Source organism: Chryseobacterium urinae (assembly GCF_030518295.1).
Taxonomy (GTDB): domain Bacteria; phylum Bacteroidota; class Bacteroidia; order Flavobacteriales; family Weeksellaceae; genus Chryseobacterium; species Chryseobacterium mucoviscidosis.
The window spans coordinates 1-57,671 of the sequence record NZ_JAULSJ010000013.1 but is presented as its reverse complement, the minus strand read 5'-3'; the positions used below and the strand labels follow the sequence as shown (position 1 = coordinate 57,671).

General features: G+C 36.3%; 46 protein-coding genes and 1 pseudogene (1 of these 47 running past the window's edge). 25 read left to right on the top strand and 22 right to left on the bottom strand.

Annotated elements, in window-relative coordinates; translation table 11 throughout:
- On the top strand, nucleotides 1-1,344 hold the 3' portion of the coding sequence (pyrF, locus tag QWT87_RS10195; RefSeq protein ID WP_302715938.1) for an orotidine-5'-phosphate decarboxylase. The gene continues 36 nt to the left of window position 1, outside the view; only the last 1,344 of its 1,380 coding nucleotides appear in the window; its start codon lies beyond the left edge, outside the window; the stop codon is at nucleotides 1,342-1,344.
- Between the two features lie 54 nt (nucleotides 1,345-1,398).
- Complete coding sequence (locus QWT87_RS10190; RefSeq protein ID WP_302715936.1) at nucleotides 1,399-4,215, top strand: gluzincin family metallopeptidase; 2,817 nt, start codon at nucleotides 1,399-1,401, stop codon at nucleotides 4,213-4,215.
- A gap of 89 nt (nucleotides 4,216-4,304) precedes the next feature.
- Here the strand turns inward: QWT87_RS10190 and QWT87_RS10185 are convergent, their stop codons facing one another.
- Both QWT87_RS10185 and QWT87_RS10180 read right to left on the bottom strand, forming a co-directional pair.
- On the bottom strand, nucleotides 4,305-5,168 hold the full coding sequence (locus QWT87_RS10185; protein ID WP_116097195.1) for a T9SS type A sorting domain-containing protein: 864 nt from the start codon (nucleotides 5,166-5,168) through the stop codon (nucleotides 4,305-4,307).
- A 99-nt stretch (nucleotides 5,169-5,267) separates the two neighbouring features.
- Nucleotides 5,268-6,008 (bottom strand): T9SS type A sorting domain-containing protein, encoded by a 741-nt coding sequence (locus tag QWT87_RS10180; RefSeq protein ID WP_076390858.1) that lies wholly within the window; start codon nucleotides 6,006-6,008, stop codon nucleotides 5,268-5,270.
- Between the two features lie 187 nt (nucleotides 6,009-6,195).
- Here QWT87_RS10180 and QWT87_RS10175 point away from each other — a divergent pair, with 187 nt between their 5' ends.
- Both QWT87_RS10175 and dusB read left to right on the top strand, forming a co-directional pair.
- On the top strand, nucleotides 6,196-9,408 hold the full coding sequence (locus tag QWT87_RS10175) for a hypothetical protein (RefSeq protein WP_302715934.1): 3,213 nt from the start codon (nucleotides 6,196-6,198) through the stop codon (nucleotides 9,406-9,408).
- Nucleotides 9,409-9,579: 171 nt separating this feature from the next.
- Entirely contained in the window at nucleotides 9,580-10,578 is a 999-nt protein-coding gene (gene dusB / locus QWT87_RS10170) for a tRNA dihydrouridine synthase DusB (protein ID WP_076390857.1), read from the top strand.
- Between the two features lie 64 nt (nucleotides 10,579-10,642).
- On the opposite strand, the gene deoC is transcribed toward dusB, so the two are convergent.
- The 5 genes from deoC to QWT87_RS10145 form a co-directional block, all read right to left on the bottom strand.
- Nucleotides 10,643-11,389 carry a deoxyribose-phosphate aldolase gene (gene deoC, locus QWT87_RS10165; protein ID WP_302716020.1) on the bottom strand — a complete coding sequence of 249 codons (747 nt, stop codon included), beginning with the start codon at nucleotides 11,387-11,389 and terminating at the stop codon, nucleotides 10,643-10,645.
- Nucleotides 11,390-11,392: 3 nt separating this feature from the next.
- On the bottom strand, nucleotides 11,393-11,863 hold the full coding sequence (locus tag QWT87_RS10160) for an Lrp/AsnC ligand binding domain-containing protein (RefSeq protein ID WP_076390855.1): 471 nt from the start codon (nucleotides 11,861-11,863) through the stop codon (nucleotides 11,393-11,395).
- Nucleotides 11,864-11,895: 32 nt separating this feature from the next.
- Nucleotides 11,896-12,831, bottom strand: a complete 936-nt coding sequence (locus QWT87_RS10155; RefSeq protein ID WP_302715931.1) for an endonuclease/exonuclease/phosphatase family protein — start codon at nucleotides 12,829-12,831, stop codon at nucleotides 11,896-11,898.
- 370 nt (nucleotides 12,832-13,201) lie between these two features.
- Nucleotides 13,202-13,873, bottom strand: coding sequence for a tRNA (guanosine(37)-N1)-methyltransferase TrmD (gene trmD / locus QWT87_RS10150; RefSeq protein ID WP_087712260.1), 672 nt, complete (start codon nucleotides 13,871-13,873; stop codon nucleotides 13,202-13,204).
- A complete protein-coding gene (locus QWT87_RS10145; protein WP_302715930.1) occupies nucleotides 13,870-15,132 on the bottom strand; it encodes an NAD(P)/FAD-dependent oxidoreductase in 1,263 nt (420 codons plus the stop codon). The genes trmD and QWT87_RS10145 overlap by 4 nt, the downstream gene beginning before the upstream one ends.
- A gap of 76 nt (nucleotides 15,133-15,208) precedes the next feature.
- On the opposite strand from QWT87_RS10145, the gene QWT87_RS10140 reads away from it, so the two are divergent.
- On the top strand, nucleotides 15,209-16,060 hold the full coding sequence (locus tag QWT87_RS10140; protein ID WP_302715928.1) for a glycoside hydrolase family 25 protein: 852 nt from the start codon (nucleotides 15,209-15,211) through the stop codon (nucleotides 16,058-16,060).
- Between the two features lie 142 nt (nucleotides 16,061-16,202).
- Here QWT87_RS10140 and QWT87_RS10135 read toward each other — a convergent pair whose 3' ends face one another.
- Nucleotides 16,203-17,333 (bottom strand): 8-amino-7-oxononanoate synthase, encoded by a 1,131-nt coding sequence (locus tag QWT87_RS10135; protein ID WP_302715927.1) that lies wholly within the window; start codon nucleotides 17,331-17,333, stop codon nucleotides 16,203-16,205.
- 46 nt (nucleotides 17,334-17,379) lie between these two features.
- Nucleotides 17,380-17,892, bottom strand: a pseudogene (locus tag QWT87_RS10130) (DUF1761 domain-containing protein).
- A gap of 274 nt (nucleotides 17,893-18,166) precedes the next feature.
- On the opposite strand from QWT87_RS10130, the gene QWT87_RS10125 reads away from it, so the two are divergent.
- Nucleotides 18,167-20,062: an ABC-F family ATP-binding cassette domain-containing protein gene (locus tag QWT87_RS10125; RefSeq protein WP_302715926.1), complete on the top strand. Its 1,896-nt coding sequence runs from the start codon at nucleotides 18,167-18,169 to the stop codon at nucleotides 20,060-20,062.
- A 210-nt stretch (nucleotides 20,063-20,272) separates the two neighbouring features.
- Here the strand turns inward: QWT87_RS10125 and QWT87_RS10120 are convergent, their stop codons facing one another.
- Nucleotides 20,273-21,328, bottom strand: a complete 1,056-nt coding sequence (locus QWT87_RS10120; protein ID WP_302715925.1) for a Gfo/Idh/MocA family oxidoreductase — start codon at nucleotides 21,326-21,328, stop codon at nucleotides 20,273-20,275.
- Nucleotides 21,329-21,507: 179 nt separating this feature from the next.
- Between QWT87_RS10120 and QWT87_RS10115 the strand changes: the two genes are divergently transcribed.
- From QWT87_RS10115 to QWT87_RS10105, 3 genes are all read left to right on the top strand, one after another.
- Nucleotides 21,508-23,796 (top strand): TonB-dependent siderophore receptor, encoded by a 2,289-nt coding sequence (locus QWT87_RS10115; RefSeq protein ID WP_302715923.1) that lies wholly within the window; start codon nucleotides 21,508-21,510, stop codon nucleotides 23,794-23,796.
- An 89-nt stretch (nucleotides 23,797-23,885) separates the two neighbouring features.
- Nucleotides 23,886-24,401 carry a hypothetical protein gene (locus QWT87_RS10110; protein ID WP_273077929.1) on the top strand — a complete coding sequence of 172 codons (516 nt, stop codon included), beginning with the start codon at nucleotides 23,886-23,888 and terminating at the stop codon, nucleotides 24,399-24,401.
- A gap of 160 nt (nucleotides 24,402-24,561) precedes the next feature.
- Complete coding sequence (locus tag QWT87_RS10105; protein ID WP_087712244.1) at nucleotides 24,562-25,152, top strand: hypothetical protein; 591 nt, start codon at nucleotides 24,562-24,564, stop codon at nucleotides 25,150-25,152.
- Nucleotides 25,153-25,265: 113 nt separating this feature from the next.
- Here QWT87_RS10105 and QWT87_RS10100 read toward each other — a convergent pair whose 3' ends face one another.
- A complete protein-coding gene (locus tag QWT87_RS10100; RefSeq protein WP_087712242.1) occupies nucleotides 25,266-25,901 on the bottom strand; it encodes a peroxiredoxin in 636 nt (211 codons plus the stop codon).
- 99 nt (nucleotides 25,902-26,000) lie between these two features.
- On the opposite strand from QWT87_RS10100, the gene QWT87_RS10095 reads away from it, so the two are divergent.
- Entirely contained in the window at nucleotides 26,001-26,882 is an 882-nt protein-coding gene (locus QWT87_RS10095) for a mechanosensitive ion channel family protein (RefSeq protein WP_116097171.1), read from the top strand.
- 51 nt (nucleotides 26,883-26,933) lie between these two features.
- Here QWT87_RS10095 and QWT87_RS10090 read toward each other — a convergent pair whose 3' ends face one another.
- The 8 genes from QWT87_RS10090 to QWT87_RS10055 all read right to left on the bottom strand — a co-directional run bounded on the left by QWT87_RS10090 (nucleotide 26,934) and on the right by QWT87_RS10055 (nucleotide 35,231).
- Complete coding sequence (locus QWT87_RS10090) at nucleotides 26,934-29,141, bottom strand: reprolysin-like metallopeptidase (RefSeq protein WP_302715920.1); 2,208 nt, start codon at nucleotides 29,139-29,141, stop codon at nucleotides 26,934-26,936.
- Nucleotides 29,142-29,158: 17 nt separating this feature from the next.
- Nucleotides 29,159-29,536 carry a hypothetical protein gene (locus QWT87_RS10085; RefSeq protein ID WP_185208292.1) on the bottom strand — a complete coding sequence of 126 codons (378 nt, stop codon included), beginning with the start codon at nucleotides 29,534-29,536 and terminating at the stop codon, nucleotides 29,159-29,161.
- A 151-nt stretch (nucleotides 29,537-29,687) separates the two neighbouring features.
- Nucleotides 29,688-30,179, bottom strand: a complete 492-nt coding sequence (locus QWT87_RS10080) for a hypothetical protein (RefSeq protein WP_302715919.1) — start codon at nucleotides 30,177-30,179, stop codon at nucleotides 29,688-29,690.
- A gap of 112 nt (nucleotides 30,180-30,291) precedes the next feature.
- Nucleotides 30,292-31,482: an ADP-forming succinate--CoA ligase subunit beta gene (gene sucC, locus QWT87_RS10075; protein ID WP_302715918.1), complete on the bottom strand. Its 1,191-nt coding sequence runs from the start codon at nucleotides 31,480-31,482 to the stop codon at nucleotides 30,292-30,294.
- A gap of 192 nt (nucleotides 31,483-31,674) precedes the next feature.
- On the bottom strand, nucleotides 31,675-32,625 hold the full coding sequence (locus QWT87_RS10070; RefSeq protein WP_302715916.1) for a hypothetical protein: 951 nt from the start codon (nucleotides 32,623-32,625) through the stop codon (nucleotides 31,675-31,677).
- Between the two features lie 90 nt (nucleotides 32,626-32,715).
- Nucleotides 32,716-33,639 carry an alpha/beta hydrolase gene (locus QWT87_RS10065; protein ID WP_302715915.1) on the bottom strand — a complete coding sequence of 308 codons (924 nt, stop codon included), beginning with the start codon at nucleotides 33,637-33,639 and terminating at the stop codon, nucleotides 32,716-32,718.
- 81 nt (nucleotides 33,640-33,720) lie between these two features.
- A complete protein-coding gene (locus tag QWT87_RS10060) occupies nucleotides 33,721-34,347 on the bottom strand; it encodes a leucine-rich repeat domain-containing protein (RefSeq protein ID WP_302715913.1) in 627 nt (208 codons plus the stop codon).
- A 110-nt stretch (nucleotides 34,348-34,457) separates the two neighbouring features.
- Nucleotides 34,458-35,231 (bottom strand): carbonic anhydrase, encoded by a 774-nt coding sequence (locus tag QWT87_RS10055; RefSeq protein ID WP_302715912.1) that lies wholly within the window; start codon nucleotides 35,229-35,231, stop codon nucleotides 34,458-34,460.
- Nucleotides 35,232-35,420: 189 nt separating this feature from the next.
- Between QWT87_RS10055 and QWT87_RS10050 the strand changes: the two genes are divergently transcribed.
- The 4 genes from QWT87_RS10050 to QWT87_RS10035 are packed head-to-tail and all read left to right on the top strand — an operon-like array spanning nucleotide 35,421 to nucleotide 40,653.
- On the top strand, nucleotides 35,421-36,098 hold the full coding sequence (locus QWT87_RS10050) for a TetR/AcrR family transcriptional regulator (protein WP_087712222.1): 678 nt from the start codon (nucleotides 35,421-35,423) through the stop codon (nucleotides 36,096-36,098).
- Nucleotides 36,099-36,108: 10 nt separating this feature from the next.
- Nucleotides 36,109-37,782: a peptidase domain-containing ABC transporter gene (locus QWT87_RS10045; RefSeq protein ID WP_302715910.1), complete on the top strand. Its 1,674-nt coding sequence runs from the start codon at nucleotides 36,109-36,111 to the stop codon at nucleotides 37,780-37,782.
- A 5-nt stretch (nucleotides 37,783-37,787) separates the two neighbouring features.
- A complete protein-coding gene (locus tag QWT87_RS10040) occupies nucleotides 37,788-39,104 on the top strand; it encodes an HlyD family secretion protein (RefSeq protein WP_302715908.1) in 1,317 nt (438 codons plus the stop codon).
- Nucleotides 39,085-40,653 carry a TolC family protein gene (locus QWT87_RS10035; protein ID WP_302715907.1) on the top strand — a complete coding sequence of 523 codons (1,569 nt, stop codon included), beginning with the start codon at nucleotides 39,085-39,087 and terminating at the stop codon, nucleotides 40,651-40,653. The genes QWT87_RS10040 and QWT87_RS10035 overlap by 20 nt, the downstream gene beginning before the upstream one ends.
- Before the next feature lie 302 nt (nucleotides 40,654-40,955).
- Here the strand turns inward: QWT87_RS10035 and QWT87_RS10030 are convergent, their stop codons facing one another.
- Together QWT87_RS10030 and QWT87_RS10025 are read right to left on the bottom strand one after the other, a co-directional pair.
- Nucleotides 40,956-41,342: a DUF423 domain-containing protein gene (locus tag QWT87_RS10030; protein WP_288460199.1), complete on the bottom strand. Its 387-nt coding sequence runs from the start codon at nucleotides 41,340-41,342 to the stop codon at nucleotides 40,956-40,958.
- A gap of 151 nt (nucleotides 41,343-41,493) precedes the next feature.
- Nucleotides 41,494-42,822, bottom strand: a complete 1,329-nt coding sequence (locus tag QWT87_RS10025; protein WP_108408964.1) for a hydroxymethylglutaryl-CoA reductase, degradative — start codon at nucleotides 42,820-42,822, stop codon at nucleotides 41,494-41,496.
- A gap of 311 nt (nucleotides 42,823-43,133) precedes the next feature.
- Here QWT87_RS10025 and QWT87_RS10020 point away from each other — a divergent pair, with 311 nt between their 5' ends.
- From QWT87_RS10020 to recA, 10 genes are all read left to right on the top strand, one after another.
- Nucleotides 43,134-44,393 (top strand): putative DNA modification/repair radical SAM protein, encoded by a 1,260-nt coding sequence (locus tag QWT87_RS10020; RefSeq protein ID WP_108408965.1) that lies wholly within the window; start codon nucleotides 43,134-43,136, stop codon nucleotides 44,391-44,393.
- 112 nt (nucleotides 44,394-44,505) lie between these two features.
- Entirely contained in the window at nucleotides 44,506-44,742 is a 237-nt protein-coding gene (locus QWT87_RS10015; RefSeq protein WP_116097145.1) for a type II toxin-antitoxin system ParD family antitoxin, read from the top strand.
- Nucleotides 44,735-45,034 carry a type II toxin-antitoxin system RelE/ParE family toxin gene (locus tag QWT87_RS10010; protein ID WP_185208276.1) on the top strand — a complete coding sequence of 100 codons (300 nt, stop codon included), beginning with the start codon at nucleotides 44,735-44,737 and terminating at the stop codon, nucleotides 45,032-45,034. The genes QWT87_RS10015 and QWT87_RS10010 overlap by 8 nt, the downstream gene beginning before the upstream one ends.
- Nucleotides 45,035-45,121: 87 nt before the next feature.
- Nucleotides 45,122-45,880: a TIGR03915 family putative DNA repair protein gene (locus QWT87_RS10005; RefSeq protein WP_185208274.1), complete on the top strand. Its 759-nt coding sequence runs from the start codon at nucleotides 45,122-45,124 to the stop codon at nucleotides 45,878-45,880.
- Between the two features lie 161 nt (nucleotides 45,881-46,041).
- Nucleotides 46,042-47,028, top strand: a complete 987-nt coding sequence (gene pfkA / locus QWT87_RS10000; protein WP_087712206.1) for a 6-phosphofructokinase — start codon at nucleotides 46,042-46,044, stop codon at nucleotides 47,026-47,028.
- 28 nt (nucleotides 47,029-47,056) lie between these two features.
- Nucleotides 47,057-48,067: a type I glyceraldehyde-3-phosphate dehydrogenase gene (gap, locus tag QWT87_RS09995; protein WP_108411166.1), complete on the top strand. Its 1,011-nt coding sequence runs from the start codon at nucleotides 47,057-47,059 to the stop codon at nucleotides 48,065-48,067.
- Between the two features lie 80 nt (nucleotides 48,068-48,147).
- On the top strand, nucleotides 48,148-48,771 hold the full coding sequence (locus tag QWT87_RS09990; protein WP_302715904.1) for a hypothetical protein: 624 nt from the start codon (nucleotides 48,148-48,150) through the stop codon (nucleotides 48,769-48,771).
- Nucleotides 48,772-49,088: 317 nt separating this feature from the next.
- Nucleotides 49,089-49,865, top strand: a complete 777-nt coding sequence (locus QWT87_RS09985; RefSeq protein WP_302715903.1) for a response regulator transcription factor — start codon at nucleotides 49,089-49,091, stop codon at nucleotides 49,863-49,865.
- Nucleotides 49,866-49,969: 104 nt separating this feature from the next.
- Entirely contained in the window at nucleotides 49,970-51,166 is a 1,197-nt protein-coding gene (locus QWT87_RS09980; RefSeq protein WP_302715901.1) for an oxygenase MpaB family protein, read from the top strand.
- A 270-nt stretch (nucleotides 51,167-51,436) separates the two neighbouring features.
- Nucleotides 51,437-52,438: a recombinase RecA gene (recA, locus tag QWT87_RS09975; RefSeq protein ID WP_087712199.1), complete on the top strand. Its 1,002-nt coding sequence runs from the start codon at nucleotides 51,437-51,439 to the stop codon at nucleotides 52,436-52,438.
- A 67-nt stretch (nucleotides 52,439-52,505) separates the two neighbouring features.
- Here recA and QWT87_RS09970 read toward each other — a convergent pair whose 3' ends face one another.
- On the bottom strand, nucleotides 52,506-55,403 hold the full coding sequence (locus QWT87_RS09970) for a S9 family peptidase (RefSeq protein ID WP_302715898.1): 2,898 nt from the start codon (nucleotides 55,401-55,403) through the stop codon (nucleotides 52,506-52,508).
- Nucleotides 55,404-55,687: 284 nt separating this feature from the next.
- On the opposite strand from QWT87_RS09970, the gene htpG reads away from it, so the two are divergent.
- Nucleotides 55,688-57,580 carry a molecular chaperone HtpG gene (gene htpG, locus QWT87_RS09965; RefSeq protein WP_302715897.1) on the top strand — a complete coding sequence of 631 codons (1,893 nt, stop codon included), beginning with the start codon at nucleotides 55,688-55,690 and terminating at the stop codon, nucleotides 57,578-57,580.
- Nucleotides 57,581-57,671: the final 91 nt, after the last annotated feature.

Below are 57,671 nucleotides of genomic sequence, written 5' to 3'. Positions count from 1 at the left end.
AAACTGGGCATCATTAAATTCGGAAGATTTACCCTGAAAAGCGGAATCGAAAGCCCTTTTTATGTAGATTTAAGACCTTTGGCTTCAGATCCGAAAATTTTAAAAAATTTAGCCAATTATTTACTGGATATGCTTCCTCTGGATAATTTTGATCTGATCTGCGGAGTTCCTTATGCAGCACTTCCGATGGCTACAGCGATGTCTCTGGAAAGCTATATTCCGTTAATTATTAAAAGAAAAGAAGCGAAAAACTACGGAACTAAAAAACTGATCGAAGGAATTTACCAGAAAGGACAAAACTGTCTTTTGGTGGAAGACGTGATTACCTCTGGAAAATCTTTAATTGAAACCATTGCAGAAGTTGAGCAGGAAGACATCAAAGTTGCAGACATCGTGGTGGTTTTAGACAGAGAACAGGGCGGAAAAGAGCTTCTGGAAAGCCGTGGTTACAGAGTTCATACACTGTTCAATATTTCTGAAGTCTGCACCATTCTTCGTGAAAACGGCGAACTTACGGATGATGAAGTAAAAAGAATTCAGGATTTTTTACAGGGAAACCATATTCAGTTTGAAGAAAAAATAAGACCTTCTTACGAACAGAAATTAGAAACTGCACAACATTCCGTTTCCAAAAAATTACTGGAAACTGCTTTAGCAAAACAGTCTAATTTAATCGCTTCTGCAGATGTTACCACGACTCAGGAATTATTAGATTTAGCTGAAAAAGTGGGGCCACACGTTATTGCTTTAAAAACTCACATCGATATTATTTCGGATTTTGAATACGAAAAAACCATTACTCCGCTAAAAGCTCTTGCTGCAAAACACAATTTCCTTTTAATGGAAGACAGAAAATTTGCAGACATCGGAAACACGCAGGAACTTCAGTTTACAAGCGGTGTTTTTAAAATTACAGACTGGGCAGATTTTGTAACTTCTCAGGTGATCGGAGGTTTTGAATCTTTAGACTGCTTCAAAAATGTAGGCGTTGTAGCCATCATCGGAATGTCTTCGAAAGGTGCATTAACAACAAGTGCTTATCGTGAAGAAGCGTTAAAAATAGCTTCATCTCACCCGAATGTTATTGGAGGAGTATCTCAAAATACGCTTCCTGAGGAAATGTTATTATTCACGCCGGGTGTAAATTTAGCCGATTCAGGAGACGGAAAAGGACAGCAGTACAATACTCCGGAACACGTTTTTAAAACACTTCATACAGATTTCATTATTGTAGGAAGAGGAATTTATAAAGCTGAAAATGCAGAACAGGCAGCTCAGACTTATAAAAACGAAGGCTGGAAAGCATATTTAAATTCTTTAGAAAAAAAAGCAGTTCAGCAGTAAAATCTTTGCGGAATCTCTGCAAAATAAGCTATATTTGATACTTTATCAGGAATTTTGAAAAGAATCAGTATTTGTCTTATTTTGTTTTTAGGTGTTGCAGAAGTTTCTGCACAGAAAGATAGTATTTACATTGGGGCTAAATTATCTCAGGATAAAAAGATGCTTGATGTAACCGAAGAAATTGTGTATTTCAATAATTCGGAGAAAGATCTCAACACCATTAAGCTTTTGAATTGGGTCGCCGCTTACAACAGGCGCGGAACTTCTCTGGTCTACCGAAAACTGGAAGACAGAAATACCGATCTTCATTTTGCTAAAAAGAATGAGCTTGGTAAGCTGCTGAATTTACAGGTTAAAAATTCAGGCGAAGAAATTCCTGTAGGAGAAACTTCAGAGGAAAATATTTTTCTTCCTTTGAAAGAAACTTTGAAACCCGGAGAAAAAGTAAAACTTCAGCTTCAATATCAGATTCAGCTTCCTGATAAGAAATTTACAGGATACGGAACTTCTGATACCAACGTAGCGTTAAAATATTTTTTTATTGTTCCGGATCGCTTTGATCCGGACAATATTTCCAAAAGAGATTATGCCGATATCGAAGAAACCGTAAGTTATAATACATTCTGGACGGTAAACTTAGATCTTCCGGTTAATTATTTTGCAGAAAGTAATCTTTTACAGACACAGATCAATTCTTTCAATGGTTATCTGGATTCTGATCCTGAGTTCCTGATTTCACAAAATGAATATCCTTCCATTAATATCAATACCAACGATATTCATACGGAAATTAAGTTCGGTTACAATTTAAAGCCTGAAGAAAAAGAAAGTCTGGAATTTTATCTTCCTTTACATTTAAAATTCATCAAAGAAAGAATCGGTTCTGTTCCTGAAAGAATTTTTATTTCAGATAAATTCAGAAATAAAGAAGATTTTTTCGGAAATAATGATATTGCTTTCTGGAAATTCAGATTCCAGCTTTTTACCGATGCCGAAAAAACAGATCTTGACTATTTCGGAATTGTTGCCAAAAAAGTTTTAGACGAAATCACCATTACCGATAAACAGGATCATCACTGGTTCCGAAACGGGCTGAAATCTTATCTGGAAATTCAGTACCTCAAAAAATTCTACGCAGATACTAAATTGCTGGGAAATTTACCTGAAACGAAAATTTTCGGGGTAAAACCTTTAAAATTATTTCATGCTTCGGATGTAAAACTGACTGAAAGATACGGTTTGGCGTATCAATACATCATGTCTCAGAATCTGGATCAGAAAATTGATGAAAATTATTCTGACCTGAGTAATTTTAACGATATGGCGATCAGTAATTTTGAAACTGGAACGCTTTTCAATTATTCTGCCGACAAAATGGGCTACGAAAATTTTGAAGCTCTTGTAAAAAATTTTATTGCTAAAAATACCGACAAAGAGATTGATCCTGCTGATTTTTTAAAAGAATTAGCAGAAAAAGATAAAAGAACATCTTACCTTCCTGAATTTCTTGAACATAAAAACAGGGTAAATTTCAGACTGAGAAAATTTAAAAGAGAAGGCGATTCTCTAAATGTAACCATCCAGAAAAATACTGCTGCAAACATTCCGGTGAAGTTGCAGACGACATCAAAAAACGGTGAAACCACAGAATATTGGGTTGAAACAGATGAAAACCAAAAGGAAAAAAAATTCTCAATTCCGGCTTTAGATACCTATAAAATAACACTGAATGACGATTACATTTTCCCGGAAGACAATTACAGAGATAACTTTTTGTATGCAAAAGGTTTCTTTTCCAATATGCGTAAAATAAAGCTTAAACTGATTAAAGATATTCCGAATCCTGAGTTCAATGAAATATACATCAATCCGAGAGTACGTTTCAGCAATACGTACGATAAATTTCTGATCGGATTTAACTTTAAAAATCAGTCGTTTTTCGATCAGAAATTTCTGTATTCCATTACTCCGACTTACAGTACCGGAACAGGAAAACTGACAGGTTCGGGAGCCATTGCCTATTCTTTTCTTCCGGCTGAAAGCATCATCCGAAGTCTTACTTTCGGAGTTTCAGGCTCTTATTTTCACTATGATTATGATCTTGCCTACCGAAAAGCTTCTATTTATTCAAATTTAAATTTCCGGAAAAACCCGAGAAGTACGGTAAGCAGAAGCTTAGGTATTTCTTATAACTATTTTGAAAGAGACCTTAATGCGTTAATGATTGCCAATAACGACTATGACCGGTATAATCTCTGGAGCGTTGGATATGGCTACAACGACAGCCAGAGTATTCATGAAAAAAGCCTGGGTGTAAGTACACAGTGGATGGAAGATTTTCATAAAGTAACCGCAGAAGGTTTTTACCGATGGGAATTTGCGCCAAGACAAAAACTGAGTGTACGATTATTTGCAGGATATTTTATTAAAAACAATACCAGAAACAACACCTTCAATTACGGAATTTCCAGAGTTTCAGACTACTCGTTTTCTTATAACTTACTGGGACAGAGTGCAACAGGCGGAATTCTTTCCCAGCAATATGTTTTGGCGGACGGAGGATTTAAATCGTTCATTCCCGGAAGTGTAAATAAATGGATCACTTCAGTAAACGTAGATACAAGTGTATGGAAAATTTTCCACGTCTATGCAGATGCAGGAGTTTATGACAACAAAAACCAATCGACGAAATTTATCTGGGACAGTGGCGTGAAAGTAAGAATCATCCCCGATTTTCTTGAAATCTATCTTCCGATACAATCTTCTTTAGGTTTCGAACCCGCCTTTAAAGATTACGGAAAAAGAATACGATATACTTTAATTCTTAATCTGAGCTCGATTATTAATGCGGCAAGAAGAGGTTGGTATTAAAACTGAAAAAAAAATGACTATAAAAAAAGCCTCAGATTTCACATCTGAGGCTTTGATATTTTGTATTAATTCTTTATTACAGAACCAAATTAGTCTTTAAGGATTTTTTGAGAAACCGGCTTATTATTTACAGTACCTGTTACAATGTAATTTCCTTTTTGTAATTCAGCAACGCTTACAGATTCATTTTCTTTTACAGAAGCTGTTTTAACGATCTGTCCTAGCATGTTGTACACTTTTATATCTTTAGCATCAGCTCCGAAAGTAATCTCATCATTTTTAACAAAAGTATTTTTAACGAAGTTACCTCCTTTTACAGTAGATAAATCTGTAACAGCTAAGGTTCCTGATGTAGAATTTTGTGGAGTTGGTGCACCCGCAGCAAAATCAGTATTATTATTATTCGTATCTCCTGAAATTCTTGCTACAGAGTTTGTATTTGAGGGAGCCGGAGCGGGTCCTGCACCTTCATACTGGCTTGCTGTTGTTCCAAATCCAACAAAATCAAGTACATTACCATCAGTAGGCGAAGTAACTTGTGTTGCATTACTTGCCAAAGCAACTTTTCCTGCCGTTGCTGACATTGCAAAACCAGCAGTAGTATTAGTTCCTGTTCCGAAATTTGTAGGAATAGGAGCAATATAATCGGGAGTTGGAAGGTTTGTTGTTCCTGCGTTACCCAACGCTTCCTGAACAAGATAAGTTTTACCAGGTGCTAAAGTAATATCGGGTAAAGTATGATACTGCGCAATAGCATTAGCAGCCGATCCATACTGTAAGGTTGCACCGCTTAATGTTACAGTTGTTGATCCAATATTCTTTAATTCAATAAAATCATTCTTATAAGTAGAGCCACTATTTCCTCCACCACCGTAGATTTCATTAATTACAATCTGGGCGTTCGCTAAAGCTGTTATCCCAATAATACTCAAAAAAGTAAAGATCTTTTTCATTGTTTTAAAACTTTAATTATTAATATTTTATACGAACAAATTTACAAAAAAACCACCATTTAAATTAAATGGTGGTGAGTATTTAACAAATTATTAAAATTATTTTTTAATAATTTTCTCAGAAACTTTTTTACCGTTTAGTATTCCCGTTACAATATAGTTCCCTTCTTTTAGTTCAGAAACATTTACAGATTGATTCTCTTTTACTGAAACAGACTTTATCATTTGTCCATTCATTGTATAAATTTTCACCTCTTTAGAGTCTGCTCCGAAAACAATTTCATTATTTGTTATTAAAGAGTTTTTAACAAAAGTCTCTTTTGCTTTAGATAAATCGTTAGCAGATAATGTTCCTCCCAATTGCGTCCATGAAACATCATCTAAAACAATCTGTCTACTTCCTGTTGATCTAAATTCTATAACAACATCTCCAGGAGTATTTACGGTTACAGATCTTGTATAATTCGTATCCATTGCTGCTAATGAATAATTATCTACCTGAATATTATTAACATACACAGCCATCGTTCTGTTAGCACCAGTTCCTGCAGTAAAATAAGATCTTACAGTATAAGTAATTGTACCCACTCCGTTTGCTCCTGAATTGGCTTTTACATTTCTTGTTCCACTTGAGTCAAACCCAACGGAAGTTCCTGTAACGTTATCTGTAGAGGTAACTTTTCTTGCTCCTGAATATGTCCAAGTAACTCCATTATCTCCAGAATAACTTCCCCCGACATATGAACTTGCTGATGCATTTAAATTTGTAAATGATTCAGACCCTTGTGCAAAAGTTAATCCTGAAAAGCCAATTAAGGCTAAGAAATAAAGTTTTTTCATGACTTAAAAAATTTAATTATTAATAATTTACAGGCCAAAAGTACACCATTTTTTTTTAGTAATGCAATAATTAGGTTAATTTTCTGTTAATAATACTAAAACCCTTTCCATAAAGTATTTTTAAGTATTTTTACGCTTTATTTTTAGAGATTTGCGAAATTTTATTCTGATATTCGTGTTGTTGTTCGTGGGCATATTTTCAGGAAATGCTCAGGTATTTACATGGAAAAATCCCAATCTTCCGCAAGACACTCTTAAAAATGACAGTCTTAAGCAGGACAGCATTCTCGCAGCCAGATTTGAGCAGGATATTTTCGCAAAAGACACGCTGGATTTTGTAAAAACCAACAACCGCATCATTGTAGATGAAGGAGTTTTGGCTAAAAACGATAAAAAAAGATTTTTAGGGGAATTAAATTCCAAAGGGTCCATCATTCGCGGGATTACGTTTGGTAACAATCAGGGGCAGTCTGTACAAAGTTCAATGGATTTACAAATTTCCGGAAGACTTTCGAAAGATGTGACTATTCTTGCAAGTATTTCGGATCATAATCTCCCGATTCAGGCAGATGGATATACACAAACGCTTGAGGAATTCGACAAAATTTATATGCAGCTTAATATCAAGGATAAATCGATATTGAGAGCGGGACATCTGGATTTGGTAGAAGCTAAAAATTATTTTGCCAAATATCAGCGAAGAAGCATGGGACTCGAATTTCAGACGGAATTCGGGAAAGAGAATAAAACCTTTGTGGATGTTTCGATGGGGGTTGCACGAAGTGAATTTCACAGAATCCGTTTTCAGGGAGTGGAAGGAAATCAGGGACCTTACCGTTTAACCGGAAAAAATGGCGAACAGTTTATTACCTTAATTTCGGGTTCTGAACAGGTTTTCATCGATGGTATTCTCATGAAGCGTGGTGAAAATCAGGATTACATCATCAATTACAACACCGGAGAAGTTACCTTTACGAGTTTCCGACCGATTTTCCAGCAGAATTTCATTACGATATCTTATAATTATACCAACAGAAATTATTCCAGATATTTATTTACCGGAAAAGTTGAGCATAAAAGGGAAAAACTGAAGCTCGGACTGAACTGGTTTATGGAAAACGACAATAAAAATGCACCGCTTTCTTTAAATCTTTCACAGGAAGATCAGCAGATTCTTGCAGATGCCGGAAACAATCCAAATTTAATGTATGCTCCATCAGGTGTGGTTACAGAATATGATGTCAATAAGATTTTGTATAAGCTGGTTCAAAGTTCGGGAGGAAATTATTATGAATTTTCAACCGATGCCACACAAACATTGTACAGCGTTTCTTACACGTATTTCGGGGCTAATTTAGGAGATTACAAAATTACGCAGACCACCAACAACGGACGTGTTTTCGCTTATGTTGGTCCCAACATGGGAGATTATCGTGCCGTAAGAAAACTTCCTTCTCCGGAAAAATCGCAGGTATATTCTGTAAATTCAGAATATTTATTGAAAGACGGAAAAATTGGAGCGGATATTTCTTTGAGCAATTATGATGTCAATTTATTTTCATCAAAAGATTCTCAGCAGAATATAGGATACGCCTGGAGAGTTTTCGGAAACAAAACCTTCACCAAAAACAACTGGAAAGGAACTCCGAATTTCGAATATCAATACATAAACAAGCAGTTTCATATTTTAGACCGAATTAATGATGTGGAATTCTCCAGAGATTTCAACCTTGCGCAGGAATTCAGCGGAAGAACGCAGAACAGATTTATTTTCAGCTTTTTGAACAAATGGAATAATAAATCAACATTAAATTACCGAATCAACTATCTTGATGAGCAGGAAACATATAAAGGAATAAAGAATGATCTGGATTTTGGGTGGATCAGCGGTAAATTTTTCACAAAAGGAAATTTATCCTATCTGAATACCAATGCTGTACTTCAGGACACCAAGTTCATCAGAGGCGGGGTTTCCACAGAGTTTACCGGTAAAAAAGGAAGCTGGGCGATTGGCGGAAGCATGGAACACAACGAAAAGAAATACAATGATACGCAACTGATGGACGTTACCAGTTTCAGCTGGAAAGAAATTTTTGTTCAGAAAAAAATCGGAGACAGTACAAGAACCAAACTTTTGGCAAAGGTTTATATGCGAGATAATGATTCTGTGCGGGACAACCGACTTCAGAATATGAATAATATTTTGGGAATTATGGCAGAAAGCCAGATCATCAAAACAGAGAAAACAACGTTGAATGCCCTACTCCACTACAGGAAATTCTTTTACCAGAATCAGGATGTGGATCTTTCGAGAAACAATGACTTCGTTGTCGGAAATATTCTTTATAATCAGCAGCTTTTCAAGAACGGAATGCGTTTGCAGGCGTTCTATGAACTTGGGAACGGACAGGAAGCCCAAAGAGAGTTTCAGTATATTAAAGTGACGGACGGACAGGGAATTTATAAATGGACGGATTACAACGGAGACGGTGTTCAGCAGCTTGATGAATTTGAAATTGCCGAATATTCGGATTTGGCGCAGTACATCAGAATTTACACGAATTCCGTCCGATATATTCCTTCCAACAAAAATAAAATTCAGCTCGCGTTATTTGTGAATCCGTCGATTGTTTTTAATTCTGAAAATAAATTTTTAAAACGCTGGAATTTCAATATTTCATTAAACTCACAAAATTCATTCTTCAAAAAAGACAAAGTTTTGGTTTTGAATCCTTTTGAGAAGAGTGATGACATGATTCTTAAAAATCAGAATATTCTGGCTTCCGCACAATTCAGTCCGACCGACAAATCCGGCTGGAACGGAAATTACCGTTTCATCTCCAATGATAACCTCATCAATGCGAATTTCAGTAATGAGGAGCGCGAACAGGTTTCGCATTTCCTGAATATCGGCTATTGGTTTAATAAAGAATTCCGTATCGACTGGGAAAATTCGGTTCATGATATTCAAAATTCTTCACAGTTATTTTCTACAAGAGATTACCGTCTGAATAATTTTGAAACAAAACCAAAAGCAACCTATAAGTTTACCGATGCCATTCAGGCAGAACTTTCTTCGGCATTCCGCCAGAAACAGAGAGTGGATGGAGAAGAATTCCTCAAAGCTTTTGACGTTACGGGAACCATTCAGTGGGAACGCAGAAAAACGTCCATCAGAGGAAATTTCTCGTTCATTAATAATACTTTCAACGGTAACAATTTCAGTATTGTCGGAAACCAGATGTTGGATGGTTTAAAACCGGGGAAAAACCAGGTTTGGAGTGTATTCATTCAGCAGGCGATTAATTCTTTTCTTCAGCTAAATTTAAACTACGAAGGCAGAAATTCCGGAGACCGAACGATTCATATCGGAAGTATGCAGGTGAAGGCGAGTTTTTAGAGTCGGAGGGGTTTTGAGTTGGAGAGTTTAAGGGTTTGAGTGTTTTAGATTTCTTGCTTAACGTTATAATTTTCCGAAAGATTTTCGTTTTTTACATTGCTTATTTTACAGCAATTACATTAATAGAAATTATCAAATTCTGAAATGCTCAGAAATTCGTAAATTTGCACCATGATAAAAATTGGCAATATAGAACTGCCGGAATTTCCACTTTTGCTTGCACCGATGGAAGATGTGAGTGATCCGCCGTTCAGAAGACTTTGCAAAATGCACGGAGCAGATTTAATGTATTCGGAGTTTATCTCTTCGGAAGGGTTAATTCGTGATGCCATCAAGAGCCGTAAAAAGCTTGATATTTTCGATTACGAAAGACCTGTCGGAATTCAGATTTTTGGAGGTGACGAAGAAGCAATGGCAATGTCTGCAAGAATTGTGGAAACGGTAAATCCGGATCTGGTTGATATCAATTTCGGATGTCCTGTAAAAAAAGTGGTCTGTAAAGGTGCAGGAGCAGGAGTTTTGAAGGATATTGATCTGATGGTTCGTCTTACCAAAGCCGTAGTGCGTTCTACAAGCCTTCCTGTAACGGTAAAAACGCGTTTGGGTTGGGACAGTACTTCCATTAATATTGATGAAGTGGCAGAACGTCTTCAGGAAACAGGCATCAAAGCATTAACCATTCATGCGAGAACCCGTGCGCAGATGTACAAAGGGGAAGCTGACTGGGAACATATTTCAAGAATTAAACAAAATCCTAATATAGAAATTCCGATTTTCGGGAACGGTGATATCGATTCTCCTGAAAAAGCGTTGGAGTACAAACAAAAATATGCGTGCGACGGTATTATGATCGGTCGTGCAGCGATTGGTTATCCGTGGATTTTTAACGAAATCAAGCATTTCTTTAAAACCGGAGAGCATTTGCCGGCTCCTACAATCGAAGACCGATTACTGGCTGTTCGTCAACACGCAGAATGGAGCGCAGAATGGAAAGGCGAAAGATTAGGACTGGTGGAAATGAGACAGCATTACAGCAATTATTTCCGTGGAGTTCCTCATTTTAAAGATTTCAGAAAGAAATTTTTAGAAGTGTTTACTTTAGCAGAAATGGATGCGCTGATTAAAGAAACGCAGGAGTTTTATACTGAATATTTAGCGCAACAGGCATAAAAAAATAAACCATCAACAGTAAGTTGATGGTTTTTTATTTTCACTGTTAGTTTTTTCCTTTCCTTTAGTATCCTTCCGAAGCTGATTGATTTTTAATTAACGCCAATGCAGATGAAGTTCCTATTCTTTTTACACCAAGACTGATCATTTTTTCGGCATCTTCCGGAGTTCTTACTCCTCCTGCTGCTTTTACAGGAAGTTTTCCAGCGTTTTCCAGCATGATTTTAATTCCTTCAAAGGTTGCTCCGTTGGGTTTTCCTCCTTCTGTCTCATAGAAACCTGTGGAAGACTTTACGAAAATTTTAGACAAATCGTTTTCAGAAAAGTTTTCTTCTGCCCAACCTGAAATGTTTTTGGTAAGATCAGCAATTTGCCCATCGTTTAAAGCGGCAATTTCGATGATCCATTTTGCAATTTTATGATGTTCCAGACAAAGCTTTGTACATTGTACAAATTCATTCTTTACAAGCTCAAGATCACCTTTAGTATAAGCACTGTAATTGATCACAAAATCCAGTTCATCTGCTCCGTCAGCAATTGCTTTTTCAGCCTCTGCAAGTTTTTCATCTACAGAATAGGTTCCTTCGTGAAAACCGATGACCGTTCCTACTACAACATCCGAATTCTTTTCCTGAATATACTTTTTAATTTCATAAACATAATCGGGACGGATCATCACGGCAAAAATACCATGATCTATCGCTTCCTGCGTAAGTTCTATATCTTTCTGTAAAGTTTCTTCCTGTGACAGCCCCGACTGTGCAGGTGTTTTCAAATATGTTGAATCCAGATATTGTGCAATATTCATAATTTATTATACTTTCAGTTGTCTGTAAATACCCTGTTCCAAAGATATGAAAGTTTCTGTTCTTATCACCCCTTTCAGTTGCTGAAGCTTACTCAGAATCTGCATAAGATGGTCGTTATCTTTACAAAGAACTTTCAGGAAAATGGTATAATTTCCTGTTGTGTAATGGGCTTCCACCACTTCATTAATGTCTTTAAGAGATTTTACCATGTCGGGATAATGACTTGGCTGATCCAGAAATACGCCGATGTAAGAAATAACTTTATAGCCGATTTTCTTAGGATTTAAAAAGGAAATTGAATTTTCAATAACCCCTGCCTGTTCAAGTTTTTTAATCCTTTGATGAACTGCTGTTGTAGATATTCCTACATTTTTTGAAATATGAGCTAACGAGGATTTTGCATTATCCATTAACATATAGATAATTTCTTTATCGATTGAATCTAACTGATAACTCGTGTTGTTTGAATTTTTCATTCTTTCTACTTTATTTATGTTTTTTACGTCTGTTACAAATTCCTGAATTTTATAAAAACCGGAAAATGATCGCTATAACCACCCAAATACCTCGTTCCTGCGTAGGTCCTGTAGGGTCTGCCTGCAAATTTTCTGTCGCGGCTGCTGAGTTTTTCAGAATTGAATATTTTCGCCTCCTGAAATTTCAGACCATGGTCATCATCAAAGAAAGACTTCGATAAAATGATCTGGTCATACAGCAATCCCGATTTATAATGAAAAGTAGAATAATTTCTTGTGGAAAACAGACGCTGGAAAGGATTTTCCAATACTTTTTTTCCTGCATCATCAAAAAGAATTTTTACTAAATTTTCATCATCTGGGTTTTCATTAAAATCACCACACAGCAATACGTTTTCTTTATCATTCTGTACAATCTTAAGAATTCTCTCCCGAATCTCGGAAAGGATAAAGTCTCTTTTCGGTTTATTAACGTCTTTTTCGCGTTTAGAGGGAAGATGCGCGATAAAAACATTAATAATTTCGTCTTTATATCTTACTTTCGAGTAAAGAATGTCTCTTGTTGTATCGTAATTTCCTGTGTTTCTGTTTATAATTTCAAAAAAGAAAGTAATGGTTTCTGAGTCTATTACTTCCACTTTATTTTTATCATATAATAAGGCTACATCTACCCTTCTCTCGTCCATAGAATTGTAGTGCACAATTCCGTATTGCGAATTGAAAGGTTCCATCTCCACAAGATCTTCCAGAACTTTCCTTCCGGAAACCTCAGAAAGACCAATCATAAAAGGCAAAACACCGTTTTCCTCCTTCATCAGCCTGAAAACATGTGCAATCTTGGAAAGTTTATTCCTGTATCTGCTTTCATCCCAATTTCTAAGTCCTGATATTGTAGGATCTAATTTATGCATCGGCTTCGGATCCGGTAAAAACAGATTTTCAACATTGTAAAAACTAAACAGCTCCATTACCACACTTTTCAGATTTCAAACAATTCCTTTTATAAAATTGATTATGTAAATTTATTATTTTATTTAATATATCGTTAATAATTTTAACAAATTTCAACAATTAATTTTATCATTCAAATATAGACAATTAAAAGAATATTTTAAATCAGATAAACAATTTTAATTAAAAATATTATCCATAACACAAAATTCACTTTTAAGTCTAAATAAAAACTGTTTTTAAAATTAAATTTTTTGGTAGAAAAAATTCTATGAACAGTTAGGTAAATGAAAAATTTTCAACCATTTCTTCGCAACGGCAATCAATTATCGTTGTAAAAATTTAAAAAATTTGGCGGTTTCTAAAAAACGATTGTTTTTGTCTATTTTAAAGCAGATCGGGGCGTTTTTCCGTGGTAATTCTTACGGCTTCATCATGTCTCCATTCTTCAATTTTGGCAAAATTTCCGCTCAGTAAAACTTTAGGAACTTCCAGACCTTTGTAAACTTCTGGTCTTGTATAAATTGGAGGAGATAAAAGATCGTCCTGAAAACTATCCGTTAAAGCACTTTGTTCATCATTCAGAACACCCGGAAGCAGTCGGATTACAGAATCTGCAAGAACGCAGGCTGCCAATTCTCCGCCGGTAAGAACATAATCTCCGATTGAAATTTCCTTTGTGATATGTAGATCTCTCACGCGCTGATCAATACCTTTGTAATGACCGCATAAGAAGATCAGGTTATTTTTAATGGAAAGTGTGTTGGCAATTTTTTGATTCAGCGTAACTCCATCCGGTGTAAGATAAATCACCTCATCGTATTCTCTCTGGGATTTTAATTCTGAAATACAATTGTCTAAAGGCTCTACCATCATCACCATTCCTGCGCCGCCGCCGTAAGGTTCATCATCAATCTGTTTTTTTTTGTTGATTCCCCACTCTCTCAAATGATGGAAATGCACTTCTGCCAAACCTTTATCAATTGCTCTTCTTAAAATAGAAGTTTTAAACGGACTTTCCATCAGTTCCGGAAGTACGCTTATTATATCAATTCTCATTGTACTGTTTCGTTTTTCTTATTCGGCAAAATTATCAATCTTAAAGAAGAATCTTTGTTAAAATAGCTCCACATCCAGTTGAAGAACACGGCAAGCTTGTTTCTTACACTCAAAATAAGCATTAAATGTAAAAACATCCAGAAATACCACGCCAGAAATCCCTGAAATTTAATGAATGGTAAATCTACAACCGCTCTGTGTTTTCCGATGGTAGCCAGAGAACCTTTGTCATCATACTCATACTCAACCCATTCATTCGGATTTTTCTTTAAAAGGTTCCTACCTAAATTTTTTGCCTGATTAATTGCTACGTTTGCCACCTGCGGATGACCCTGCGGATATTTCGGAGTTTCCATATACGCAATATCTCCGATTGCAAAGACATTATCGTAACCTTTTATTTTATTGTATCGGTCTGTAATGTATCTGTTTTTTATTAATTTTTCGGCAGGAAAACCATCTACAACATTTCCTGTAACGCCGGCTGCCCAGATTACATTATTGGACGGAATGGTTTTTCCGCTTTTCATATACACTTTATCGCCGTCATAATCTGTAACGTATTCCTGGCTTAAAAATGTAACGCCTAAATCTTTTAAATATTCTTCAGATTTTTGCTGAGCTTCCGGACTCATTACCGCCAAAGGCTTCTCTGTGGAACTTACCAGAATAATCTTCAGGTGATCGAAATTCATGTATGGATAATCGCGCGGAAGAATTTCTTTTTTCATCTCCGAAAAAGCTCCTGCTAATTCTACTCCGGTCGGTCCGCTTCCTACGATTACGATATTCCAGTTTCCGTCGTCGCTTCGGCTCTTTTCTAGAATCAGCTTTTCGAAAGTCATTAAAACATGATTTCTGATGCTGATCGCTTCCTGAGTATTTTTCATGCCGAAAGCTTTCCCTGCAAGATCATTATTGCCAAAAAAATTGGTTTTACATCCTGTTGCGATGATGAGTTTATCGTAGGTAAATTCCGCTTCGTCGGTGATGACTTTATTATTTGCGGTATCAATTTCCTTAACCTCCGTTAAACGAAATTGGGTATTTCTGGAACGCTGAAAAATTTTTCTGAAAGGAAAAGAGATATTGGAAGGTTCTATCCTTCCGCATGCGACCTGATAGAAAAGCGGCTGAAACATATGATGGTTTACCCGATCCAGAACAATAACCTTTTTGTTCTTGTTATTCAACGTTTTCGCAAGCTGCAGCCCCGCAAAACCTCCTCCTATGATGATGATCTTTTCGCGTGTTTCCATAGTACACAAATTTACTGATTTTATTTAGCATTTAGAAGTGAAAAAAGTTAGTTTTGTAAATCTTTATTCACAAACGATGTACAGCAAAAAAACCGCCAAAAAGATCCATCAGAACCGTCGGAAAAAATATCTTTTCCGCAGAAAAATCGTACTGGCTATTTTAATTGTTGCGCTTATCGGAACAGGATTGTATTTAAGGCAGTCCATAAGTTACTATTACGCTTTATATTTCAATAAATTTACTCACAGAAAGCTTCACAACAGTGAAACAGAAGCGCTGAGAATTCAAAAAATCCTGTCCAATAATTTAGATAAAACTTACGGGTTTGATATTTCACATTATCAGAATAAAGAAGACATCAAATGGGACAGCCTTACTATCGGAAACAAAACCATTCCGCTGGAGTTTGTGGTGATGCGTGCAACGATGGGAAACCGAAATGCCGACAAACATTTTTCTGATTTCTGGGAACAGGCAAAAAAACAGAATTTAATCCGCGGAGCCTATCATTTTTACAGAGCAGATGAAGATCCTGTGATTCAGGCGAATAATTTCCTGGAAAATGTAAAGCTCGAAAGCGGTGATCTTCCGCCGATTTTGGATATTGAGAAAATCCCGAAACGCAAAACGAATAAAAAACTGGTTGAAGACCTTAAAGTGTGGTGCAAAATTGTAGAGGAAACTTACGGAGAAAAACCCATTATTTATACGTATTATCATTATTACAAAGATTTTCTGAAGGGCGAATTTGATGATTATCCGCTCTGGCTAGCCAATTACAATGATGTTCCGGCTCCGTCACCCGATGCAGACTGGGATTTCTGGCAGTTTACAGAAAACGGAATCGTGCACGGAATTAATACAAAAGTAGATCTGGATATTTACAACGGAAGTTCGTGGTCTTTGAAGAGGCTGGCTTTGGATTGATTTTTTTCCGGTGATTTTGCAAATTTTAAACATCTGAAACTTTGGCTGAAGCCAATCGAAAAACCTTATATTGTTAACGGGCTGAAGCCCGTTTCTATTGATGAAAACATCAAACTAAAACCTGTGTGAATTCTTTATAAAACTATTTAAACGGCTTTCTTTGAATCCATTCTGTTTTTGGAGAAATGGAAGGAAAAATAGTTTTCAGGAAAGGATTAATCATGAAATTATTATGCTTAATTAAACCAAAAATTTCAGTCGGCTCTGCTCCGATCGTTGATTTGATCTCTAAAGCTGTTCTTCCGAAAATAATTCTTTCAAAACGATGATGAATTCCAAATTCCACCATATCGAAAAGCATATTGAGATAGATCTGCTTTTGTTTCTGACAGTCTTTTTCGTAGCCTAAAAAGTACGTATCAATATCTTTATTATTGAGGATCATGGTATAAAAACCAATTAGTTTTTCATTCGAAAAATATCCGAAAAGCCTGAAATTTTCTCCATGATTTTCTTTCATGCTTTCAAAATGATTTTCTCTGAGAAAAAAAGTATTGAAAGGCGCGTTTTCTGCCACATTCTGATAAAGAACATTCATTTCAGACTTATATTTTCTGATCATGTCTAATTGGAGTTCTTTTTTAATGATTCCTTCCAGTTTCTTTTTGGCAGTTTTGGCTCTTGCCCTGTATTTCTTCGAAAAATCATTGATATAATCATCAAAATTATTCCAGTTTTCTCTTATCCGAAGAATCATGTTCGGCTGAACGGAAAATCTGAAATATTTCCGATGCTTTTCTCCTTCAAAGTATTTCACAAAATTCGACTGGTAATCTTTATATATAATTAAGGATGTTGTTCTTATTTCCTTCTGCATTGTATGAACGGATTCTTCCAGAAGCGGAATCACTTCTTCGGAAGTAATTTTTGAAGCATCAAAATAAAATCCGTTCTGTCCAGTAAGCATATTATTTCCCAGAATCATCACATCTTTACCGAATTGTCTTGCCATAAAATTCCTGATGCTGCAAAACACCTCATTTTTCTGGAAAGTTTTATGCTGAATAAAATTTAGATACTGAAACAAAGCTCCGCCAATCAGTTCATTTTCTTTGAAAAAACCGACAAAGAAGCATTCCATGTTTTGCGGTCTGGAATTTTCTAATGCACGAAAATATTCTTCGGAAAGCAGGATATTATGATTTCCGATTACCAGATCCCAGTTTTCCGGCAAATCGGCAACTGAATGATAAATTTTTAAAATATATGACATAAAAAAGGCTACGCAAAAGTAGCCTTAACTTTTCTAATTCTTGTAATTATTTCGGAGTTGTCCAATGAAAGCCTTCCGGAGCATACCAACCGCAGATAATTCCGCCCATAATGGTAATGCAGACCGTCCAAAAAGCAGCGTTAATTAATGTATATTTCCACGATTTTCTTTCGAACATCGCATTGATTGCAATCATGGGAAGCACGAATAAAAATCCCGTCATGGAAGAATGCAGTGCGCCGTGACCAAAGGATCTGTAAGCCATTCCTTAGTCTTTCATGAAGGCATGATAAGACGGATTGGCGTTCATTTCATCTCCGCCGACCATTCCGAGCGCGCCAAACTGATGAATCGTTACAAATTGTAAGAACAAAGCCATTAAAGCTGATAACATGATGGAAAAAATAAAAACTCCGATCATGGAACCCTTCATTTTCTCTTCGGTTAAACCGACTTCTTTCATCCATGCTTTTCCGAAAACTTTAGGATGATACCAGATAAATCCCATTAATAAAGGGACAAGTGCGGCTGCAAAAACAGCCCAGTAGTTGATTTGCATCATAGTTTTAATTTTAATAATGTTAGGAATATAAATCTACATCAAAAATCTATTAAATAATACATTAAATTTAATAAATATTTAATTTTAACTAAAATATTATAATTAAATAAAACCAAAAGCAAATATAATCCAATACATAAGACAATTCATTATTGTTTTAATATTTAAAAAAACGCGTGTAAGGCTTCGGGATTGTATTTCTGCTTTTTCTGATACATTTTCGTACTTTTGCGGCTCAGTTTAAGTTTCAAAATCTAACCATCAAACTATAATGAATTACGTTTCTGCCGAAAATCTTACCAAATCCTACGGAATAAAAGTTTTATTTGAAAATATTACTTTTCATGTAAACGAAGGAGATAAAATTGCCATTGTTGCCAAAAACGGAAGCGGAAAATCTACCCTTCTGAAAATCCTGATGGGAAAAGAAATTGCAGACAGCGGAACGGTAATCATCAATAAAGACATTCAGGTGGTTCTGTTTGATCAGGAAATAGATTTTGACCCGACTATTACGATTGATGAGTTTATGATGACTCTGGATTCGGCTCCGATTATGGCTCTGAAAAATTATCATCAGTCTCTGCATTCCACAGACAATGATTTTATTGAAAAAGCTCTTCTTGAAATGGAAGCGCATAAAGCATGGGATCTGGAAAACGAAATGAAGCAGATTCTTTCGCAGCTAAAAATCACCGATCTGGAAGCTAAAATGGGAACACTTTCCGGTGGACAGATCAAACGTGTTGCTTTGGCAAAGCTTTTAACAGAAACAAGAGCTGAACACCGCCATACTTTATTAATTATGGATGAGCCGACCAACCACCTCGACGTTGAAATGGTGGAATGGCTGGAAAGTTATCTGAGTAAGGCAAAAATTACTTTATTACTGGTAACGCACGACCGGTATTTCCTCGACAGTGTTTGCGATACGATCTGGGAAATGGAAGACAGGAATCTTTACGTTCATAACGGTTCTTACGCCACATATCTTGAAAATAAGATGATTCGCGAGGACAACACGAATGCTACAATTGATAAAGCCAACAACCTTTATAGAAAGGAACTGGAATGGATGAGAAGGCAGCCGAAAGCAAGAACTACAAAATCCAAATCCAGAATTGATGCATTTTATGAAACAGAAAAAGTAGCCAAAACAGACACAAGAAAACAGGGGTTAGAGCTTGATTTTGAAATGAAAAGGCTTGGAAATAAAATTCTTGAGCTTAAAAATATTGACAAAAGTTTTGGAAGTAAATTGTTGCTGAAAGATTTCAGTTATTCTTTCCAGAGAGGTGAAAAAGTAGGAATTGTTGGAAAAAACGGAGCGGGAAAATCTACTTTATTAAATATTATTCAGGGGTTTGAAAAAGCGGATAAAGGAGAGATTGAAACCGGGGAAACCATCCATTTCGGATATTTCTCGCAAAAAGGCCTTACTTACAAAGAAGATGAAAGAGTAATTGACTTCATTAAAGAAGTTGCCGAATTTTATCCTTTAGCCAACGGAAAAAGTCTTTCAGCATCGCAGTTTTTAAGATTGTTTTTATTTGATGATCAGACGCAGTACTCCCCTATTTCCAAACTTTCGGGTGGTGAAAAAAGAAGACTTCATCTGATGTATATTTTATACCAGAATCCGAACTTTTTAATTTTTGATGAGCCTACGAATGATCTGGATCTTCCGACTTTAACGGTTCTTGAAAACTTTTTACAGCAGTTTCAGGGTTCATTAATCATTGTGTCGCACGACCGGTATTTTATGGACAGAATCGTAGATCATATTCTTGCTTTTGAAGGAGAAGGGAAAATTCGTGATTTTACAGGTAATTTCTCCGAATACCGCGAAGCGAAAAGCAAGGAGGATGCTTTGGAAAAGTCCGTTTCCGTAAAATCTGAGCCTGTAAAAGAAACCGTTCCGGCTGCGAACAATACAAACATTAAGAAGAAAAGACTTTCCTTTAAAGAACAGCGTGAACTGGAAACCATTGAGAAAGAAATGCCGGAATTAGAAGAAAAAAGAGCGAAAATATTAGACCAGCTTAATAATGAAGCAGATTACGAGAAAATATCCAAACTTTCTGCCGATCTGGAATCTATCTCTGAAACTTTGGAAAACCATGAAATGAGATGGCTTGAACTTCAGGAGATTTTAGGTGAAGCGTAGTTGAGTTTGAGGGTGTGAGAGTTTGAAAGTTTTAGGGTGAGAGTGTTTGAGGGTGAGAGTGTTTTAGAGTGTGGAAGCGTTATATTTTATTGATGTAATTTTTTTTACTCTAAAAATCCTGCTTTAAGATTCATAACTCTAACTCATTAAAACCCTCAAACTCTAAAACTCTCTCACTCTAAAACTCTCACACCCTACAACTCCAAGACTCTACAAGTAAATCACTTTCTCCTGTTTTGCACTTTCCACAGCCGCATCGATGATTTTCATATTTTTGATAATTTCTTCCGCAGGTGAAGGCAATGCGTATCCGAAAACGATAAATTCATAAATCTGCTGATAGTAATTCATGTAATTTCCCGGTTCGCTTGAAGTGAGGATTCTTTCAGTTTCTTTATTTTCATTTAGATAATTCAGCATCCCGTCGGTTTCCGTTAAAGGTTTTGTCCATTCTTCACCATATTCAGGAATGGCTCCTGCAACGAGTTCATTTTCCTGATTATCGGTTCTTTCCTGCAAAAAGCTTCCTTTTTCTCCGTGAACGGCATAAGCAAAATGCGCTTCTTTGGTGAATACCGAAGATTTCAGCCTTACTCTTAAATCATTTGGATAAAACAAAATAATTTCAAAATAATCGTTGGCAAATTCTTTTCCTTTCATGGAAAAAACATCGGCAAACAGTTTTTCGGGAAAACCAAAATACTGAACCGCCTGATCCACCAGATGCGATCCTAAATCATGCAGCGAACCCGAACCTACCGCTTCAGGATTTTCTTTATGTGCTTTACCACTCGGCTCAGTTCTGAACCTATCGAAACGGATTTCCACCTCCTTGATATTTCCGAGTTTTCCTTCGTTGATGATTTTCTGCACCTGAAGATAATCGCGGTCGAATCTTCTGTTCTGATAAACGCTTACAAATAATTTTTTCTCTTCCGCCAGTTTTGCCAGTTCTTCTGCTTCTGCAACATTTACGGTGAAAGGTTTTTCAACCACTACATTTTTCCCTGCTTCAAGTGCCATTTTTGCATATTCAAAATGTGTCTGTACCGGAGTATTCACAACCACGAGTTCGATATCGGCATTTTCCAGCATTTCTTCTACGGAACAGTAAATTTCTGCTTCAGGATATTTTTCTTTAGATTCTTCCTTATTTCTTTCCACGATCGCGGAAATAAAAAATCCCGGATGTTCTTTCAAAAACGGGGCATGAAAAACTTTTCCGCTCATTCCGAACGCACAAAGTCCGACTTTTACTAACTGCATAGATTTATTTTTTAACAAAGATATTTAATCTAAAGTTCTCATCCCTACTAAAATAAGGGAAAACACAATTTCTAAATTAAAGATTAATGATAAAAATCAGTTTATAATTTTTATTAATTCTAAATAATAATATACATTTGCACTTTATTTAAAACCACTCTAAATAACAATAGACTATCATGAAAAAGCAGCTAGCCACAATAGGATTAGTATTCGCAACCCTTTCTTTGGACGCGCAGATGAAATACGTTGAAGCTGATACCATTAGAATCCAGACTATTGAAGACGTTAATCTTCATAAAACCGGAAATCCCAACAAGGCAAGACCATTATCTACCAAGTCTAATCTTACGATGATGGAAACACCTCAGCCGATTGCGATTGTTACTCACGAAATTATTGAGCAGCAGCAGGCAAAACAACTGAGCGATGTTCTGCAAAATGTGAACGGAATTTATGTAACTTCTTCCAGAGGAAATTCTCAGGACAGTTTCGGAGGACGTGGTTTCATTCTGGGAAATGATAATATTTTCAAGAACGGTTCCCGAGTTAACAGCGGCGTTTTCCCGGAAGTCAGCGGACTGGAAAGAGTGGAAGTTCTTAAAGGTGCGAATGCAATGCTGTATGGAAATACGGCTGCAGGTGGTGTTATTAATATGATTACTAAAAAGCCTAAATTCAACTTTGGCGGAAGCGTGGGGATGAATGCGGGAAGCTGGAATTCTTATAAACCGACAGTAGATCTTTATGGTCCTCTTTCAAAAAATATTGCTTTTCGTGTGAACGGAGCGTATGAATATGCAGAAAGTTTCAGAGATGTGGTACAATCTGAAAAGTATTATTTCAATCCTTCGTTTTTATTTAATTTAAGCGACAGATCACAGATCATCGTTGAGGCAGATTATCTTAAAAATGATTTTACTCCGGATTTCGGAATTGGATCTATTACGCAGCGTGACGGATATACTTATCAGATGAATAATCTTCTTCCGAGAAATGCTTTTTTAGGAGCTGACTGGCAATATCAGAATGTAGAGCAGGTTACTGCCAATGTTACCTTCAATCATCAGTTTAATGAAAGATGGTCTTTAAACGCTACGGCATCTTACCAGAATTACACGAAAGATTATTTTTCTACGGAAAGAGTGCAGTGGGGATACGAAAAATCAACTGACAGGCTTTTCTGGAAAAGACCTTTGAACAGAACGTATAACGAACAGAATTATACTTCGGCACAGGTAAATTTAAATGGTGAATTCAATACAGGAAAAATAAACCATAAGGTGTTATTCGGGGCAGATGCAGATTATGGAGTTGGAGATTCTTATACTTACTATAATCCTACCAACAGACTGGCTTACGGAAACAGCTATCTGTATGGAACCAACGGAAACAGCAATGGTATTCTTTATCTGGACAATCCTGATTCCTGGGCAAACGGAAGTGCTCCTGCTGCTGAAAGGTTAGAGAAAAACAGAATTAATACAAGAAGAATCGGAGTGTATGCTCAGGATTTTATCAGTCTGACGAAAGAATTTAAAGTTATTGCAGGATTGCGTTGGTCTTATATTGAAAATATGCCAACGATCAATACTAAATTTAAAACCGTTACAAGCGGTTTAGTAAATCTGAATTCTACCACAGGAAAATCGCTGGTTAACAACTCTTCGTCATCCGATCAGGCAATATCTCCGAAATTAGGCTTTGTATATATGCCAAACGATAATTTTTCCGCATTTGCAACCTATACAAACTCTTTTGTTGCCAATGTGGGAAGATTAAGAGACGGAGAAGCTTTAACGCCAACCAACATCGATCAGTATGAAGTGGGTGCCAAAAAGAATTTCTGGAACAATGCTTTAGCGGTTAATCTAACGGTTTACCAGATTTTATACAGAAATTATTATCAGAATGCATTGGATGATAAAGGAAATCCTGTAGATCCGACAGGACTTACCAAAGATTTTGCAGGAAAAATGAGAAGCCGCGGAGTTGAGCTTGATATTACAGGAAATCCAACAGAAAATTTATCCATTATCGGAGGTTTCTCTTATAACAATTCTGTATATCTGGATACTCCGGAAGCTTTCGGATATGTAGAAAACCAAAGACTGGTAAGAACTCCTGCAACTACTGCGAATGCATCGGTATTTTATAAATTCACAAAATTGGTTCCGGGCTTGAAAGTGGGAGCCGGAGTATACTACATCGGAGACAGACTTGCCGGATGGAATGATACCAAAACAGGAGCTAACAGTTTGCAGCAGAGAAACGGGGTAAGCAGAATTTTCGAATTAAAAGATTACACAACGGCTTCTCTATCAGTTGGCTACGACTGGAAGAAATTCTCTATTCAGGGGAAAGTCGGAAACCTGTTTGATGTAGAGAATTACACCGTTCACGAAAATTATTCCGTGAACCCGATTACGCCGAGAAACTACTATGTTACATTAACGTATAGGCTGTAAAAAAGAATCACAATAATTTCTTCATGTAAAGTGGGAATTGCAATTTTGCAGTTTCCACTTTTGAAATTTTAAAAACAAAAACAATATATATGGATAAGATTAAAGACACAAGAAGTTTTATGAGAATCACGCACCGTTATCTGGGCTATTTCCTTGCCGGAATAATGGCTGTTTATGCAGTAAGTGGTGTTTTGTTAATTTACAGAGACACCGATTTTCTGAAAAAAGAAAAAAAGTACGATAAAGTTGTAGAAAAAAATCTTGACGAAAAAGCACTGGGAAAAGAATTGAGAATTAAAGGTCTTGAGGTTGAAAAAACAGAAGGAACAGTTTTAAAATTTAAACAGGGAACTTATGATGCTGCAACAGGACAGGCAAAATACACGAAGAAAGAACTGCCATTTGTACTGGATAAAATGACAAAACTTCATAAATCGCAGTCTAAAGACAGGCTTTCTCCTTTAAATGCTTTTTTCGGATTTTCTTTATTCTTTTTTGTGATCTCAAGTTTCTGGATGTTTAATCCTAAAAGCAAAGCTTTCAAAAGAGGTATAATTTTCACCGTTGCAGGTCTTGTAGTGTCGATTATTTTGCTTTTAGTATAATTTTAAAACTAAAAAAAAACTCCTTTCCATCGGCATTTCATAAGAGTTATACCTTATTTGTTATTATCATGATTTCACTACCTATTGATTAGAATGGCACATTTATTGATTTTCTGAAATCACAAATGATATAAACATTAAAATATTAAAATAATAAATTATGAAAAAGTTAATTTTTACAGGAATAATGGCAGTAGCCGGCTTGGCGGGAACAATGAATGCGCAAATCCAGAAGGGAAACTGGTTGGTTGGTAGTAGTTTAATATCAAGTAATTTCGGTTTAAACACCGGTGGTGGTTATAACATTGCTATTCAGCCTAAGGGAGCATACTTCATTGAAGACAACGTAGCTGTCGGTGGTTATGTAGATTTAGGATTCAACAAGGTAACTAACGGTTCTCCTACAGAATTTACGTATGGAGTGGGTGCTTTAGGACGTTATTTTCTTTCTCCGGGAGAAAAAGGAGTAGATAACTTACTAAACCACGGACGTTGGTTCTTAGAAGGAAATGCAGGGATCGGAGGAAGATCTGTAGAAAATGCAGACTCTACAACAGGTTTCGATTTCGGAGTAGGTCCTGGTTATTCTTACTTCATTACCCCAAACATTGGTCTTGAAGGTTTAGTAAAATACAGAGGAAGAGCAGGATTTGGTAGCGAAGGTTTAAATTCGAATATCACATTCAATTTAGGTTTCAGCATCTACCTTCCTACATCTAAAGCAAAACAAATCGCAAATGATGTAAAGTAAGATTACGATCCAATCACTTCACATTCACATATACACTACAATTGAAATCGCCTCGAAGTTTTTCGAGGCGATTTTCGTACAAATTAAAACTAAACTATAAAAAATCAAATAAATCATGTATTCGGTTGTGGCGTATATCTCAGATACGGCTTTATTTCTTTCACTCCTTTCGGGAAAATTTTTCTGGCATCTTCCGTAGAAATTGAAGGCGGAACAATTACGTCATCTCCGTCTTTCCAGTTAACAGGAGTCGCGATTTTATGAGAATCTACCAACTGAAGAGAATCCAGAACTCTCAGAATTTCATTGAAATTTCTTCCGGTAGAAGCAGGATAAGTAATAATAAGCCTTACTTTCTTTTCCGGATCGATAATCAGTAAAGAACGAACGGTTGCCGTTGCAGAAGCGTTCGGATGAATAAAATCATACAGTTCAGAAATCTTTCTGTCCTTGTCTGCAATAATCGGAAACTGAACTTCCGTATTCTGTGTTTCATTAATATCTTTAATCCAGTTCTGATGATCTTCTACTCCATCCACACTCAGGGCAATTACTTTGGTTCCTCTTTTATCAAATTCTTCCTTCAGTTTTGAAGTATACCCAAGTTCTGTGGTGCAAACCGGAGTATAATCTGCGGGATGCGAAAACAAAATTCCCCAGGAATTTCCTAAATATTCGTAAAAATTAATATCCCCTGCAGAAGTTTCTGCCTGAAAATCGGGTGCGGTGTCTCCTAGTTTAATTGACATAATATTTTGCTCTTATTAGTCTACAAATTTAGTAGAGTTTTTGGAACTGGCAAATTTTTTGTTGAAAAATTATATCTTTAATCAAAAAAATTTTTATTCATGGAGAAAAGTGGTTTAGGCTATATTGATGTTGTATATAATGTAATACAGAACTGGTATGTAAAATTTGCAGAAATTACTCCAAAACTTATTGTAGGGATTCTTGTATTTTCTTTCTTTTTATTCACCAGTAAATATCTCAGTCAGGGCGCTGTAAAACTTTTCCATAAATTTTTTCCGAAAAGCAAAAAAGAAAGCTCACTGGTTACGTTAATCAGCGTATTCAGATTCCTGATTATGGTAATGGGAACGTTTATTGCGCTGGAAATTATGGGTTTCAGCGGTTTCCTTTGGAAATTCATCGGTAGTTTGGGTGTTGCAGGGGTTATTGCAGGGGTTGCCCTGAAAGATCTTGTTTCCAGTATATTCTCAGGAATGCTGATCGGAATTGATAAAGCCTTTAAAGTAGGAGATTATATTACGATAGGAACACACTCCGGAACGGTACAGGAAATTGGTTTTTTAACAACGAAAATTATAACGGACGACGGTAAGAAAGCTTACATCCCGAATCAGGTGGTTTTTAATGCTCCGTTTTACAATATTACCGCATCCCCTCAGCGAAGAATTATTTTGAATTTCGAAATTCCTGCCGATGAAGATATTTCAAAAGCACAGAAAGGTATGCTCGACATCATCAAAAATCTCGAAAATGTAGATAAACTCGATACTGCAGAAGTTATTTTTACAGATCTGAAACAGGGCGTTTTTAATATTCAGGCTAAATTCTGGATGAAAGTGGGTGCGAATATGGTTCAGCTTAAAAGTGAGGCTTATTTGAAGATCAAACAGCGCCTTGACAAGGACGGAGTTCAGCTTGTAACGCCTACAAGCATCAATATTACGAACGGAGATCATTTAATCAACGAAAATCAGGACTAAATAAAAAGCAACCAATTAATGGTTGCTTTTCTGTTTTTATGAATCAGTAATTTATTTTTTGATGATTAATTTTTCTGTGATTTTTTCTCCATTTTCCAAAACCAGAGAGATCAGATAATTTCCATTCATCAGATCATTAACTTTTACTTGAGTTTCACCTTTGAAACTGCCTTCTTTAATTAATCTTCCTGATGCATCGTAAAGAGTATACTCTGCTTTCTGAGAAGAATTTTTAAGTCTGATATTAACTACATCATGAGAAGGATTCGGATAAATCGAGAAGTTTTTCACATTGGCTTCTGCCGTTGCGAGAACAACCTGAGTAATTGAGAAACTTGTTGTATTAAGTGCATAGTAAATATTTCCTACCGCTTTCACCATAATTCTTGCAGACGAAACATTTTCATTAGGCAGCGTAACATTAGCTGAACCATTGTTCGGAACACTTGCTGCCAACACAGTAGGGAACGTTAATCCTCCGTCTTTAGACAGCAAAATAGATACATTCTGAGTGTTGATGGTTCCTGTATTGGTTCCTGCAACATTCCATGTAACCGGAACGGAGGTATTTCCGTTATAATTTGTTCCTGTTGTTGCCTGTGAAGTTACCGTGAAAGGTCCGTCGTTGGTAACCGTTACCACCATTACATCTCTTGCTGCCTGATTTCCTGTTGCCTTATTATCATTCACCAAAAGAGAAAAATTCAAAGTTCGGGCAACACTTGGGGTAACTTCCCATTTCGGAATCAAATTATTCGCCACAACGGAACTCAGCACCGGAAAATATCTGGACGGAGAAACCGTTGGAGTTAAAGAACGGTAAACCGGTCCCACTGTTCCGGTAGAAACCGGAGGCTGTGTATTGCTTGTATTATCATATTGTTCCCAAAGATATGTTAAAGCATCTCCATTCGGATCTGTTCCCGTTCCCGTTAAAACAAAAGCGGTACTTTTCGGAATATTGTAATCGGCTCCTGCATCTGCGGTAGGAACTCCGTTATTGTTGTTAATTTTGGCAGCACAATCTGTCCCTCTCTGCAAAACAGCATACATTTCAATTACACTTGCTGCATGAAAGTAGGGATCACTGTTATTCTGCACATTATTGGTAGCTCCGCAAATTCCCGCATAAGCCATAATCGTAGATCCGCTTCCCGGTTCGTAAGCTGTTGCGTTATTGAAGTTCCCGGCGCATGAAGAAGTTGCCGCTCTGAAGGTGTGGTTGGCTCCAAACTGATGCCCTATTTCGTGCGCAACATAATCGATATCAAAAGGATCTCCAATCGGAGCTCCCGAACCTGTAACGCCTCTTGCTTTACTGCTGGAAACACAAACTACTCCCAATCCTGCCAAACCGCCACTGTTTGTTCCGAAAACGTGACCGATATCGTAGTTTGCAGATCCGATAACCGCCGTTGTATTGGTCTGGTTTTCGTTAATCATGCTGTTTGGGGTGCCATTGGTAAATGGATCTGTTGAGGCATTGGTATAAACCAACAGATTATTGTTTGCGATCATCACCATGGTTGTGGAAATTGTTTTTTCATAAATTCCGTTTACTCTGGTCATTGTCGTTGCCATTGCAGCCATTGCCAGAGCAAGTGTTCCGCCATGAAAAGTGGTATATTCTCCTGTCGCAGAAAGAGCCAGTCTGTAGGTTCGGAACTGTCCGTCCGAAACCAGAGGCGCTTTATTCGCCGTACCGTTATTTTTTAAGTTACCCAGTTCGTTTTCAATATGACATTCAAAAAGTCTGTCATTTTTTGGAAGATCTTTTCTTTTGTATAAAATAAATGCTGAATTGTCCTTAGTGTAGCTGTCGAGATAACTTACTTCCCAGTTATCAAAATACATGACACTGATTCCGGTAGAAGGTGTCACACTGAAACGGATCGAGTTTTCGGGATGATTTTTTTGCCAACCTGTATAGGAACGGATTTCCGGGAATTTTGCCTGCAGTTCAGGTTCCATTACGGATGCTTCCTGAACGATGTAATCTCTTATTTTCCCATCAGAATCCGGAAATTTAATCACAAGGCTTTCATCTCCCGAAAAACGCTGGGGTGCTTTTTTAAGATCAGCTTTAATTTTTTCAAGATCAGCCTGATAAAGTGCAAAATTATTGGGAGTTGTCCATCTCGGATTGAGATTTTCCCGTTCTATTTTTATTTCTTTTAGTTTTGACCAGTAGTTCTGCTGACCAAAAACCTGTGCCGATACAATCAACAGGCACGAGACGATAAAGGTTTTAGCTTTCATAACAGTAATTTTATATATTAGTATTGAATGGTTACTTTTCTAATAAGCAAATTTTCATTGAGTTTTAATAAAATATCGGGCGGAATTCTGCTTTTCTCATTAAAATCCGGATTGTTGAATTCTTTGACTTTTATATAGAGTGTATTTTTAGAGAAAGTAATCGTATCAATTGAAACATCATTAGAGTTTTTAAGCCGGGGTTTTACGACAATATATGTTTCGGTTTCTGTAAGAGCAGGAATTGGAGAAAATCTGTTTCCTTTATTTTTTTGATGAATGATTTTAAAAATTTCATCCATCTTTTGCTGAGAATTGATAAGGAGAAAATCTTTACGGATTAAAGTAAATGGATAATGATTTTTGTCTTCAAACTGAATTTCTTTTCTTGGAGACATTACTTTATTGCTGGCAATTTGAGATTGACAAGTAAGAAATAAAAAGAGAAAAAAGAATAAATACAATCTCATTTTAAACCTTTCTTGTAAAGATAATGATTTTATAATGAATTACTTATTTAATTATATCACTTTCTTTACATTAAATTGTTTATTTTTTTGAACCTGCATCTTTGGTAATAACACTGTCTTTTTCAGAGATTTTCACACAGGAATCGCTTTCATCTATTTCAGCCTTGCCTATGACGTAATTTTTATTTTCAGGAATAGAATCTTCTTCAATCATCACAAGACCTGTGGTTGCAAAAGATTCTTCCTTCGGTTTTGAGCAGCCGGTTAAAAATAAAATAATAGAAAGAACGGTTAATACAATTCTGCTATTTTGAAAGTGAACAGGAATATATTTAAAGAATTGAGTTCTTACCTTTTCAGATTTATTATCGGTATTTAACTGATGATCATAAAATCTTCCGCAGATTTCATCATCCTGTTTTTCATCAAAGATTTGTAGAATTTCGTTGGGTTGTTTCTGCGTAAAATCAATTACACATTTATTGCAGACGGAACAGAATCGTCCTTTTTCCTGCGGAGACATCATTTCCCAGTTTTCTGAACACGGATTCGGAATGTGCATGTTTTTCATGGCATATTAAGTTTTTCAGCTACAAATTACAAAAGATATTTAATTTGATGAAAAAAAGAAAAAACCGTTCCAAAAAATGAAACGGTTTTAATGTATTTTAAAAATTTCAGTCTTATGCTAAAACTTCTTTTACTTTGTTTGCAGCTTCTTCCAAAGTAATTGCAGAGTGAACCGGAAGACCAGACTCATCAATTAATTTTTTAGCTTCAACCGCGTTAGTTCCCTGTAATCTTACGATCAATGGAACCGGAAGGCTACCCATTGCTTTGTAAGCGTCTACAACTCCCTGAGCAACTCTGTCGCATCTTACGATACCTCCGAAAATGTTGATTAAGATTGCTTTTACATTCGGATCTCTCAAGATGATTCCGAAAGCCGTCTGTACTCTTTGTGCATCTGCTGTTCCACCTACGTCAAGGAAGTTTGCAGGGTTACCACCTGATAATTTGATGATATCCATTGTTGCCATTGCAAGACCTGCTCCGTTTACCATACAAGCAACGTTACCGTCTAATTTTACGAAGTTAAGACCCGCTTCACCAGCTTCTACATCCATTGGATCTTCTTCTCTTGTATCTCTAAGCTCAGCTAGATCTTTGTGACGGAACAATGAGTTGTCATCTAAAGTTACTTTAGCATCTACTGCGATAATTTTGTTATCAGAAGTTTTCAACACAGGGTTGATTTCGAAAAGAGATGCATCAATTCCTGTATACGCATTGTATAGAGAACCGATGAATTTTACGAATTCTTTGAAAGCATTCCCTTCAAGACCTAAGTTGAAAGCAATTTTTCTAGCCTGGAATCCCTGAAGTCCTAAAGCAGGATCAATGATTTCTTTGTGGATCAAATGAGGTGTTACTTCAGCAACGTGCTCAATATCCATCCCACCTTCAGTAGAATATACGATTGTATTTTTACCTTCAGCTCTGTCTAAAAGAATAGAAACATAAAATTCTTTAGTTTCCGTTTCTCCCGGATAATATACATCCTCTGCAACCAAAACAGAATTTACTTTTTTACCTTCAGCAGAAGTTTGTGGAGTTACCAACTGCATTCCGATGATGTTCTGAGCGTTTTCTTTAAGTTTATCCATATTTGGAGAGAACTTTACACCACCCCCTTTACCACGGCCACCTGCGTGGATCTGAGCTTTTACAACCCATCCCTGTGCGCCTGTTTCAGCAGTTAGTTTTTCAGCAGCAGCTACAGCTTCATCTGCGTTGTTTGCAACGAAACCACGTTGGATAGCTACTCCATACTTTGATAAAATCTCTTTTGATTGATACTCGTGAAGATTCATATTATTTTTATTATTTTATTTAATAGTTAAAGGTTGACAAATTTAATAAAAACAGATGAATTATCAACTTTTATTTTAAAGAAAGCAATGTCTGTAAGGATGCTTTTTATCAGTTTAATAAAATCTAAATTACCCCAAAATTATATTGTAAATTTGCCCTTCCTAAAATGTTGTAACCAAAGGCAACTGTACTTATTTTCCGAAAATATTTTTAAAAATTTTACCGAAAAAACCTTCCTTCTTTGTTGTGGCATTCTTAACAGGTTCTTTTACATCAGGCGAAAAATCAATTTTTATTTCATTAAAAATCTGCGCTCTGTAACTCACTCTGGCAACACTTTGAAACTTTTCTCTGGAAATACTGGAAACCGAATCTTTCTCTCCGTTTTCAAAATTATCTATTTCTATATAATACTCCAATCCCTGCAAAGCTTCATTTAAAAGATCTTTTACGCTATTAATTGTTTCTGCCCTGTTATCAAATAATCTTCCCAATACTTTAATTCTTTCTCTTCCCAGATTCATCAGATAAATTTCAAACTTATCTTTAAGAAGAATCTGCATTTCATTTTCTGCTGCGTTAAACTCAAAGTCCGGATTGTGTTCTACTTCCATATTAAAAGCCATCAGAACCGCCAGAAAAGTAAAATTGAGGATTTCACCGTTGATGCCGCCTTTATCAGTAAAAAAAGTTCTGGTGAAAGGATAAAAGTGCCAAGAATCATATTGAAGATCAATCGCATGAAGCAGTTTCATATGTGCGGAATGAAAAACATCTTCATTTTGGGTTTTCAAACCGTTCTGTATCACAAAACCATTTGAAGCACATTTTCCTCCGAAACAGTCTACTTCAATATACACCACTTCCAGATCTCCGTTCTTCTTAGAAAATTCAACCGCATGATTTTCAGATTCAGAATAATAATCTTCAACCTCATCCTGATTCCTGAAAAACTGATCCGGAAACTGTTCAAAAGAATATTCCTTAAATTTGTTATTCGCCTGACAGACAATCCCTCTAAAAGGTGTAAAAAATTCCCTGATATTGTAAAACTTAAAATGTTCGGTTAACCTATTTTTCAGATCTTCTTTCTCAGATTCCTCATTAATTTTGATAATAATATTATATGTTCTGTAACTCATGTGTTATTAATTTCATTTAGATCTCAAAGATGCATTGATTTTATGAACAATCAAAATTCAAGAATACTGATTATTGAAAATACTCCTTATCTAAAATTCTCTTCCAAGAAGAAACTCCAAATGCTTCGAAAGTCTTTTTGCCCATGCTTCCTCGCTGTGATTTTCACCGGGAAAGTATAACGTTTTCCAGTTCTTTTCAGAATAACCGTGTTTTCTGATAATTGCATCTACTTTTTTCTGAATTTCAGGATACAGCGCATCCAAAGTCTGATCTCCGCAGTCAAAATAGATTTTGTGAGTTTTAGAATCTGGTACATTTTTATCTAAATAGCGTAAGACAGACGCCGGAAAAGGATTGTTTTCATTGGTAAAAGTTCCTATCCAGTGTGTAGAAAGACAGGCTGCTCCACCGAAAATCTGAGGATATTCGCAAATGGCATACATGGAGATCAGTCCGCCCATACTGCTTCCTGCAATAAAAGTATGAGATCTGTCTTTAAAGGTTGAATATTTTTTGTCAATCAAAGGCTTCAGTTCCTTCACCAAAAACTTTAAATAATTGTCTGAATTGGGATAAAACTTTTCATTGGCTCTTCCTGCTTTTTTCAATTGATGATTAACGGTATCTTTTTCCATTGCGGATAAACTTTCAAAAGGTTTTTGCGGAAAATAATCAAAATGCCTCATCTTGGAGTCATTCCAGATTCCTACGACAATGGTATTCTGTATTTTTTTAGATTTAATCAGTTCCGCAACAGTTTCCTCCACATTCCAGGATTGTTTGTTCCAAGTGAGATCAGGATCGTAAAGCATTTGTCCGTCCTGCATATACAGAACTGCATATTTTTTAGTTTTTGAATAATCTTCGGGAAGCCATACATCTATGTTTCTCGGTGTTACAAACTGAGATTTAAAATCTGATATTCTTTCAATCTTTCCGCTGCTCACTTTCGGAATCTGCGCCTGAACTATGGAAAATAGAGCAACCACAACAATTAATAAAAATCTGTACATCGTTTATAATTTATCACAAAGATAATTATTGTAAGAGATGATTATTTTTTATCTTTTATTATGATATAAGGCGTTTTGTTTTTAAAATCTTAAAAGTGTTCCATACTGAGAATTAAGCCTGTCAATATCACTTGGCACAAACAAGTTATCATTGAGATAGATATTTTTAAGGTTCTTCATTTTACTCTTGGGAAGATTAAAATCCTTAAGTTGATTATCGTTCAGATAAACTGATTCTAAATAGTTCAGTTTCCAAAAATTAGCAGGAAGTTTCTTTAATCCGTCGTTTTCTATATGCAATACTTTCAGATTTTTCATATTGCTGATCAGATCAATATTTTTAGAGAGATCAATATTTTTTTCGTCATTCAGAAACAATTCTTCAAGATTTTTGAGCTGAATAAAATTGGAAGGCAGCACCCTGAAATCATTACCACTCACATCCAAAACTTTTAACTTGGATAAAAAGCCGATCTCATCCGGAATTTTTTTGAGGTGGAGATCTTTCAGACTCAGATATTCCAGGTTTTTAAATTTTTTCCAGTCGACATTTTCTATATTTTCTGTTGCCAGATTCAGATTAAGCCTTAATACTTTCTCAGGATTTTCATTGGCTTCTTTAATATTTTTAAACTCATACCTCTCCTGAGAATTAATCATTATTCCAATGAGCAGGAAAACAAATGTCAGTTTTTTTAAAATCTTCATTTTGATAAGTTTTAGTTAAACAAATGCGGGCTGTAGATAAAAGTAAAAGTATATGAATCAAAATTAAATATGAAAGAAAAATTCAGCCCGCATACAATGTTTTCAGTTATTTATTTTTTAGCTTTGGGAAGATTCACAAGCGTTTCAGGTAAAAACTCTACTTTTCCTGTATGGATATCATATACAGCTCCCACAATTAATATTTCTCCGTCTACATATTTTTTGTGCAGAATAGGATCTAAATCCCGTAAAGAATTTACCTGATCTATTACATTCTGGCGGACTGCATTATTTACCGGATCACCATGCATATGAGAACTTTTAACGGCTGCAGGTTTTATGTCATTTATCAAAGTAACAATATGTCCCGGAACATTTTCCGGTCTTTCCACCGCGGCTGCAACAGCACCGCATTCTGTGTGTCCCAGTACAACGATTAGTTTGGTTTTTAGCTTCAATACCGCAAACTCCATACTTCCGTAAGATGCCGCAGCCGAAACCTGACCTGCCGTCCTAATGATAAATAAATCCCCTAAACCTTGATCGAAGATCATTTCATTGGGCACTCTGCTATCTGAACAGCCTACAATTATAGCAAAGGGAGCCTGACCATTTTCCAGCTTTTTAATAGTCTCATAGTTTTGTCGGGGTTTTATACTTTTTCCTTCAATAAATCTCTTGTTTCCGCCTTGCAGTTTTTTAAGACCCAGTCTTGGATCTGCATAAGCAGAATCACGATTAACAATATAATGTTCTGCACGCCACTTCACAGAATCCACAACTTTTACCGTTGTTTTTTTATTTTTCTGCGGTTTTGTTACCTGTGCGAATGAAAAGGTTGGGAGTGCAAAAAAAGCAAAGAGTAATAAAAAAATTCGTTTCATTTTTTCAATTATTTAATTGCCTACTTTTTAATACGGTGTTCGGCTTTTCCGTCTTTCATGTTTTCATAAATACAACAAAAACTATACCAAATAATAGTATTACTATCATCAATAATAATGTAAATATTTATGGTATGGGTTTTGCTTCAAAAAACAATAGTTGTAAATTTGTAATACTAAAAATGAAAAATGGAATTTCAGGTAAAATTTAAAGTCAACGAATACTTATATCTTAAAGATCCCGAAAACAGCGAGATCGGACGTGCCATTGTAAAAAATTCAATAGAACTGATCTACGAGACCGGTTTTGAAAGTTTTACCTTCAAAAAATTAGCTCAAAAGATCAACTCAACAGAGGCAACGGTTTACCGGTATTTTTCTTCAAAACATAAACTTCTTACTTATATTCTCAACTGGTATTGGTCTTACATTGAATTCATTTCCAAACTGAGGCTTCAGGAAATTAAAGAACCTCAGCAAAAAATGGAAAAGATCCTAGAAATCATTACGCATAATGATGAAACTGATGATAAAATAGAAGATTATGATCTTACAAAACTTCACAACATCGTTATTGCAGAAAGCAGCAAAGCATATCTGGTAAAAGAAGTGGACGAAATCAATAAAGAAATGGTTTTCAGTCCGTTAAAAAGTTTATGCGCATTTATCGGAGAAATCATTGCAGAAGCAAAAACAGATTTTCCTTATCCGAAATCACTTGCAAGTACCTTACTGGAAACCGCTCACGATCAGCAGTTTTTCAGCGAACACCTTCCGAAACTTACCGACAATCATATCGACAGAATAGATCATAAAAAATATGTTTTGGATTATCTGCGTTTTATCACCTTTAACCTTATAAAATAATAAAACACAAATGGAAACTTCTCCTAAACAGCACGGTTACAACCTTTTCAAATACGTCACCAAGGAAAAGAAAGATGTTACCAACATTTATTTTTACGCCATCCTGAATGGTCTTGTTCAGCTGAGTGTTCCGTTGGGAATACAGTCTATCGTCAGTTTTGTAATGGGAGCTACGATGGCAACTTCTATTTATATTCTGATCGCTTTTGTGGTTCTGGGAACCTGGCTTGTAGGCTATTTCAGGCTGAAAGTAATGCAGATTATTGAAAAGATTCAGCAGAAAATTTTTGTTGAATTTTCTCTTGCCTTTGCCGAAAAACTTCCGAAAGTGAATCTTTCAGCGACACGAAAATATTATCTTCCCGAACTGGTTAATCGTTTTTTCGATACCCAGAATCTTCAGAAAGGTATTTCTAAAATCTTACTGGAAATTCCAACCGCGCTCATCCAGATTTTATTCGGAATCCTGCTTCTTTCATTTTACCATCCATGGTTTTTGGTGTTTGGAGCTTTGGTGGTGATCTGTGTGGTCATTATTTTCAGATTCACGATGGAAAGCGGAATTAAATCCAGCATTGAAGAAAGCGACAAAAAATATGAAGTAGCTTCGTGGATTGAAGATATTGCCGCATCTATCAAAACATTTAAGCTGAATTCAAAAACAGGAGCACATCTTTCAGGAACCGACGAAAGAGTGGTTAAATATCTCGACGACCGAACCTCACACTTCCGCGTTCTGGTTTTCCAGTATAAAACCATTATTGCTTTTAAAGTGGTGATTACTTTGGTGATGCTCGTTATCGGAACTTACCTTTTGGTGAATCAGCAGCTTAACATCGGAGCGTTTATCGCAACGGAAATCGTTGTTCTGAGCATTATGGCGGCTGTGGAAAAGCTTATCATCAGTCTGGAAAGTTACTATGACGTGATTGCAGCTTTGGCAAAACTGAATAAAGTAACCACGCTTCAGGAAGAAAAATTCGGGGAAATTACCTTCGATCAGAATAATGACGGTTTTGAAGTTGAATTTAAAGACGTAAATTTTGCTTTCAACGATCATCACAAGATTCTGGAAAACATCAATTTTAAGATTCCTGAAAATAGTTTAACTGTCATTTCAGGGCAGCTCGGCGCAGGAAAATCTTTACTGCTGAATATGATGACCGGATTTTATGATCCCACTTCCGGAAGTATTTTATTTGATAAAATTCCTTTAAAAAATATTGATAAAGTATCGTTAAGAAGCCAGATCGGGATGTACCTGGAAGACATGACGATCATCAAAGGAACAGTTTACGAAAACATTGTTCTCGGACAGAATGAAACCTCCGCAGAACAGATTCTGGAAATTGCCGAAGAAATAGGCATCGAAGATTTCTCCAGCCAGTTCAGCAACGGATTCTTTACCAACATCAGCGAAACCGATACGGAAATATCCTTCAGCTCTAAAAAGAAAATTCTTCTTCTGAGAGCTTTGGTAGGCGAAAGAAGACTTTTAATCCTTGAAGATCCTTTAGACGGAATGAACGATGAATTCAAAACAAAAATGATGGAGTATCTTTTAAAACTGAAAGAAAAAACAACCATTATCATCGTTTCGGAAAACAAAAATCTAATATTGGAAGCCGATCAGCATCTTCAGGTAGAAGACGGAAATGTGAAAAAATTATTTAACAAAAACTAAAAGAGATGGAACTGCAGTCAGTCAATAAAATATACCACATCCACAAAAAATCAAGGGTTAAAAGATGGTTTCTTTTCATCCTGATTGGCGGAATTATCACTCTGTTTTTACCGTGGACACAAAATATTAAGGTAATGGGAAATGTGAGTACCCTTTATCAGGAACAGCGACCACAACAACTAAATTCGCCGATTCCCGGAAGAATTATCAAATGGTACGTGAAAAACGGAGATTATGTAAAAAAAGGCGATACTTTGCTTCAACTTTCAGAAGTAAAAGAAGATTATCTGGATCCGCTTTTGGTGAAAAGAACCGAAATGCAGGTAGAAGCCAAAAAAGGCGTTAGAGACTATTACGAAGCCAAAGTAGGAACCACCAATAGTCAGTTGCAGGCTTTAAATTCCGCCAGAGATTTAAAATTGAGTCAGCTTAAAGTAAAAATCAGCCAGCTCAATAATAAATTAGCCGGAGAAGAAGCAGAACTGGAAGCAGCAAAAAACGAGCTGAGAATGAGTTCCGACCAATACGAAAGACAGAAGAAAATGTACGATGAAGGTTTGGTTTCGCTCACCCAATTCCAGCAGAGAAGTGTTTCTTATCAGAATGCTTTAGCCAAAAAAACGGCAACCGAAAATAAACTGGCGCAAACACGACAGGAAATCGTGAATGTAAACATCGAACAGAATGCTACCATTCAGGATTACAATGAAAAGTTTAGCAAAACGGAAGGCGATCGTTTCCAGAGTATGGGACAGATCGAGGGAAGTGACGGCGATATTGCCAAACTCGAAAATCAGGTTGCCAATTACAAAGCTAGACAGGGTTTGTATTTCGTGATCGCTTCTCAGGACGGACAGGTTGTACAGATTAACAAAGCGGGAATCGGGGAAATTCTCAAAGATGGTGAAAGCATCGGAATCATTGTTCCGGAAAAAGTAGATTACGCCGTAGAAATTTACATTAAACCTGTCGATTTGCCTCTGGTAAAAGAAGGACAACGTGTAATGTGTATTTTCGATGGTTTTCCGGCGATTGTCTTTTCCGGTTGGCCGAATTCCAGCTATGGAACCTTTGCAGGAAAAGTAATTGCGGTAGAAAACAACATCAGCGCAAACGGAATGTTCAAAGCCTTGGTGATTCAGGATAAAAATGAAAAACAATGGCCTCCGAAAATTAAAATGGGAACCGGAGTTCAGGGAATTGCGATTCTTAATGACGTTCCGATCTGGTACGAACTGTGGCGAAACATCAACGGTTTCCCGCCGGATTATTATGAAGTAAAAACCGAAAAATCTGCAAAAGATGAAAAGTCTAAAAAATAATCTGACTTATCGTTACAGGCAATATTCAGAAATCAATAATAGTAAAGGAAGTTTATCCTTCGATAAGCTCAGGATGACATTTCTGATACTAACTGATTCTTTTAAACGCTGTCAGGCTGAGCTTGTCGAAGCCTTTATTGATCACAGTAAATTAAAAAATAAATTTTCAGCGCTTCTCATTCTGTTGTGCGTTCAGTTTTCTTTTGCGCAGGATTCTCTGAAACTTTCGCATCAGGAATTTCTGAATATTGTAAAAAATTATCATCCGTTAGCTTTTAAATATCAGCTTCAGAATAAAATTGCCAATGCGGAAATTACCAAGGCGAGAGGAAATTTTGATCCGGTACTTGCAGGAAAACTGGGGGAGAAAAATATTGACGGAACAAAATATTACGAACAGCGAAATGTAGAACTCGGCATTCCGACGTGGTACGGAATTGATATTACCGGAAGTTACAATTATCTGGATGGCGAAAAACTCAACAGCAGCGAAACAAAAGGAGGTTTATACCAATTCGGAGTTACGATTCCTTTGGCAAAAAATCTTCTGTATGATAAAAGAAGAGCAATGCTGGATCAGGCAAAATTCGGATTAAAAATGACAGAAGCAGAACAGACCGTTCTCACCAATGAACTTCTTCTGGATGCCGAAAATACGTACTGGGAATGGGTGAAAAATTATGAGATCTACAAATTGCAGAAATCTGCGGTAGAAATTAATCGAAAAAGACTCGAACTTACCAAAAAGACGTACGATTTTGGAGAAAGACCGGCAATTGATACAGTGGAAGCCTCTTCGCAATTGCAGAGTTTTGAACTTCAGGAAAGAGATGCTTATTTAAGTTTTGTGAAAAGTACGCAGGAACTTCAGATGTATCTCTGGAAAGAAAATCAGGAGTTTTATGAAATTTCAAAGCTTATTTTTCCGTCTTCAGGTCTTGATGAGCATTCCGGATACACCGATTATGAATTTCTGGTGCAGAATTTAGAATCGAAACAGCTTCAGAATCACGCTTCACTGGAATATTATTTTCAGAAGCAGAATATCCTGGAAAGTGAAAAAAGGCTGAAATGGCAAAGTTTTCTTCCGAAACTGGATTTTACGTATAATTTTTTCAATAAAGAAAATTACCGTGCCGATTTTCTGCCTTTGTTTGATAATAATTTTCAGTACGGACTGAAACTGGAGATTCCCATATTTCAGAGACAGGCAAGAGCAGATTATGAAATTGCCAAACTGAAGATTTCTCAAAACCAGCAGGATTCTCAGCTTAAAACCCGTGAACTGAGCACAAAAATTGAAACCTATAAAAATGAAGTGAATAATTATTTCAGCCAAATTGATATTTCCACCAAGAATCTGAATAATTACCAAAGACTTCTGAACGCGGAAGAAACGAGGTTCAGCAATGGGGAAAGTTCATTATTTTTAATCAACTCCAGAGAAAATAAATTATTGGATGCACGGGAAAAAAATATTGAGCTGAAAGCCAAATTTCTGAAAAGCTACAATAAGCTGAAATGGCTGAACGAAAATTTTTTGAGGTAATAAAAAAGGAATTCTGCGGTCAGAATTCCTTTTTTAATTTATTTTAAGATAAAATGATTTTTATGTTTTTGATTGATTGCGTTTATTAATTTGCCACAAAGGAATACAAAGAAATTTCATTTTTTGGAATTATTTTAAGAAAAACAAAGGCACTTCGTTTAGTAATGAAATACAAAGTTTTGTATTTCTTTGATAAGTTTTACGCCTTCGTTTAACTTAAATATCTGAAAAATGAAGAATTAAACCCCTTGTCTAACCTTGCGATTCATTAAATTTTATCTAAAACTGAAGTTTCTTTATTTTTAAGCTTTCATCTTCACGAAGTAAAAGATCAGCAGCGTCCAGCTCAGGATCATCAATAATCCTCCAAGCGGAGTAATCGGTCCGAGAAATTTCAGATTCATCCCGAAATAATCCTGCATACTCAATCCGTAAATACTGAATGAGAAAAGCATCGTTCCGAAAATCATAAACCACGAAATCCAGTTTTCTGTTTTGGTTTCAAATTTTAAAATGTAACCTGCAATTAAAAGAAAGAATGCAGCATACATTTGATATCTCACTCCCGTTTCAAAACTTTCCAGTCTTTCCACAGACAATATTTTCTTTAAAGCGTGCGCTCCGAAAGCTCCCAGAATAACGGAAAGCATCCCGTAAACAGCACCGAAAATTAATGTTATTGTTTTCATTTATAATTTAAAATCTTGAATATTAATGATACGAGTCCGATTCCGATAAAAATCCATGCGAACTTTTTATTCTGAGCGAACCCCGGATTTTTGGTCAGTTTCAGAAAAATTCCAAAACCCAACATAAAAGCAGCTACAATAATTCCAAACATTATTGTCCTCTCATTCGGTTAAACTCATTGATCACTTCGTGATGACTCACCGTTTTATCTTTGAAATACGTCACAAAATGTTGTTTTTCTTCTTCTGTTGCGCCCAATTGGTTCAAAATATTCAGCAAATGCATTTTCATATGCCCTTTCTGAATTCCAGTCGTCACCAAAGATCGTAACGCTCCAAAATTCTGAGCCAGTCCGGAAACCGCCAAAATACTCATCAGTTCCTGAGCAGAAGGTTTTCCAAGAAGTGCCAAAGAGAATTTTACCAAAGGATGAAGATTCGTTAAACCACCAACAACCCCTACAGAAATCGGAAGATCAATCCAGAATCTGAAAATTCCGTTGTCTGTTGTACAGTGCGTAAGAGAAGAATATCTTCCGTTTCTCGCTGCGTATGCGTGAGCACAGGCTTCTGTTGCACGGAAATCATTTCCTGTTGCAATTACAACCGCATCTACTCCATTCATAATTCCTTTATTGTGAGTGGTCGCACGGAAAGGCTCAATTTCAGCAATCGTTACCGCCTGTTTGAATTTCCATGCAAATTCTTCGTTGGAAATTCCACTGTCGTCTTTCAGATCTTCGATTTTACAGGAAACTTCAGCTCTTACGATACAATCCGGAGTAAAATTGGACAGAATATTCATCACGATCTGTAAAGAATTCTTTTCTTCCTGAGAAAAATCCTCGCTTGTAGCCACTTCCTGCTTCAATGTTTTTCCGAACTGTTCCAGACAGGAATTAATAAAGTTGGCTCCCATCGAATCTACGGTGTCGAAACTTGCTTTCAACTGATAATAATTCGCCATTTCGGATGTTTTATCGACCAGTTTGATGTCTAAAATTCCGCCGCCGCGTTTTCTCATATTCGCAGTGATATCTTCCGTCGCTTCCAGTAATTTTTTCTTCAGTTTGAAGTTGAAAAAATGAAGCAGTTTATGAGATTCAACATTAAAAATAAAGTGGGTGTGTCCCAGTTTTTCGTTGTTGATGATCGTTGTTTTAAAACCGCCTTTATCAATCCAGAATTTTGCTGCCTTGGAAGCTGCCGCTACTACAGAACTTTCTTCCACTGCCATCGGAAGCGCAAACAGTTTTCCGTCGATGAGGAAATTCGGAGCAATTCCGTAAGGCATATAGAAATTGGAAATGGTGTTTTCAGAAAATTCGTCGTGAAGCTTCTGCAAATCAGCATTTTCGTTCCAGTATTGGTTTAATATATTTTGATATTCTTCGTTTCCTTCAAGATACTCGTTTACGAGCCAGTCGATTTTCCCCTGTTTTGTTAATTTGGAAAAACCTTCAACGGGTTTATGATTCATAACATAAATTTAATGAGCGTAAATATACTAAATTTGTCACTTTAAACTGTTGATAACTTCTATCAAAAAAGATTGACATTTATCAATTTTGGAATTAAATTTGAACGGAAAATATAAAATTTTAAATTTAATTAAAATTGATTTTTTAACCCATAAGTTATATTAGAATTAAATAATTCAAAAAATAAGAACACTTTAGTTTTTAAAATCTTTGATTTTCTTTCTTATGAAATCTAAATATTTTCAAAGTATTTTGTTAGAAGCTGATGTGACTTATGTGTTAATAAAAAAATGGTAAAAAAAGAATAAAAATGAATTTTGACCGCCTGAAAGAAAAACTTGAAATCCTTGCCGATGCAGCGAAATATGATGTTTCCTGCTCATCAAGCGGTGGCTCGAGAAAGAACAAAAAAGGGGCTTTGGGAGACAGTTCCGCAAGCGGAATCTGCCATACCTATACGGAAGACGGACGTTGTGTTTCTCTTCTCAAAATTCTATTGACCAATCATTGTATTTACGATTGCGCTTACTGTGTTTCCAGAAGTTCAAATGATATTAAAAGAGCTGCTTTTACTGTGGAGGAAGTGGTAGATTTAACGATCAATTTTTACCGCAGAAATTATATTGAAGGGTTGTTCTTAAGCTCAGGAATCTTTAAAAACGCAGATACGACTATGGAACGTCTGGTTCGTGTGGCGAAAAAACTGCGTCTTGAAGAAAACTTTAATGGTTATATTCATTTAAAATCGATTCCGGGAGCAAGTGATGAACTGATGCAGGAAGCGGCTTTGTACGCCGACCGTTTATCTGTAAATCTTGAAATCCCAACCGAAAGCGGACTGAAATTGCTGGCTCCTGAAAAAAACAGGCAGGATATGCTTAATCCGATGAAATATATCCAGAACGGGATTGCACAATATAAAGATGAGAAAAAACTGTTCAGGAAAACACCCAAATTTGCTCCTGCAGGACAATCTACGCAAATGATTGTAGGTGCTACGAATGAAAATGATTTACAGATCATTAAAGTTGCCGATCATTTTTATAAAAATTTCAGTCTGAAAAGAGTGTATTATTCCGGATATGTTCCGGTTTTAGAAGATAAAAGATTACCTGCGCTTACGACTGAAGTTCCGATGCTTCGTGAAAACCGTTTGTATCAGTCGGATTGGCTGATGCGTTTTTATGGTTTTAAAGCTGAAGAAATACTGGATCCGAATATGCCGTTTTTAGATCTTGAAGTCGATCCTAAATTAAGCTGGGCTTTGCGACATTTAGATCAGTTCCCTGTTAATCTTCAAACTGCGGATTATCAGATGATTTTGAGAATTCCGGGAATTGGAGTAAAAACAGCACAGAAAATTGTAAGCGCAAGACGTTTTCAGGTTCTGAATATGGATCATCTTAAAAAGTTGGGAGCTGCAGTGAACCGCGCTAAATATTTCATTGATTTTAACGCAGGAAACGCATTTTTAAAATATCTGACGAATCAAAATCTTAAGAAATTACTGATTGGCGGAAGTTCTTCGAAATTTCATAATCAGTTTTCGCAACAGCTGACGTTGTTTTAAATTCAATCCTTTGATCTTATCATAAATTCCACATTGAGCGGAGAAAATAATTTCTAATATCCATATTTGCTAAATTTGGATATAATTTATAACTTCGAAGAAAGAATTTATTATGAATGTCAGTTTCACGAAAAAGCAGGAAGAATATATTTCAAAGCAAATAGAATCCGGTGATTTTCAGAATGCCAGTGAAGTTGTGCGTGATGCATTGCGGCTTCATGAAGTTTATAGGCACCGTGTGATTCAGGATTTAAAAGCTGAAATAGAAAAAGGCTGGAATGATGTTGAAAGCTCTCGTTCTGTAAAGGATATTATTCAGGCTAAAAAGAACAGAATCAGCAATGTCTGAGAAAACCTATATTTTATCGGAAATTACAGATAAAGATCTGGAAGATATTTTTGATTATACTTTGAATGAATTTGGATTTAATCAAGCAGAAACATATCTTTTGGAAATTGAAGAAATTTTTCAAAATTTATTTTTAAATCCACATTTAGGCAAAAAGCGAGATGAAATAAAAAAAGGTTTATATAGCTTTCCAAAAGACAATCACGTTATTTTTTACAGGATTTTAGATCATCATATCAGAATTGTGAGAGTTTTGCACGGAAGCAGAGATATTCCGAAATTTTTCCTGTAGCAAAATATTATAAATACTAAAATAACATCAACATAATAACACAAGATTACAAACTCTAAAACACTAAAACACTCCCTTCCAACTCAGATGACTACCCTACTCTACGACGGCAGTTTCGACGGGCTTTTAACCGCTGTATTCGAAGTTTTTGAATATAAATATAAGGACGTGGAAATTGTAAGTAAAGAAAGGTTTCATCAGGAAAATATCTTTGCGGAAATTCATGAGGTTATTACTCAAAATGATAAATCTGAAAGGGTTTTAAACAAATTAGAAAAAAACATTGGAAAAGCCGGAATTCACGAACTTCTGAAAGTTTATTTATCTGAAGATCCGGAATTGGAACAGCTTATTTTGTCTGCCGTAAAGCAATCCGTAAAACATCCCGATGAAAATATACTGAAAAATTATGCCGATAATGACATTCTGAAGATTTCTAAAATCTGTAAATCCGTCAGTCGGGAAAGACACAGAATGACGGCTTTTGTACGATTCGAAAAAATGCAGGACGGTGTTTTTTTCGCCAAAATAGATCCGGATTTCAATGTACTGCCTTTAATCCGGAAACATTTTAAAGACCGTTATCAGGATCAGAAATGGATGATTTATGATTTGAGAAGAAATTACGGAATTCTATACGATCTTGAAACCTGCGACTTTTTTTATCCCGATGAAAAAATAGATCTGAACCGTTATCAGCAGAAGTTTCACGATGAAGAAAAAAATTACCAGACGCTTTGGCAAAGGTATTTCACGAAAACCAATATCGTGGAGAGAAAAAATATGAGGCTTCATATTCAGCACGTTCCGAGGAGATATTGGAAATATCTTACCGAAAAGCATTAAATTAATTTTCATCTCGATAATTTTCATTCAAAAACATTGATATTTTTTTGTAAACCGATAAATTTTATTCAGGTTTAATCATTTATATGCAAAACTCTTCTTAAGTTACTACGATTATCTGAACTTGTTTTTGTAAATTTGTGTTCGAAATTTTTTACTAGATGAAAGAGAGTGCTGTAAAAAAAATTGCAGTTCTTACTTCAGGAGGAGATTCTCCGGGTATGAATGCAGCATTAAGGGCGGTAGTAAGAACCGCAAATTATTATAAAATAGAATGTTACGGAGTAAGAGAAGGTTATAATGGCTTAATCCACGATGATTTCCTTAAAATGGGGCCTCGTTCCGTAAAAAATATAATCAACCAGGGCGGAACGATTCTGAAATCTGCCAGATCACAGGAATTTAGAACCAAAGAAGGTCGTCAAAAAGCCTACGACAATTGTGTAAAATATGGCATTGACGGTTTGGTTTGTATTGGTGGAGACGGAACTTTCACAGGAGCAAAAATCTTCAACGAAGAATTCGGCATCCGTGTAATTGGCGTTCCGGGAACGATTGATAATGATATTTTCGGGACGGACAACACCATTGGTTATGACACGGCTTTGAATACTGCAATGGAAGCGATTGATAAAATCCGTGATACGGCAACTTCCCACAACAGAGTTTTCTTTGTAGAAGTAATGGGTCGTGATGCAGGTTTTATCGCTTTGAACAGTGGACTGGCAACCGGTGCTCTGGATATTTTGATTCCCGAGAAAAAAGACAGCATCGATGAACTTTTTGCCAATTTCAGAAGTGCGGAAAAAACAGGAAAAGCATCAAGCATAGTTGTTGTAGCCGAAGGTGAGAAATTAGCCAACGTGTATGAACTTGCAGAAAAAACAAAGAAGGAATTCCCGGACTACGATATTCGTGTCGCAATTTTAGGTCACATGCAAAGAGGTGGTTCTCCAAGTTGCGCAGACAGAGTGTTAGCAAGCAGACTGGGCTTTGGAGCCGTAACAGGATTAATGGAAGGACAAACCAACGTAATGGCAGGAATGCGTTCCAATGATTTGGTATACACTCCGATTGAAGAAGCCATTAAAAAACACAACGAAATTAATAAAGATCTTTTACTGATTTCAGAAATTTTAGCAATCTAATATTTAATATAATTTAAAACAAACTATTATGTCAACAATTAAAGTAGGTATCAACGGGTTTGGTAGAATTGGACGTCTTGTTTTCAGAGCAATGACTGAAAGAGATAACATCGAAGTAGTAGGAATCAACGACCTTATCGATGCTACATACATGGCTTATATGCTTAAATATGATTCTGTACACGGAATTTTTCCGGGTGAGGTTTCTGTAGAAGGTAATGACCTTGTGGTAAACGGAAAAAGAATCAGAGTAACTGCTGAGAAAGATCCAAGCAATTTGAAATGGAACGAAGTAGGTGCAGATTACGTTGTAGAATCTACAGGTTTATTTTTAGATAAAGACAGTGCTGCAAAACATATTGCTGCAGGTGCAAAAAAAGTAATTCTTTCTGCTCCTTCTAAAGATGATACGCCAATGTTTGTAATGGGTGTAAACCACACAGAACTTACAGACGATATCAAAATCTTATCAAACGCTTCTTGTACAACCAACTGTCTGGCTCCATTAGCAAAAGTGATCCACGATAACTTCGGAATCGTAGAAGGTTTAATGACTACGGTACACGCTACAACGGCTACTCAGAAAACTGTTGACGGTCCTTCAATGAAAGACTGGAGAGGTGGTAGAGCTGCTTTAAACAACATCATCCCTTCTTCTACAGGTGCTGCAAAAGCGGTAGGAAAAGTAATCCCTTCTTTGAACGGAAAATTAACAGGGATGTCTTTCAGAGTACCAACTGTTGACGTTTCTGTAGTTGACCTTACTGTAAGATTAGAAAAAGCTACTTCTTACGATGAGATCTGTGCTGCTATTAAAGCTGCTTCTGAAGGTGAATTGAAAGGTATTCTTGGATACACTGAAGATGCTGTAGTTTCTCAGGATTTCGTAGGAGATAAGAGAACTTCAATCTTCGATAAAGATGCAGGAATTATGCTTTCTCCAAACTTCGTAAAACTTGTTTCTTGGTATGACAACGAAATGGGGTATTCTAACAAGTTAGTAGATATGCTGATCCACGCTGCTTCTTTATCTAACTAATAAAGTATCAGCTTAAAATATGAAAACCTTCCGGATCGGAAGGTTTTTTTGGTTAAATTAACCGCTTAAAATTAGTAAATATGCTAGATGAACTTATTGAAAGATATTCTAAATATTCCGATTCTGAGCTTATGAATGTCTATAAAAATAAAAGCGGATATACCGAAGATGCGAGGAAAGCGCTTGAAATAGTTATAGAAAATAAAGGCGGCTTCAATACTCTGAAAGAAAGATATAATGAACTCATAAAAAAAGAAGAAGAAAAGAGAAGACTTCATCGTAAAGCCAACCAGCTCTATAAAAAAGGAAATACTAAAAATGATATTAATTCAATTATACATTCTGAAATACTGTCCACAGAAGAAATTCAGGAAATTACAGACCTTGTGAGCAGCAGAATAGAAGCTGAGAAAAAAGACGTAGAAATAAAAACAAGTACATACATCGGAAGTATTCTCGGAGGAATTCTTGGCGGAACTATTGGGGGAGTTTTATGGGGGTTACAACTTATCTATTCAGGGCATATATTTTATCTTTTCGCGGTCGGTTTGTTAATAATATCTTATGGATTTATTAAATTTTTTACCAAGCAAAGTAAAAATAACATTGTTGTTCTTATTCTTACGGTAATTTCGGTATTCTATGCTCTCATTCTGGGTTTCTATATTTATCAAATATTTGGCTATCGTGGACCGGAAAGCTAAACTCAATAAATTAATTTTTAAATAGTAAGCTTCTATAATAATGAATCCCCTGCAAAATTGCAGAGGATTCCAGTTTATCATTTTCAAACAGCTAACAGAAAATTCTAAACTATTTCTGACATATTAATGATATTATGTAAATTTTGTTTTTTTATAGAAAATATGAAAACATAATCCGAAAAAACGGAAAAATATTTAGAATGAGTTTTCATGATTATTGGCTTATACAAATTTTAAAATTTTATTGATGTAAAAAAATCCCCCTTTTGCGGTATTTTTAAGAAAACTTTAACTATTTTTAGTTATAAATCTTTTTTATGGATAATCTGGAGAAAAAACATCCTTTGGTAGAAGTTTGGAACTCTTATTCTGATGTAGAAAGAAAAGAAAAACACATTTCTAATATTCCTCCTGTTGAACGTATCATCGGAGAAATGTTTGCCATTGGAGAATTTTATTATTATGTGCTAAATCTCACCAACAGTACAATTTCCAATCATCATCCTGACATCCTGAAGATACATGGTTTGAAGGAATATCCACAGAATCTAAAAGATGTGATTGATCTCGTTCACCCCGATGATATAGAATTCATTATGAAAGCCGAACAGAAAGTGGTAGAAATATTGATGAAAACAGGGAAAGAACATCAGCTTTTTCTTAAATCCAGTTACTGCTTTAGAATGAAAACCGCTTCAGGAAATTACGAGCTTTTTCATCATCAGGCGGTACTTACGTGGGAAGATGAGGATAAAAATCTGGTTCAGTCTGTTAACATCCATACCAATATCCATCATATTACAAAACAGAATCCGCATACTGTACTGATTACAGGAATTGGTCACCGGAGCGATTTCATTCAGATTAAAATTGAAAATTCTTCTTCAAAAAAAGATCAGGAAATTAATTTAACCAAAAGAGAAACTGAAATTCTTTCGCTTATTGCCAAAGGATATTCCGGACCGGAAATTTCAAAAATGCTGATTTTATCAGAACATACTGTCCGTACTCACAGAAAGAATATCTTAGCCAAAACAAACTCCAGAAACAGCAAAGAACTGTTAACAAAAGCGTTCGAATGGGGATTGATATAATGCCAAAAGTGAATGATGAATGAAGAATTGTAAACTGTGAATTGAATTTTCCTGATAAATCTCACTCTGCAATTGCGGCGCAAAACTTGTACCTTTAGCCTTCGATGGAGAAAACAATTTTACAGCCACGCTTTAAAGATTCGCAGCATTTTAAAGATTTCTGGACAAAAGGCAACGGAAAGCAGCTTCTTGATTTTTCAGGAGCAGAGGTAAGTTTTAAAGATTTTGAAAAATTTTCATCTTATTTTTATGATGTGGATGAAGTCGGGGATCAGATTGTAAAAGATGTTTATCTCACTCAAAAATTTCATGAAGCTTCGAGAGAAATTGAAGGCTACATCCGAAATGGCGTTTCGGAAAATGATGATGTTCCGGAAAGCGTAAAACAGCTTTTCCTGCAGACTCAGAAAATTCCTGACTGGCTGGATTATGATCTGATTAAAAGCGGTGCAGAACTCTGCATGAGAAGCAATGTAGATTCTCTGATCTCTCTTCGCGATTACTGCCTGATCGGAGGTTATGATTATGCTTACCTCAACAAACCCCTTATTGCAACGGAAGCCTTAAAGAAAGGCGCTGTAAAAAGACTTTCTGAAACGCTTGATTTCTGGGTAAATGTTACCCGACATGATGCTTTGGAAGTTCATAAAAAAGGATATGAGTTTGCCATAAAAACCCGGCTGATTCATTCTTACGCAAGAGTTTCCATTAAAAAATATTATAAAGAATGGGACACGGAAAACTGGGGAGAACCCATTAATTCGTGGGATATGATGGCAACGTATATTGGTTTCAGTCTCGTTTTTATGCACAGTCTGCACAAACTGGGAAACACGTTCTCCGAAGAGGAAGAAAAAGGACTTTTCCACCTTTGGAAATACGTAGGTTATCTTCTGGGAATTCCGGAGGATCTTTTACCGAATGATAAAGTTCAGGCAACACAATATTTTTATCTGTGGACTTCGGTTCAGCCTTCTGCGGATGTAGATTCTGTTTTGCTGGCTCATTCTCTTCTGAATGAATCGCTGGAAAACCCGATCCTAAAATACAGTTTCCAGAGAAAAAATCTCCGTTACCTCCACATCTGCTGTACATGGTTTTTGCTGGATGATGAAGTGTGCAAAAGACTGAAAATTCCGGAAGTTTCGAACAGAAAGGCTTTTCCGGTGACGAAAAGAATGATTACCAAAATCGTTGACCGACTCGTAAACCGTGAAGCCAGAATAAAAAAAGGGAATAAAGATCAGATGAAAGTCTTGAGCGATTATCTCAGCATCACCCAAAATTCTAATTTCCATTAAAAATCTACTGCAAAGACTGCAATTTATTTGATGATTTCTACCCTAGCCGCGATTGCAGCGAAAATCCTTTTTTGAAAAAAAAGATTGCAGCGGAAAGCGCGAAAAAGCTCCTGATAAAGCATAAAACAGAAGTTTTAAAGATTCTATTTTTCTTTTTGATGTGCATCTTAATTTTATGTTTTTTTAACTATAAAAACAACTTTTAGTGGTAGGAAAGATTAGTTTTTGAGCGTAAATTTTTGTATTTTTGATAAATTATTTAAACATCAGATGAGTAACATAGACGATAAGAAAAAAGCACTGGCTTTGGTGCTGGACAAACTAGATAAAACATACGGAAAGGGAACGGTAATGACCTTGGGAGAAAATTCCGTAGACAGTACAATCGAGGTAATTCCTTCAGGATCTTTGGGATTGGACATCGCTCTTGGAGTGGGTGGTTATCCGAGAGGAAGAATCATTGAGATCTACGGTCCTGAATCTTCAGGTAAAACCACTTTAACGCTTCACGCAATTGCAGAAGCTCAGAAAGCAGGAGGTATTGCAGCGTTTATTGATGCAGAGCACGCTTTCGACAGAACTTACGCCGCGAAATTGGGAATCGATCTTGAAAACCTTATTATTTCTCAGCCGGACAACGGAGAACAGGCACTGGAAATTGCTGATAACCTAATCCGTTCGGGAGCAATTGATATTGTAGTAATTGACTCGGTTGCTGCGCTTACGCCAAAAGCAGAGATCGAAGGGGAAATGGGAGATTCTAAAATGGGTCTTCATGCGAGATTGATGTCTCAGGCTTTAAGAAAATTAACGGCAACCATTTCAAGAACAAAATGTACGGTTATTTTCATCAACCAGTTGAGAGAGAAGATCGGAGTAATGTTCGGAAATCCTGAAACAACAACGGGTGGTAATGCACTGAAATTCTATGCTTCGGTAAGAGTGGACATCAGAAAGGCAAGTGCGCCAATCAAGCAGGGAGATGAAGCGATCGGAAGCCGTGTGAAAGTGAAAATTGTTAAGAACAAAGTTGCTCCGCCTTTCAAACAGGCAGAATTCGACATCATGTACGGTGAAGGGGTTTCCAAAACAGGAGAAATTCTGGATCAGGCTGTAGAACAGGGAATTGTAAAGAAAAGCGGTTCATGGTTCAGCTACGAAGAAACGAAGCTTGGACAAGGTCGTGATGCAGTAAAAGATGTCTTAAAAGACAATCCTGAACTTGCAGAAGAACTGGAAAACAAAATTAAAGAGGAACTTAAGAATAAATAAGTTTTTTTGATAACGCGATAAAACGAATCGGCGGAGCTTTCAGCTCCGCCGATTCGTTGTTTATACATTAAGGCTTTTCATCGGTTAATTCAAATCCCCAGTCTTTTCCCTTTTGGGTTGCAGGAATCCCTTTCGTCATCCAGACCGGTGCTTTTGCATCTTTAAGATAATAATCGAAAAACTGCTGTTCTCGGATCTGAATATCTTTCCGGTTCTGGCGTTTTATAAGATTATGGTCGTCACCATTATAATTCAACAGCCAGACAGGTTTTCCTAAACGGCGCAATGCAGTAAACATCTCAATTCCCTGATACCACGGAACAGCGCCGTCTCTGTCGTTGCTCATAATCACCACCGGAGTTTTCACTTGATCGATGGTAAAAAGCGGTGAATTTTTAATATACAGTTCAGGAGCTTCCCAAAGATTTTTCCCTAATCTGCTTTGTGATTTTTCGTATTGAAACTGTCGGTTCATTCCTGAAGACCATCTTATTCCGCCGTATGCAGAAGTCATGTTCACGACAGGTGCACCACTCCATGCTGCAGCGTACATATCCGTATGCGCAATGAGATAGGCAACCTGATAACCGCCCCAGCTTTGTCCCTGAATTCCTATTTTTGAGCCATTCACCCATGAATTTTCCTTCAGTTTTTCAACACCGGAATTGATATATTCCATTGCAGATTCTCCCGGAAAACCATCGACATACGAAATATCAGGAGTGAAAACTAGATATCCGTTGCTTACAAAATAGGAGATATTTAATCTTGAAGGAGTCGGAGACGGTGCAACATAACGGTTCAGATTATCCGATAGTTTTTCGTAGAAATAAACAATCATCGGATATTTTTTGTTCGGATCGAAATTTTCAGGTTTATAGAGAACACCTGTTGACGAATTCCCTTTCGGAGTTTTCCAGTTAACCAATTCACTTGTTCCCCAATTGTAAAGACTTTGCTGAGGATTGGTGCTGCTTAGTTTTTCCTGATTTTTAAAATCGGAAGTGGTGAAAATATTCGGAGAATCGGTGTAGGATTCTTTTACTAAAATATAATCTTCTGCATTTTTTGCTTTCTGAAGACTGCGATATCCCCAAACATTTTCCATCTGAATTTTTACAGGATCAGAACCGGACTGAACGGTTGTTTTAAAAATCCCATTGGCTTTGGAGACATTATCAAACGCTGATAAATAAATAGAATTCTTCCGGTTTACACTTCTAATGTCTTTGTCTAAATCATACGTATCAAAAGTAATCTTGTTTTTGCGCCCGAATCCGTTGGTGATGTTTCTGGGCTTTTTAGAGCCGTCCGGAAAAAACTCCCAAAGATCGTATCGGTCTTTGATTATAACGGATTCATCATTATCCGTCCAAGATGCAATTCCGTATGCGTTAGGAAAATCCGGCATGTCGAACTCTTCATCTACAAAAGAAACGGACAAATCTTTATTGAGCGGTACTGTCTGTTTTGTTTTTACATTATAACTCAGCCATTGTCCTTTTTCTCTGTCGAAAATCACGACAAATTTTCCCAACGGAGAAACAGCAACTGAGCCATTCAGGTTTCTGATCATTTCTGTTCTTTCACCTGTTTTATTGTCGATAATAAAATACGTTTTCTTTGAAGAACCTTCCCATTGTGACGGAATGCGGTTGTTTACACTGGTAATTCCCAATACAAACTCTGCATTACCTTCATTCACCAGTCGCAAAGTATCAAGATCTTCTCCGTCGATATTGGTGAAAAGTTCAGGTTTGTCGGTCTGCATTACGGCAGCATAAGATTTTTTAAGATCATTTCTCAATTCTTTCAACTGAACCGTTTGTAAATAATCATCTTTATAATTCCAGATATCGACCACAGCATGATCGTTTGCAATCAATGTAGTGTCTTTTGCAACTGGTTTCGGAGCCACCCCGAAATACAACTGTTTTCCGTTTTTACTGAATATCGGTAAACGGTTTTCTGAAATTACCCAGTTTTTCTTCATTTGAGAATGATCGTTGGTTACCGTTTTATTTTTATTTCCTTTAAAATTAAAATAATACAATTGGTAAAGTTTCACCAAATCATTCTGTGCAGAAGAGGTTCCAACAAAAGCTAACTGATTTCCTTCTTCATCAAATGCAAGCTGTGAGAAATCTCCTTCCATTTCTGAGATTTTATTGACGTTTCCGGTTTTAAGATCAACAACCTGAACTGTCTGAAGCGTATATTTCTTAGGTTTGGATTTATCCGTATCTTTTTTAGCCAGAGATTTATCTTCTAATGAATCTTTTTTCTCTTCCTTCCCTTTTTTAGGTTTTTCTTCAGGCTTTTTAGTGACAAAAACAAGTTCCTTACCATTTTTACTAAATTGATAGCGAACAACATTGTCATACGTTGTACTTTTTCCGTCCAAAAGATTTCTGACAACCAACTGTAATGGTTTTGCCTTTGTATCATCATCTTTGTTTTCGTCGTCATCATCTTTATCTGAAGGACCGTCGGAAGATTTATCTTTCATATTTTCTAACAGATAAGCCACGAAAGAACCTCCCTTTTCCGGAATTTTAAATCCTTTTACATTAGGAATTTTCTCTATCGTTCCTTTAGAGAAATCAAAAACAGCGAGGGTATCTTTGGTAAGTTTATTCTGTTTTAATTTTTTATCTTTTACCGCTTTTATGTCTTTGTAAAAAGGACGGATCTGGAATACGGCAAATCTGGAATCGTTGGTAAATTCCATTTTTGTAGCTCTCGGAAATTTCTTTGTGTTTTTATTTTTCACCGAATGCAAATACAGATCGGGATTTCCTTCCTGCACATCTACTGAATATCCTACCCATTTTCCGTCATTGGATATTTTTCTGGCTCCGATATTCTGCCAATTATCGTAAACCGAATGATCCAACGGTTTTTTCTGCCCATAGACATACGAAGTCATGAGAAGCAGAAGCAAAACTGCACTTTTCAAATTCATTATTAAATATTTTAAGAACTAAAAATAAGGCTTTTCTCGGATAAATCTGCATTATAAAGGTATTTTCAGGATAAACTATTAACTACAAAATGAGAAGTCTCATTTAAAATTCGGGTATCTGATTGAAAAAGAAAATATCAGTCTTAAAAAATTGCTGATTTTTATTCTTTTGAGAAATTTTGATCTTCAACAATCCTTTTCTGAAAAAAAATGTCAAAATGTCACTTTCCTGGAAACGGTATTTTTTTTGAGAAAGTATAGAAAATTAAAAAACCAAAATTATTATGACTAAAGGAAATATTAATGTATCTGTGGAAAATATTTTCCCGCTTATTAAAAAATTTCTTTACAGTGACCACGAAATATTCTTAAGAGAGTTAATTTCCAACGCAACGGATGCTACGTTAAAGCTAAAACATTTAACAGGCATCGGTGAAGCAAAAGTGGAATACGGAAATCCGAAGATTGAAGTAAAAGTAGATAAAGAAAACAAAAAACTTCACATCATCGATCAGGGAATCGGGATGACGGGTGAAGAAGTTGAAAAATACATCAATCAGGTTGCTTTTTCGGGTGCTGAAGAGTTTCTGGAAAAATACAAAGACACGGCAAAAGATTCAGGAATTATCGGACATTTCGGACTTGGCTTTTACTCTGCCTTTATGGTTGCAGAAAAAGTAGAAATCCTTACCAAATCTTACAAAGATGAGCCTGCAGTTCGTTGGATCTGTGACGGAAGCCCTGAATTTACTTTAGAGGAAACTACGGATAAAACAGACAGAGGAACTGAAATTATTCTTCATATTGCAGAAGATTCTACAGAGTTTCTGGAAGAAGGAAAAATCCGTGAACTGCTGTTGAAGTATAACAAATTTATGCCTGTTCCCATTAAATTCGGAACAAAAACACATACGCTTCCATTACCGGAAGATGCTCCTGAAGATGCAGTTGCAGAAACGGAAGAAGTTGACAATATTATCAACAACCCGACTCCGGCATGGACGATTGCACCGAGCGAACTGACGAATGAAGATTATATGAAGTTCTACCACGAATTGTATCCGATGCAGTTTGAGGAGCCTTTGTTTAATATTCACCTGAATGTAGATTATCCGTTCAATTTAACGGGGATTTTATTCTTCCCGAAACTGAACAATAACTTAAATATCGAAAAAGATAAGATTCAATTGTATCAGAATCAGGTTTTTGTAACGGATGAAGTGAAAGGAATTGTACCGGATTTCTTAATGCTTCTTCGAGGTGTGATCGATTCTCCGGATATTCCACTGAACGTTTCCCGTTCTTATCTTCAGGCAGACGGAGCCGTAAAGAAAATATCTTCATACATCACAAAAAAAGTTGCCGACAAAATGGCATCTTTGATTAACGAAAACCGTGAAGATTACGAGAAAAAGTGGAACGACATTAAAGTCGTGATCGAATACGGAATCGTTACTGAAGAAAAATTTGCAGAAAAAGCTGATAAATTCACTCTTTATCCAACCACTGACGGAAAATATTTCCTTTGGAATGAACTGGAAGAAAAGATCAAGCCTACTCAGACCGATAAAGACGGAAAACTGGTCGTTCTTTATGCTTCCAACGCAGATGAACAGCATTCTTACATCCAGTCTGCAAAAGATAAAGGATACGAAGTTCTTCTTTTGGATTCTCCGATTATTCCTCACGTTATCCAAAAACTGGAAACATCCAAAGATAAAATTTCTTTTGCAAGAGTAGATGCAGATCATATCAACAATCTGATTAAAAAAGATGAGCCTGTTATTTCAAAATTAACAGAGACTGAAAAGGAATCTTTAAAGAAAAACGTTGAAGAGTCTATCAATGATACTAAATTTACCGTTCAGCTTGAAGATTTAGAAAGCAATGATGCGCCTTTCACCATTACCCAGCCGGAATTTATGAGAAGAATGAAAGATATGCAGGCAACCGGAGGCGGCGGAATGTTCGGAATGGGAGGATTCCCGGAAATGTATAATCTGGTGGTGAACTCCAACAGCGAACTTGCAGGTCAGATTTTAAAAACGGAAAATACAGAGGAAAAGTCAGATCTGATTAAATATGCTCTGGATCTTGCCAAACTTTCGCAGAATTTATTGAAAGGAAAAGAGCTTACCGACTTCATCCAGAGAAGTTATAAGCAACTGGAAAAGTAAATTGACTATTTTTATATGGAATCCGGCGGAGCTTTGCTCCGCCGGATTCTTTGTTTGGTTTGGGTTTCGGGGGGGGGGGCGCGGGCCACCC

Coding starts and splice junctions, on each gene's coding strand:
- QWT87_RS10185 (WP_116097195.1), bottom strand. CDS start 5,168: ATGAAAAAGATCTTTACTTTTTTGAGTATTATTGGGATAACAGCTTTA.
- QWT87_RS10180 (WP_076390858.1), bottom strand. CDS start 6,008: ATGAAAAAACTTTATTTCTTAGCCTTAATTGGCTTTTCAGGATTAACT.
- dusB (WP_076390857.1), top strand. CDS start 9,580: ATGATAAAAATTGGCAATATAGAACTGCCGGAATTTCCACTTTTGCTT.
- QWT87_RS10160 (WP_076390855.1), bottom strand. CDS start 11,863: ATGAAAAATTCAAACAACACGAGTTATCAGTTAGATTCAATCGATAAA.
- QWT87_RS10155 (WP_302715931.1), bottom strand. CDS start 12,831: ATGGAGCTGTTTAGTTTTTACAATGTTGAAAATCTGTTTTTACCGGAT.
- trmD (WP_087712260.1), bottom strand. CDS start 13,873: ATGAGAATTGATATAATAAGCGTACTTCCGGAACTGATGGAAAGTCCG.
- QWT87_RS10145 (WP_302715930.1), bottom strand. CDS start 15,132: ATGGAAACACGCGAAAAGATCATCATCATAGGAGGAGGTTTTGCGGGG.
- QWT87_RS10140 (WP_302715928.1), top strand. CDS start 15,209: ATGTACAGCAAAAAAACCGCCAAAAAGATCCATCAGAACCGTCGGAAA.
- QWT87_RS10135 (WP_302715927.1), bottom strand. CDS start 17,333: ATGTCATATATTTTAAAAATTTATCATTCAGTTGCCGATTTGCCGGAA.
- QWT87_RS10125 (WP_302715926.1), top strand. CDS start 18,167: ATGAATTACGTTTCTGCCGAAAATCTTACCAAATCCTACGGAATAAAA.
- QWT87_RS10120 (WP_302715925.1), bottom strand. CDS start 21,328: ATGCAGTTAGTAAAAGTCGGACTTTGTGCGTTCGGAATGAGCGGAAAA.
- QWT87_RS10115 (WP_302715923.1), top strand. CDS start 21,508: ATGAAAAAGCAGCTAGCCACAATAGGATTAGTATTCGCAACCCTTTCT.
- QWT87_RS10110 (WP_273077929.1), top strand. CDS start 23,886: ATGGATAAGATTAAAGACACAAGAAGTTTTATGAGAATCACGCACCGT.
- QWT87_RS10105 (WP_087712244.1), top strand. CDS start 24,562: ATGAAAAAGTTAATTTTTACAGGAATAATGGCAGTAGCCGGCTTGGCG.
- QWT87_RS10100 (WP_087712242.1), bottom strand. CDS start 25,901: ATGTCAATTAAACTAGGAGACACCGCACCCGATTTTCAGGCAGAAACT.
- QWT87_RS10095 (WP_116097171.1), top strand. CDS start 26,001: ATGGAGAAAAGTGGTTTAGGCTATATTGATGTTGTATATAATGTAATA.
- QWT87_RS10090 (WP_302715920.1), bottom strand. CDS start 29,141: ATGAAAGCTAAAACCTTTATCGTCTCGTGCCTGTTGATTGTATCGGCA.
- QWT87_RS10085 (WP_185208292.1), bottom strand. CDS start 29,536: ATGTCTCCAAGAAAAGAAATTCAGTTTGAAGACAAAAATCATTATCCA.
- QWT87_RS10080 (WP_302715919.1), bottom strand. CDS start 30,179: ATGAAAAACATGCACATTCCGAATCCGTGTTCAGAAAACTGGGAAATG.
- sucC (WP_302715918.1), bottom strand. CDS start 31,482: ATGAATCTTCACGAGTATCAATCAAAAGAGATTTTATCAAAGTATGGA.
- QWT87_RS10070 (WP_302715916.1), bottom strand. CDS start 32,625: ATGAGTTACAGAACATATAATATTATTATCAAAATTAATGAGGAATCT.
- QWT87_RS10065 (WP_302715915.1), bottom strand. CDS start 33,639: ATGTACAGATTTTTATTAATTGTTGTGGTTGCTCTATTTTCCATAGTT.
- QWT87_RS10060 (WP_302715913.1), bottom strand. CDS start 34,347: ATGAAGATTTTAAAAAAACTGACATTTGTTTTCCTGCTCATTGGAATA.
- QWT87_RS10055 (WP_302715912.1), bottom strand. CDS start 35,231: ATGAAACGAATTTTTTTATTACTCTTTGCTTTTTTTGCACTCCCAACC.
- QWT87_RS10050 (WP_087712222.1), top strand. CDS start 35,421: ATGGAATTTCAGGTAAAATTTAAAGTCAACGAATACTTATATCTTAAA.
- QWT87_RS10045 (WP_302715910.1), top strand. CDS start 36,109: ATGGAAACTTCTCCTAAACAGCACGGTTACAACCTTTTCAAATACGTC.
- QWT87_RS10040 (WP_302715908.1), top strand. CDS start 37,788: ATGGAACTGCAGTCAGTCAATAAAATATACCACATCCACAAAAAATCA.
- QWT87_RS10035 (WP_302715907.1), top strand. CDS start 39,085: ATGAAAAGTCTAAAAAATAATCTGACTTATCGTTACAGGCAATATTCA.
- QWT87_RS10030 (WP_288460199.1), bottom strand. CDS start 41,342: ATGAAAACAATAACATTAATTTTCGGTGCTGTTTACGGGATGCTTTCC.
- QWT87_RS10025 (WP_108408964.1), bottom strand. CDS start 42,822: ATGAATCATAAACCCGTTGAAGGTTTTTCCAAATTAACAAAACAGGGG.
- QWT87_RS10020 (WP_108408965.1), top strand. CDS start 43,134: ATGAATTTTGACCGCCTGAAAGAAAAACTTGAAATCCTTGCCGATGCA.
- QWT87_RS10015 (WP_116097145.1), top strand. CDS start 44,506: ATGAATGTCAGTTTCACGAAAAAGCAGGAAGAATATATTTCAAAGCAA.
- QWT87_RS10010 (WP_185208276.1), top strand. CDS start 44,735: ATGTCTGAGAAAACCTATATTTTATCGGAAATTACAGATAAAGATCTG.
- QWT87_RS10005 (WP_185208274.1), top strand. CDS start 45,122: ATGACTACCCTACTCTACGACGGCAGTTTCGACGGGCTTTTAACCGCT.
- pfkA (WP_087712206.1), top strand. CDS start 46,042: ATGAAAGAGAGTGCTGTAAAAAAAATTGCAGTTCTTACTTCAGGAGGA.
- gap (WP_108411166.1), top strand. CDS start 47,057: ATGTCAACAATTAAAGTAGGTATCAACGGGTTTGGTAGAATTGGACGT.
- QWT87_RS09990 (WP_302715904.1), top strand. CDS start 48,148: ATGCTAGATGAACTTATTGAAAGATATTCTAAATATTCCGATTCTGAG.
- QWT87_RS09985 (WP_302715903.1), top strand. CDS start 49,089: ATGGATAATCTGGAGAAAAAACATCCTTTGGTAGAAGTTTGGAACTCT.
- QWT87_RS09980 (WP_302715901.1), top strand. CDS start 49,970: ATGGAGAAAACAATTTTACAGCCACGCTTTAAAGATTCGCAGCATTTT.
- recA (WP_087712199.1), top strand. CDS start 51,437: ATGAGTAACATAGACGATAAGAAAAAAGCACTGGCTTTGGTGCTGGAC.
- QWT87_RS09970 (WP_302715898.1), bottom strand. CDS start 55,403: ATGAATTTGAAAAGTGCAGTTTTGCTTCTGCTTCTCATGACTTCGTAT.
- htpG (WP_302715897.1), top strand. CDS start 55,688: ATGACTAAAGGAAATATTAATGTATCTGTGGAAAATATTTTCCCGCTT.